Genomic DNA, 56146 nt, shown 5'->3' on the forward strand with positions numbered 1-56146 from the left:
GCCAAGCTCGACGCCGAGCCGCCGGTTCATTGATTTGGCGTTCGGAACGGCCACGAAGATGCGTCCGCCCGGCTTCAGAAACCTCTTGAAGCGCTCCAAAAGCATGCCCGGATCATCCACGTGCTCGAGAATGAACCCCATGATGATGACGTCAAACCGCTCTTCTGTTTCAAACTCTTCGAAATAGGAAAAAACGACTTCGCCGGCAAAATCCGGGCTTTTCGCCTTGAACTGATCAATGACGAACTGCGACCCTTCGATGATGACGTGGCGATCGCAGGCCGCGTTGAAAAGGCCGGGTGTAAAACCATGGCCGATCCCTAGCTCGAGGATGGAGCCGACCGAACCGAACCGCCGGATGATGCGTTCGGGATACCAGTTGAGGATAAGATCGTTTTCGATCGCCGTTGCGGCATCCGGGCGATACTCGGTTGCAACAGCATCGAGATTTTCTGTTTTCATTGCATAAATTCCTTCCAACCGACTGTTCCTGACTGAATCACGGTGACGCCCTGCGGGCCACGATTGGCCACGAGATCCAAAGCGGTGACGTAAGGTGTGAAGTCGCCGTGCAATTGCGGATAGGGCGTGCGCTGATAATGCATGTATTCGACTGAGATGCCTCTCTCCTCGAAAAGTTCATGATTGAGATATTTCCGTGCACCGTGCCCTGTGACGTAGATGTTTCCGCCAAGATAGTCGACTATATCGCAGACCCTCTCGCTGCTTGCGCCTGGAATCGGGAGCGTGTCCGAAGAGAGAAACCTCGGCCTGTCCAGTCCGAAATAGACGGAAAGCTCCATCATCGACCGGCGCGAAACATCCGCCACCGTTGCCGCTTCGTCGGCAAAGACGCGATCCACAAGGTTGAGCATCTCGTCGCGAAAAGGCGCCTTGCGATAGGCCTGGCGCAGCATTTCGCGATGCTTGGAACGCCAATCGATCCGGTCGTCGAGCATCACCTCATCAATCCGTTGACCAAGATGATAATCGCGCAGCGGCAGCGTCATCCAGCCAATGCCGTTGATCCCCTTGACCTGAACACGATTGCTGAAGCTTCCTTTGGAATATTGCACATCATCATAATGAACAAAGACATCCGCCAGGCGGATTTGCTCCAGCAGACCCACCCAGGGAAAGTACATCGACTGTGAAATAACGATGGTACGGTTCATGACCCGTTCAAACATTGTGCATATGTTGTTGCATTGGTACACCGTCATAGGCTGCAGCAACCAAGGTAATCAGGCAGCCCGCAAACGAGTCCCGACGCCTTTCTTGAGGCTGTCTACGACATCGCCTCAAGCCGCCCTAAAACGCTCCTGCGATTTAAACGTGAGTTCGTGCTGTGGTGCGATTAGCTGCTCTACCAGTTGATACAATTCCGCTGGGGTCTGGACGCCACCAATATCCTCATCGATCACGAGACTATCGTTGGTGACCCCCGAGAACAGTTTAGCGTCGCTTACCGGGATGTAATCTACCGGGACAAAGTCCGGTAGATATTTTCCGCCCTTCCAACGGCTGAAAACGGCTCTATACCCTTCCGCGACGGCTTCATAAGCCGCGAAATCATCCATCATGCCGCAACTGATCCCACAAGCTTTAGCAAAATTGGTTTCCCATCCTGGGATCGGCTTATAGCCGTAAGTGGTCAGGAACCAATTCTGGGTTTGGGCTATACAAGCGGCGAGACCGAGAGATGATGGAAATGGGAACGTCTTCATATGCGGATCATCATCGATGTTCCTGCCAACCTCGCTCATAAACAGTGCATGCCGCTCCTTGGCATCGACCACCTGTCCTATTTTCGCGGAGTTGCTTTCGACGCAGGCGCCCAGCACCGAGAACGGCCGTTCCGAGTAGAAAAAATGTTCCGCCGTTACGAGAACCTTGCAGACGTTGTCGAAATCGACGGTCGGATACTCGCAATATTTCCCTCCGAAGCGGGCCTTGATCTTGTTCATGACCTGCATGGAGACAGCACCGTGATAGAAGCCGAAGGCCATGTTCGGCGTCCCCGCCTCCCCTTTCCAGGAGAAAAATTCCCGATACAGGGCGGAGCGCGGAATTTTGTGAACTTCGGTTTTCAAGGGAATGGTAACATTGCACCGCTTCGCCCGGTTATCCGGCCAATTGTAACTCAGCCGGTTCCAGACGAAGACATCGACGCTGGAATGCTGGGCCTGTGTTCTGGCAATCAGGTCCACAACATTTACGTCCACATGGTCATCGTCACCGATCATGCAGATGAATTCGCCAGTCGCCATCTCGACGCAACGGTCCCAGTTTTCGACCATGGAGAGGACACGGCCCACAGAGGGCAGGTACTTTACCCGCGGATCTCCCGCAATTTCCTCCATGAAACCGTTCATGATCGAGACGTCATCAGAATTATCGGCGAAAATGTACTCGACATCCGTGCGCATATTCACCAGCAGACTTCTGATCGTTTCCTGGAAATATCGCTGGCGGTTACGCGAAGGTACACAAATCGTCAGTTTCGGCTGGGCGAACATGAAATTTCTCCGTTTGCCGTACATTAGCGGCAACGCCTTTCGCGAAGCTTGCCCGCGACCCTTTGGCCACCTGTCGGGTTTTCGGCTTTTCAGGAGTGGGATGGCTTGATAAGCAGCGTCACATGCGGCCTTGCGATACAGCAACGCCGTGAAAGACACTCGGAGACCCGCATGCAGAAACGTCCGGCAGACTGCGCCTCGATGACAGAGATTCGCGTCGAGATCGATCGGATTGACCGGGCCTTGATCGCACTTTTTCAAGAGCGCTGGGGCTATATCGGCCGCGCTGCGGAGATCAAGAAGCCGGCAGGGCTCAAGGCCGACATCCCCTCACGCGTCGACGAAGTCCGGCTGAACGCGCGCCGCAATGCCGAGCAGGCAGGGCTTGATCCGGACTTCTACGAGAACCTCTGGGCGCGCCTGATCCAGCATTCGATCGAACATGAGTTGGTTATCCTCGGGGAAAGCGGGAAATAGCCGCAAACCGGCGTTCAGCCGATCTTGATGCTGGCCGTATCCGCCTTCTTGGCCGGTGCATCGTCCGCGACATCCGGCAGAGCGGCGATGACACCCTCAGCTACGGATGCACCGTCAGCGTCGGCACCGCCGTTACGAACTTGCCACCCCAATCGCTGATATACGAAAGTTGCTGTTTGATTTCGGCCTGAAGATTCCATGGCAGTATTACCACTCTTTCCGGTTTTTCGGCTTTGAGAAACTCTTCCGTGACAACCGGGATGCGGCTGCCAGGGAGAAGCAGACCCTGCTTGGCGGGGTTCCTGTCTACGACAAAGGACAGGAGATCGGGTTTGACACCGGCAAAGTTGATCAGTGTGTTGCCCTTGGCCGCAGCGCCATAGGCCGCGACTTTCAACCCCTGGCGGCGGCTCTCGATCAGGAAGGTCAGGCAACCGTCACGCACGGTTTGCGCCGCTTCCTGGAAATCCGTGTAGAAGCGATCATCCAACATGCCGGCAGCCTGCTCTTCAGCGAGCATCGTTGCCACCGAGCTTGCGGCTGGATGTCTTCCGGTATCGCTGCGCTGCGCGAACACGCGCAGGCTACCACCATGCCAGGGCGTCGTCTCCACATCGAAGACGGACAGACCGTTAGCTTCAAACACGCGGCTGACCGATGTCAGCGACAGATAGGAATAGTGTTCGTGATAGGCGGTATCGAACTGCGCCTCTCGCACCATGTTGAGCAGATGTGGAAATTCGAAGGTCGCGACGCCGTTCTCCTTCAGCAGACGGGCGAAACCGGCAACGAAATCGTTGATGTCGGGCACGTGCGCCAGAACATTGTTGGCTGCGGTCAAATCGGCCGAACGGCCTTCGGCTGCAAGCCTTTCGCCGAGTTCAGAGCCGAAAAATTCTTCGACGATCTCGATACCCTTCGCCCGCGCCGCCTTCGCCGTGCTGGCCGTCGGCTCGATGCCGAGGCAACCGATGCCGCGTTCCCTCGCATATTGCAGCAGATAGCCGTCATTGGCGGCAACCTCGACGATATGGGAGGCTTCGGTGAGGCCGAAGCGAGCCTGCATGTCGGCGACATAACGCTTGGCGTGATCGAGCCAGGAGGTCGAAAACGAGCTGAAATAGGCATAACTCGAGGAGAAGAACGTTTCGCGATCGGCAAAATCCTCGGTCTGCACTAGGCGGCATTCCTGGCAGCAGCGGATGACCAGCGGATACCAGAACTCCGGCAGGTGCCGCTCATTGGCATTGACGTAGGAATTGGAGGGTGGCGCGGTCCCCAGATCGAGGAAGGGCACCATATGCGTCGATCCGCAGTGACGGCATTTCATACGGCTACTCCACGATAGTCCGGCGACAGCAGCGGATGCGCCGCATCGCGCGGCGACAGATTGATGACCGGCAGCGGCCAGTCGATGTTGAGCGCCGGATCCTGCGGATGGAAGCCGGCTTCCGCATCGGCGGCATAGGGCCGCGAATGGGCATAGATCATCCGTACGTCATCGGTCAGGGCCTGGAAGCCGTGGGCAAAACCCTTCGGAATCAGCAGCGAGCAGGCATTGTCTTCCGACAGTTCGACGACGAAATGCTGAAGAAAGGTTGGCGAGTGCGTCCGGATGTCAACGGCGACGTCGAGAACGCGGCCACGGGTGCAGGTAACGAGCTTGATCTCCGCATGCGGCGGGCGCTGGAAGTGCATGCCGCGAACCGTGCCTTTGTAGAGCGTACCGGTCTCATTCAGCTGTGCGATGTGCCCTTGCCAACCAAAGGCCGCGAGGTCTTCTTCGCAAAACAGCCGCGACAGGAAGCCCCGGTCATCCGAAAGGGTTTTGCGGCTGATGACGGAAAGCCCCTGAAGAGGCGTTGCGTGCGCCGTGAACCGCGCACTCATCCGGCCGCCCGTAAAAGTTCGTTCTTCGTGGCAAGCCCGGCAAAATCGCGGATATCGCCGAGGCAGAGATCAAGAGCCGCTTGGCCCTGCCCTTGCGCCCGATACCACTCCATCGTCCGTTTGACGGTTTCCGTCAGGCGCCAGCGCGGCTGGTAGCCGAGATCGGCGCGCGCCTTGGCGCTGTCGAGCACCAGATAGCCCGCTTCGTGCGGCCCGTCTGTTCCATCGCCAAGCATCATTGCACCGCCACCGAAGTGACGCTCGGCCATCCTGAGGACAGCACCCACAGATGCTGCCTCACCGTGATCCGGGCCAAAATTGTAGCTCTCGATTCCATCCGGCATCTGCCATAGGCGCTCAGCCAATCCCATGTAGCCGCCGAGCGGCTCCAGCACGTGTTGCCAGGGGCGCACGGCACGCGGACGGCGCACCTGCAATGTCTCGCCCCCTTGCCAGGCCCGCACAGCATCCGGGATCAGCCGGTCTTCCGCCCAGTCGCCACCGCCGATGACATTGCCGGCGCGCGCCGTGGCAAGACCGATCTTGCGGGCTGCAAAAAACGAAGAGCGATAGCTTGCCGCGACGATTTCAGCTGCCGCCTTGCTGGCGCTATAGGGATCGTGGCCGCCGAGTGGATCGCTCTCCATGAAGGCAAGGCCCGTCTCGGCATTGTGGTAGACTTTGTCGGTGGTTACCACGACGATCGAGCGCACACCCTCCGAGACGCGCAGGGCATCGAGCAGATTGGCAGTGCCGATGACGTTGACGTCATAGGTCTCGACCGGATTGCGATAACCGGCGCGCACCAGAGCCTGCGCCGCCAGATGGAAAACGATCTGCGGCTTGGTCTTCAGCACATGATGCGTCACCGCATCGCGGTCGCGGATATCGATGATGCCGGGGCCATCCATACTGCCGCCAAGCAAAAGGTGCAGCGAAGGGTCGGTCTGCGGCGCCAGCGAGAGGCCCGAAACCTCGGCGCCCAGTTCGCGCAGCCACAGCGTCAGCCAGCTGCCCTTGAAGCCCGTATGTCCGGTGACAAGCACCCGTTTTCCGCGCCAGAAGTCATGTGTCATCGTCATCACCAGATTTTCCAGGGTGGGGCACCGCTTTGCCACAGGCTTTCAAGATGGTTCTTGTCACGCAGCGTATCCATCGGCTGCCAGAAGCCTTCATGGAAATACGCCTGCAGCTCGCCGTCCTTGGCCAGCCCCACCAATGGGTCCCCTTCCCAGCTTGAATGATCCGCGTCGATCCTGCCGATGACGCGGGGTGAAAGCACAAAGAAGCCACCGTTGATGAAGCCGCCCTCGCCTTCCGGTTTTTCAATGAAGCCCTGAACCTCGGTGCCTTCCAGCTGCAACGCGCCATAGCGCGCCGGCGGGCGCACGGCGGTCACGGTCGCCTGCTTGCCGTGGCTCTTGTGGAAAGCAATGGTCTTGCCGATATCGATATTGCCGACACCGTCGCCATAGGTGAAGCAGAAGGCCTCTTCGTCCCTGAGGTAAGGTGCAACGCGCCTCAGGCGGCCGCCGGTCATCGAGTTTTCACCGGTATCGACCAGCGTGACGCGCCAGTTTTCAGCGCTTTGGCGATGAAATTCGATCGAGTTCTGCGACAGATCGAAGGTAATGTCCGACATGTGCAGGCCATAATTGGCGAAATATTCCTTGATTACATAGCCCTTGAAACCGCAGCAGATGATGAAATCACGCACGCCGTGAGCGTAGTAGAGCTTCATGATGTGCCAGAGGATCGGCCGCCCGCCGATCTCGATCATCGGCTTTGGCTTCAGATGGGTTTCTTCGGCGATGCGCGACCCAAGGCCGCCGGCAAGAATAACTGCTTTCATCCGCTCCTCCCCGTTAGAAGTTCAGACGAGCGCAGACAATGTCCGCGATGGCCTGGCGAGAGGGAGCAGGATTGCGGTTGGCCGGTGATGGAGCAGAACCGGAGCCACGCGGTGCCTTCGACAGCAGAGCCTCAAGCCTTGCGGTTGGAGGTTTTTTAAAGCGCGGAAATTCCATCATGCTCGAGGTCCAATCAGTCCATTCTGACCGGTAACCTAGAGGGTGAAACTGTCGTCAAACTGGAGAGGCCGCCCGGCTTTGCGGCTGGCGGCCCGAGGTTTGCGTCCTAAAACATGGAAGCGTCTGTATTCTTAGGTATTCTTAGAAGGAATTTTTCCGCATCAGATGCAATTCCCAATCCAGCGCACTGCGGATGATACCGTTAAGATCATCATATTGCGGTACCCAGCCGAGTTCCTGCTTGGCCAGGGCCGGGTTGGCGACGATCATCGCCGGGTCGCCTGCGCGCCGTTCCGAGAAGGTGACAGCAAAGTCCGCACCATGCACCTTGCGCACGGCATCCAGCACCTCAAGCACCGAGAACCCGTGACCATACCCGCAATTGGCCGCCAGAGAACCGCCGCCGGCGCGCATGCGCTGCAAGGCTTTCAGATGCGCCTGAACCAAGTCCCAGACATGGATATAGTCGCGCACACAGGTGCCGTCCGGGGTTGGATAATCCGTGCCGAAGACGCTCATCGAGGAGCGCTTGCCGAGCGCGGTGGCGCAGGCAACCTTGATCAGATGCGTGGCAAGTTCGGAGGATTGTCCACTCCGGCCTTTCGGATCAGCACCGGCGACGTTGAAGTAGCGCAAGGCCGTATAGGTAAACGTATGTGCGGCAGCCGTATCGCGCAGCATGATCTCGGTCATCAGCTTCGATGAGCCGTAGGGCGATTCCGGCTTGAGATTGACGCTCTCCGTCACCGGCTCCAACACGTCGGGCGTGCCATAGACCGCCGCCGTCGAAGAAAACACGAAATAAGGGATACCGGCTTCGACCGCGCTGGCGATCATGCTGCGGGATTTGACCGTGTTGTTTTCGTAATAGCCGAGCGGATCGGCGACCGATTCCGGCACGACGATCGAGCCGGCGAAATGAATGATGGAATCGATGTCATTCTCGGCAAAAATCTGCCGCATCAGGGCCGCGTCGGCGATATCACCTTCGTAGAAACGGGCTTCCGGCGCGATCGCCCAACGAAAACCGGTCGACAGACGGTCGATGACAACGACCCCTTCGCCGGCGTCCAGCAACGCCCAGACCATATGGCTGCCAATATAACCGCCGCCGCCCGTTACCAATACCGCCATTGCCTGCTCCTGCGCTGTTCAAGTGAGCGGGATAAAACCCGTTCACGGCGCGATTCACAAGGGTTATGTGCAGGAACAGGCGGCCAAAACAGGATCAGAGCGCGGCGATGTAACCCGCCAGCCGTTCGGCCGCGATGGCGATCTGCTTGGGGTCGCGCAGGAAACAAGCGCGCATGAACAGCGATCCACCCTCGCCGAACGCGGTTCCGGGTGCGAGGCCAACCCCGGTCTTGTCGACGATATCGAGAGCTGCGCGCCGTGCATCGGTCACGCCGTCGATCTTCAAAAAAGCATAGATAGCGCCGTCCGGCTTCAGCGTCTGCACCCGGTTGGTGGCGATCAGCGCATCGCAGAGCAGATCGCGCGACCGGGCAGCCTTGGCAACATTTTCCGCAACGAACGCATCGCCTTGATCAAGCGCCACGACGGCGCCCTGCTGAATGAACTGCGCCACGCCAGATGTCGAATATTGAATGAGATTTTCCAGCACCTGGCCGATCGCAGGCGGTGCCACGATCCACCCGGCCCGCCAGCCGGTCATCGACCAGTTCTTGGAGAAGGAATTGACGAACAGGATACGCTCGCCTTCCTCCATCACATCGAGGAAGGACGGGGCACGATCGCCGTTGTAGGAATAAAGAGCATAAATCTCATCAGCCATGATCCACAGGCCGTGCTTGCGTGCCAGCGCCAGGATGGCTTTCAGATCATCATGCGTGGCCGTCCAGCCGGTGGGATTGGAGGGCGTATTGACGAACAGCGCCCGCGTCTTTTCGGTAATCGCCGCCTCGAGCTTACCGATATCGAGCTGCCATTTTCCGTCTTCGAAACTGAGCGGCACGGCAATCGGGCGAACGCCGGACAGTTCGGCACTGGCGGCAAAATTCGGCCAGGCCGGAGTGAGAAATACCATTTCGTCGCCCGGCGAGGTCACGGCCTCGATGGCAAGCTTGATGGCCTGCATGCCCGAACCGGTCACGTAGAAATTGTCAGACGACAACGTCTTGCCGAAATGGCGCTGATAGTAGCGCGACAGGGCTTCGCGCAACGGCGGAATACCGCGCTGCCAGGTGTAAAAGGTTTCGCCGGCTTTCAGCGAATCCTGCGCCGCCTGCGAAATGAAATCCGGTGTCGGCAAGTCCCCCTCGCCAACCCAGAGCGGAATAAGCCCCTCGCGCCCGCGCGCATAATTCACCAGTTCAACGATGCCGCTTTCCGGCGCGGAAAGGGATCGGGGGCTGAGGCTGGCAAGTATGGTCATCGGCGGGCTCCTGTTTGCCCGCCGCTTCTAGCTGTTTTTTATATCACGATCACGCGATATTCAGTGACGGATTTATCGATTCTGGTGATGTATCGAAGCCCACCTGAAAACCGCGAAATGTGCCTTAGACGCGCTGCGTTTTCAGCAGGTCGCGGATTTCGGTCAGGAGCTGGACGTCTACCGGCGGCGGTGCTGCCGGTTCGGCTTCCTTCTGTTTTTCCAGCGAAGCACGCATTTTGTTGACGCCCTTGACCATCAGGAAAATGATCCAGGCAAGGATCAGGAAGTTGATCACCACGGTCAGAAAGTTGCCATAGGCGAAGACTGCGCCCTGTTCGCGCGCTGCAGCGAGCGACGTTGCTGTGACTTTGGAGGAGAGCGGGAAGAAGAAGTTGGAGAAATCAAGGCCGCCGGTGATGGCGCCGATGACCGGCATGATGATGTCGCCGACCAGCGAATTGACGATCAGCGTGAACGCGCCGCCAATGATGATACCGACCGCGAGGTCCATGACATTGCCCCGGGCGATAAACGCCTTGAATTCATTCAGCATTATTCTCTCCTTGTTGCACCTTAAGCCAACTGCGCTTGCCTGATTCTTACGCAGTGGAACGCACGTCGGATGCTAAACGAAAACCAAATTATGTAAATCACAGGCAAAAATAACGGCACATGAGCAAATTGCAGCCTGATGGGAAAAGAGCCGTGGTTTCTTTGACTTAAGGCTTAGGCCATCGCGATTTTCTTCCCAACCGTCTTGTCCTATGCTCCAGGTGAGAGAAGGAGGAGACATGCTCTCGGGCTCGATCATTTTCGCTGCCGCCTTCGGCTACCTGCTGCTGCTGTTTGCGGTGGCAAGTTATGGCGATCGCAAGGCGTGGAAGACCGCCCCTGCCGGAAAGGGCAGGCCGCTGGTCTATGCCCTCAGTCTGGCGATCTACTGCACCTCATGGACTTATTTCGGCGGCGTCGGCCTTGCCGCCGAGCGGGGTCTCGAATTCACCGGCATCTATATCGGCCCGATCCTGATGTTCACCATCGGCTTGCCGGTCATCCGCCGGATCATCGCGCTGGCCAAGGCCGAGAAACTAACCTCAGTTGCCGATTTCATTGCCGCGCGCTACGGCAAGAACCCGATGGTCGCCGCCATCGTCGCGCTGATCTCGCTGGTTGGTGCCATCCCCTATATCGCGCTGCAGCTCAAGGCCGTTTCGAGCTCAGTATCGGCCATGGTCGACACCAGCGGCTACGGCATCGGCTCCGGCCAGGATTTCATCGACCTGCCGCTGCTGGTGACGCTTTTCCTTGCCTGCTTCGCCATCGTTTTTGGCACGCGCCATACCGATGCAACCGAGCATCAGGACGGGCTGATCCTGGCGATCGCAATGGAATCGGTGGTCAAGCTTCTGGCTCTGGTGACCGCCGGGATCTATGTCGTCTTCTTCCTGTTCGACGGCCCGGGCGACCTGTGGGCGAAGGCTCTTGCCAACCAACAGGTGATGACGGCGCTGCACTACGAGACGCCGCTGCCACGCTGGATCCTGCTGATTGTCCTTTCCGCCTTTGCCATCATCATGCTGCCGCGGCAGTTCCATGTGACGGTGGTGGAGAACAGGACGGAAAGGGACCTGCGCACCGCCGGCATTCTGTTTCCGATCTATCTCATCGCCATTAACCTGTTCGTACTGCCGGTTGCGATCGGCGGCGTGCTGACTTTCGCCGGCACCGGCGATGCCGATCTCTATCTGCTGACGCTGCCGCTTGCTGCCGATATGCCGGTGCTGACCATGATCACCTTCATCGGCGGCTTTTCCGCCGCGACGGCCATGGTCATCGTCGCTTCCGTGGCGCTGTCGATCATGATTTCCAACGATATCGTCATGCCGGTGTTCCTGCGGCGCAACCTGATGGGCCGCGGTGGCTCACAGGATGTGGCAGGCACCCTGCTCAACGTCCGGCGCACCGCGATCTTTGTGGTGCTGCTGCTCGGATATGCCTACTATCGCTCTGCCGACATGGGCTCCGGCCTTGCCTCGCTTGGCCTTCTCGCCTTTGCCGCGATTTCGCAGATGGCACCGGCCCTGTTCGGGGGCCTCGTCTGGCGGCAGGCAAATGCGCGCGGCGCGATTGCCGGGATGACGCTCGGTTTTCTCGTCTGGGCCTATCTCCTGTTTCTGCCGAGCCTTGGCGGACCTGATAATTCGCATGTCGCGGCAACCGTGCTTGGCTTCCTGTTCCCGTTCACCTCGGTCTTTTCCGGTCCCGAAGCCGATCCGCTGGTCAATGCCTCGGCGCTCAGCCTGCTGGTCAATGTCATGGCCTATGTCATCGGCTCGCTCACCCGGGCGCCGAAACCGCTGGAGCGTCTGCAGGCGGGGGTGTTCATCCGTCGCAAATCACGCACCGAAAAAGCCTTTCGCGGCCGCAAGACCAAGATCACCGTCCTTGACCTGAAAACGACAATCGCCCGCTATCTTGGCCAAGAGCGGATGCAGCGCTCCTTCCAGACCTATGAGCGCCAGTCGGGGCGCTGGCTGGAGGATCACCTGCCCGCCGATATGGGCCTTATCCATTTCTCCGAACAATTGCTCGGCAGCGCCATCGGTTCGTCTTCCGCCCGGCTGGTCCTGTCGCTGGTGCTGCAGCGGCTGGACGATGCGTCGTCGGACACCGCCTGGCTTCTCGACCAGGCATCGGAGGCGCTGCAATACAATCAGGACATGCTGCAGACGGCACTGTCACAGATGGACCAGGGTATCGCCGTCTTCGACAGTTCCAACAACCTGATCATCTGGAACCGTCGCTTCCGCCAGCTGCTCGACCTGCCGGAAACGGCTGGACAGGTCGGCTTTCCGCTGGCGGACATCGTCTCGATGCTCACCCAGCGCGGCGATATCCGCAGGGAAGACGGCAAGCGGCTGGTCGCCGACTTTCTCACCCTCGACAAACCCTTCCTGCTGGAACTCTCCGGTGGCACGCGGATCATCGAGGTGCGCACCAATGCCATGCCCGACAAGGGCATCGTCACCACCTACACCGACATAACCCAGCGCGTTGCCGCAGATATGGCGCTGAAGCAGGCAAACGAGACGCTGGAATTGCGCGTTGCCGAACGCACCGGCGAACTCACCCGCGTCAACAAGGAAGTGGCCGAGGCGCGCGCGGCTGCCGAAGAGGCCAATATCGGCAAGACGCGGTTCTTCGCCGCCGCCGGCCACGATATCCTGCAGCCGTTGAACGCCGCCCGTCTCTATTCGTCGTCTCTGGTTGAGCGCCTGGGGGAATCGGAAAACAGTGCGCTGGTGCAGAATATCGATTCCTCGCTGGAATCGGTCGAAACCATCCTTGGCGCAGTCCTCGACATCTCCCGGCTCGATACCGGCGCGATGAAGCCGCGCCTGCAATCCGTGCCGCTCAATGATCTGCTGCGGCGCATCGAGACGGATTTCGCACCGGTCGCCCGCGCCGCAAATCTCAAGCTGACCGTCATGCCGACTTCGCTGACGGTGCGCACCGACCCCAACCTTCTGCGCCGCCTGGTGCAGAACCTCGTCTCCAATGCCATCAAATATACGCCGGCCGGCAAGGTGCTCGTCGGCGTACGCCGCGAAGGTGCCGATGCCGTCATCCAGGTGCTTGATTCCGGCATCGGCATTCCGGCGTCGAAATTCCGCACCGTCTTCAAGGAGTTCGCCCGCCTTGATGAAGGCGCCAAGACCGCAGCCGGGCTCGGCCTCGGACTTTCGATCGTCGACCGCATTTCGCGGGTTCTCAACCACAGCGTCGACCTGCAATCCAAACCGGGCAAGGGCACACGCTTCCGGGTGAGGCTGCCCATCGACCGCACCGTTGCCAGCAGCGCCAAGGCCACGGCATCAGACCCCATTCGCACCGCCGAACCGCTGCATGGCATGCGTGTGCTGTGTATCGACAACGAACCTTTGATCCTGGAGGGCATGAAGCTGTTGCTGGAGGGCTGGGGCTGCAACGTCGCAACCACGCCATCCCTCGACATCTGGCAGCAAGGCCTGACCGCCCATGACCCGCGCCCCGACGCGATCATTGCCGACTATCACCTGGACAACGGCACCGGCATCGACATGATCCGCGCTATCCGGCTCTATTTCGCCACTGAAACCCCGTCGCTTTTGGTCACGGCCGACCGTTCACCCGAGGTCCGCGCGAGCGCCGAGCGCGACGGGATCACCCTGCAAAACAAACCGGTCCGGCCCGCCTCGATGCGAGCCTGGCTGACGCAACTGTCGGTCTCGATGAAGGCGGCGGCGGAGTAGCAGTTTGCCTTGGGGGACGGGAAACGCCGCCTGTCGTCAATAGATGTCAGTTCAAGCCGCCACGGCTGAAATCTTGCCAAGCTGGATGACCGCCTGCGTCCGGCTGTCGACATCGAGCTTCAAGAGAATGGCCGAGACATGCGCCTTGATCGTTGCCTCTGAGACGCCGAGTTCGTAGGCGATCTGCTTGTTGAGCAGGCCTTCGGCGAGCATGCCGAGCACGCGGGATTGCTGCGGTGTCAGCGTCTGCAGCCGGTGCAGCAGGGCTGCCACTTCAGGCTCGTGCTCCATGCCGCGCTGGAAACCTGGCGGCGTGAAGATATCGCCGGCCATCACCGTATCGATTCCCTGGCGGATTTCGTCGATACCGGCAGACTTGGAGAGGAACCCGGAAGCGCCAAGTTCGAGCGCGCGCTGGATGGTTGCCGGATCGTCATGGGCGGAAACGATCATCACCGGCAGGCTCTGGAATTCGGCGCGGAGCGCAATCAGTCCCGAAAGCCCGCTGACGCCCGGCATGGTCAAATCCAGCAGCATCAGATCGACGGATAAATTGTCGAGCACCGCCTGCCGGGCCGACGTAAAGTCCCCCGCCTCGATAATCGCCGGGTTGCCCGGCATGCCGCCCAAAGCCTGACGCATCGCGCCACGAAACAGCGGATGATCGTCCGCAATGATGATGGTCAATCCTGACGTCATGACGCTCCCTCCCAAGAGCATGGCCGCAAGGCCCGTCACGGCGGAAAATCCTCCAATTCGTCCGCTGTGACGTCGGGATCCGGTCAGGTCTTTTGAGGCACATCCTCCGTCTTGCCAGACGGCGGCTTTTCCTCGCTTTCCAGATCTTTCACAATTCCCATGAAACTGCGCATCATTCTTTCCATGACGCCCATCGTCTGGTCAATCTCTTCCTTCGTCGGAAGCCTTGGTTTGACGCCCAACGGGCCTTCCGATGCGGCCTTTTCCAGGGTTTCCACACGTTTGGTCAGCAAATCGAGTTCCAGTTCGAAGGCCGTGCGCTCGTCGGCCGCCATCCGGCAGACGATGTCGCCGTCCTTTTCCTGGCAGAGCGAGACTTCCCCGGTCTGTGTATCCAACCGTGCGATGCCACTGCCGGTCTTCTGCATGGCATACCGCCCGGGCGCGGGCTCCTGTGCCAAAGCGGCAAACGCTGCAAACATGCCGCCAAGAGCGACGATCGGCATCAGCATCCTGTTCATTGCATTCTCCCTGCCTAACAAAAAACCGGTGATCCCCAAAAATCAGGGTTCCGTCCCGCTTGCTGGTGGACATTCGCAGAAGATTGCGGCAATCCCGCAAAGGATATCGTCCAAGCTTTCAGGAAACGGCGGCATGCGCAGTATTATCTACAAAATCGTTCCGGCAACTCTATGGCAGGATGCGCACGAAAGCGGAGAATTCAAGGGCGCGCCGATCGATCTGACCGATGGGTACATCCATTTTTCGGCCGCAGATCAGGTCAAACAGACCGCTGCCCTGTATTTCGCCGGCCAGGACGGCCTGCTGCTTGTTGCCGTCGATGGCGAGAAGCTGGGCGACAAACTGGTCTACGAGGCCTCGCGCGGCGGCGCCTTGTTTCCACATCTCTTTGCCACTTTGCCGCTCGATGCGGTCATTTGGGAAAAGCCGTTGCTGCTCGACGCAAACGGTACCCATGTCTTCCCGGAGCTTGATCAATGATCGACGTTTTCCAATCGCTGGCCCGCCGTGGCCTTTTCCTTCTCGATCCGGAAGCCGCTCATGGCCTGTCGATCAAGGGGCTGAAGACCGGCCTTGTCCCTGCCTGCGCAGCTCTCGCCGATCCGCGCTTGGCACAGACAGTCGCCGGTCTGGCCTTCGCCAATCCGATCGGCCTTGCCGCCGGCTACGACAAGAATGCCGAGGTGCCGGAAGCACTGCTTCGGCTCGGTTTCGGCTTTACCGAGATCGGCACGGTGACGCCGAAGCCACAGGCCGGCAATGACAAACCCCGTATCTTCCGGCTGGTCGAGGACGAGGCCGTCATCAACCGTCTGGGCTTCAACAACGAAGGTCATCATGCCGCACTCCAGCGCCTCAAGGCCTGTGATCGTAAGGCGATGATCGGCGTTAATATCGGCGCCAACAAGGACAGCGCCGATCGCATCGCCGATTACGTTACCGGCATCCGCACCTTCTACGGTGTGGCCCGCTATTTCACCGCCAACATTTCCTCGCCGAACACACCCGGCCTGCGCGACCTGCAGGCGCGCGAAAGCCTTTCGGCGCTGCTCTCCGCCGTCCTTGCCGCTCGCGATGACGAAGCCACCAGGGCTGGCATCCGCGTGCCGGTATTCCTGAAGATCGCGCCGGATCTGACCGAAGAGGGCATGGATGACATTGCGGCTGTCGCATTGGCGCATCCCCTCGATGGCCTTATCGTCTCCAACACGACACTATCGCGCGATGGCCTCAAGGACCAACAGCAAGCCAAGGAGAGCGGCGGCCTGTCCGGCAAGCCGCTGTTTGAGAAATCGACCATCGTGCTGGCCAAGATGCGCAAGCGCGTCGGCGCCGATCTGCCGATCATCGGCGTCGGCGGCGTCTCGTCGGCCGAAACGGCCGCGGAAAAGATCCGCGCCGGCGCCAATCTCGTCCAGCTCTATTCGTGCATGGTCTATGAAGGCCCGTCGCTGCCGGGCAAGATCGTGCGCGGCCTGTCACAACTCTGCGACCGCGAAAAGCTGGCTTCAATCAGCGATATCCGTGGCAGCCGGACGGATTACTGGGCCGGCAAGAACGCCTGAACCCAGAGCCGCCGGCTCAGGTCAGGCAGTCGAGAGCACCATGGCCCAATAGGGCCGGTTTCCGGACGCCGGATTGCGCATCACGGCAACGCCGAGGCCGCTGTAATTCGGGCCAAGCATGTTCTCCAGATGCTTGGGCGAATTGAACCAGGCGGCATAAGCCCTTTCGGCGCTGTCCTGACCCACCGCGATATTTTCCGCGGCCGGCAACGGCACGCCGTCGCCCTTCATGCGGGCGAGGAAGCTGTCACCGATGCCGATCAGATGTGACATCTTTCCAGCCTTGGCCATGCGGGAGGCCTGCGACAGGGCCGCTTGCGCCGCCGCCGGATCGCGGACCAGCGGCTTCAGGCCCTTTTGCTTTCTCAAGTCGTTGATGTAGCCAAGCGTGGCATCGGTCTGGTCGCTACCATTGCCGCTCGGGGTAATCTTGGGTGTACCGCAGCTGGCGAGCAGGCCGAGCGAGAGAAGCGCCCCAGCGCGCAGGATCGTGCGCCGGGAAGCAGAGAATGTCTGATCGTGCATGTTACCGCCGGTAGCTGAGGACGCGTAGGATGATGAAGACCGGGATCACCACGGCCGCACCGAGCAACAGGTAATCGCCGACGCGGCCAAGAGCGGCGAAGCCGGAATGCCAGAGATCAAGGACAAAATCCCTGATTGTGTAGAGGATGCCATAGGGCGTCCAGCCGAAAACCGCCATGACGAAGCCGACGATGATCGAGACCACCAACAGCTTGACGAGCACCCGAAGCGGCGAATCGCCAAGAAATCTATTCACTCCATCGGCCATGGCCCACGATTCTCCTGTTTTTCTTCACATAAGCTCCTGCAGCCCCTGCTGCAAGCCATCAGCGCTTCTGGCGGTCCCGCCGTCAAATCGCCGCTTGCCATTTCTACACTTGCACGCGACAAGCGCATAACGCCCAGCCATCGGCAGATGGTGCACAATCGAGACGCGGAAACATGACGCTCAACCAGCTTTCTTCCGGCGATCTCATCGCCGACCGCCGCGCCGAATATGCGCATATGCTTGCCGATAGCGGCGACAATGCGGATGCAGCAGATTTGATGACCCAGGCGCTGGAATTGGCACCCGATTGGGCAGCGGGCTGGTTCCGCCTTGCCGGTTATGAAGAAAAATCCGGCCGCAAAGAGGCAGCCATTTCGGCCTTGCACAAGGTTCTCGACCTCAATCCCGATGATGTCTTCGGTGCCGGCCTGAAGCTCGCTCTTCTCGGTGGGGCGGAAACACCCGAGCAGCCGTCCAGTCTCTATGTGGCGCAACTGTTCGACGACTATGCCGACCGGTTTGACAAGGCACTGGTCGAAAAACTGGAATATACCGTTCCGGAAAAACTGGCGGCGCTGATCATAGACCATACGGCCGAAGCCCGCTTTTTGAACGTAATCGATCTCGGCTGCGGCACAGGCCTGTTTGGCGAGCGCATTCGCGACAAGGCGGACCGGCTGGAAGGCTTCGACCTATCGGCCAACATGCTGGCGAAAGCGGAAGCCAAGGGCTGCTATGACCTTCTGGCTCAAGCCGATCTGTCGCTGCCGCCGGAAACCTCCGGGCTGTTTGCGGACATGCGGGATCACCGCGCCGATCTGGTCAGCGCCGCCGACGTCTTGATGTATCTTGGCAACCTCGACAGCGTCTTCGTCATCGCTCTACAGCTGCTGGGCAGTCAAGGCGTGTTTGCCTTTTCCGTCGAGGATGCCGATGCACAAGGCGATTTCGTTCTGCGCCCGTCGCTGCGCTATGCCCATTCGGAAACCTATATCGAGGGTATCTGCAAGCGCTTTGGGCTCAAGATTCTCGCAACCAGCAAAACCACCATTCGCAATGATGGCGGCAAACCGGTCTTCGGCATTCTGTTCCTTACGCGCAGATCGGCGTGAGCGCAGTTTTCTTGCGAAGTTGAAATAGGTCAGTATTGCTTACATATTTTGCTTGATTGGAACGGGCAGAATCCCGATAATTGCTGCACTGCACACAGGCGCCGCGATCGAAGGGATCGCCGGGGCACATGCACTTTCATTCCTTGTTGGTATCGCCGTTCGGGTCCGCCCGGCGCGCATCTGGCTGTCTTTGGAGATCGCGACATGAGCATCATCAGTGCCCTTGGCTTTTTGAATACCAGCGCGACGCGCCACACGCCGGTTGAAGATGTGCAGGGCATCTTTTCGGGCAGCCTGGTCGCAGCCCTCGGCCTCTATGTGCTTGCCAGCGCCGGTCTCTTGACGGGCAGCACCGCCGGTGTTGCCTTCCTCCTGCATTATGCGCTCGGCATCACTTTCGGCCTTGCGTTCTTTCTGCTCAACCTGCCGTTCTTTTACCTGTCGTGGAAGCGTCTCGGCATGGCCTTCACGGTGAAGACCTTTATCGCCATCGCGATCACCTCGCTTTTGACCAATGTTCAAAGCCATGTGTTCGAAATCGCCAGCATTCATCCGGCCTGGGCGGCGCTGCTCGGTGGCCTGCTTCTGGGTTACGGCGTTCTGGCACTCTATCGCCATCGCGCCAGCCTCGGCGGCGTCGGCATTCTTGGTATTTATATGCAGGAGCGGTTCGGCATCCGCGCCGGGCTGGTGCAGCTTGCCATCGATCTCTGCGTGCTGGCAGCTGCCTTCTTTGTCACTACGCCGCCGATCGTGTTCTATTCGGTGCTCGGCGCCGTCGTGCTCAATCTTTTCTTGACCATCAACCACCGCGCCGACCGCTATATCGCTTTGTGACGACGCCGGTCTCTCAGGCGGGGAGGCCGGTCAAGCAAAGCAAGGTGGCGAGGGGTATGCAGGTTCAGCAACGAACTTGCCGGCCACAGCATGGGCAGCACTGGCTGTCCCTCGCCCAACCTTCCATGGTCTGCAGGTGGTGAGCGCGGGACCGGCGCAGCCAGTCCCCGCACTCCGGCGCCGCGCTCCTGAAAACGGTGCGCGGCGCCGTTCTGTTTTTACTCAGGCAGCCTTGGCCGGCTTATCGATCGGATGCTGCGTGCGGAAACCAACTGCCAGCCGGTTCCAGACGTTGATCGCGCCGATGGCGACCGTGATATCGGTCATTTCCGCCTCGGTGAAATGCTCCTTCAGCGTGTTGAAAACATCGTCCGGTGCACCGGTCTGCGCAAGATTGGTGACGGCATCGACCCAGCCGAGCAGCGCGCGTTCGCGGGCATCGTAGACCGGCGATTCACGCCAGACGCACATGAGATTGATCCACTGCTCGCTCAGGCCGTCGTGACGCGATTCCTTGACATGCATGTCGACGCAATAGGCGCAGCCGTTGATCTGCGAAGCGCGCAGCTTGATGAGGTGGATGAAGCGGCGCTCGAGATTGCTCTCCTGAACATATTGCTCCAGAGCAGCAACGGCCTTGTAGGCTGCGGGGGAAGCTTTGGCGAAGTTGAAACGAGGCTGCATGGTCTTCTCCTGTGGTGATGGCTCAGCGAGCCGTTTTGCGTTCGTGAATTTCCAGGAAGGCGCAGCCTCTTGCTGCGATCGATCCATCATCGATTTCGGCCAGTTGCACGCCGAGATCGGCAATCGTGGTCTTGGCCAGTTCCGCCCTATAGACGCGCTCCGCCCTCAGCATGGTGGCCGAGATATTGCAGGGCTTGGAAAAGAAATGATTGGCGACCGGGTTTGGGCCCCGCTGGCGGATTTCACCGCAGCGGAAGGCCGGCGCCGGGCCTTCGACGGCAAGCACGATATCGAGCAGGGTGATCTTTTCCGCCGGTCTTGCCAGCCTGTATCCGCCCTTCGGGCCTGGCACCGTGTCGAGAATTCCGGCACCCGACAGCGATTGCAGATGCTTGAGCAGATAGCTGGTCGACACGCCGTGAAACTCGGCGATTGCAGCAGCAGATAGAACCCCACCCTCGGACAGGCCGGACAGCATGGCGACGCTGTGAATAGCCTGCTCGACGCCCTCACCCATCTTCATCGCCCCACCTCCCTTTTTTATCGTGGATAATTTATATCCACGATTATTCCGGCCGTCAAGCGGAGAAATCGCTCACAAAGCTTGCGTTCGCAAAACCGCAGGATAGAAGGGCGGATACAGACGACGGGAAACAGTGACGATGACGGCAACACCTGCAAAATCAGCCTTTGCGGCATTGATGAATTCGAGCGCCGAGCGGCATTCCATCGCCGATGATGCTCAAGGCGTCATTTCCGGCAGCATGCTGGCCGTGCTCGGCATCACGCTGTTTTCCAGCGCCGGACTTCTGACAGGCGGCACGCCCGGCATAGCCTTTCTCGTTCATTACGCGACGGGCATCAGCTTCGGCGCCTGCTTCTTCGCCGTAAATCTGCCTTTCTATTATCTGGCTTTCAGACGCATGGGCCTGGCCTTCACCGTGAAGACCTTCATCGCCGTCGCGCTGACATCGGCCATGTCCGAAGTTCTGCCACGCGCGCTGGGGATCACCCATGTCGATCCGCTGATCGGCGCGCTGTTTGCGGGCCTTGTGGTTGGTGCCGGCCTGCTCGCCCTGTTCCGCCATCGCGCCAGCCTTGGCGGTATCGGCATTCTGGCGCTTTATCTGCAGGATCGCTTCGGCTGGCGCGCCGGGCTTGTCCAGCTCGGCTTCGACGGCGCAATCGTCGCCTGCTCGTTCTTCCTCGCAAGCCCGTACATCATCGCCTGCTCGATCGCCGGTGCCGTGGTGATGAACGTCACGCTGGCGATGAACCATCGCAAGGATCGCTATATCGCGATGTAAGAAGACAGGCAGTTATGTTCGCGAGGGCGCAACGGCCAGCAAAGCAGTCGTGATGATGGCATCGCCGAACTCCCGCGAGACCGGGCGATGCCCGACAAGCAGCCGAAAAAATACCGGTCCGTAGATCATATCGAGCAAGGCCTCCAGATCAGGCGGTTGTGATATCTCGCCCCTTGCCAAGGCCTGCTCCAGGATGACGCGGCCGGCATTGCGGCTCGACAGGATCACCCGGTTGCGGAACGCCTTGGTGAATTCGCTTTCCGGGTCTGCCGCCGCCAGCGCCATCGTGATCTGGCGCCCGCGCGTGCTGGCAAAGGCCGTGACCAGCCCACGCATCTGCGCGCGCAACGCAACCTCAGCCGTTGCCCCCTTCGCCTCGACTTCCGGCATCGTGTTGACCAGCAGCGCAGCCATGGCCAGTTCCTGCGCATTCGCCCAGGAGCGGTAGATCGTCGGCTTGCCGACACCCGAGCGCGCGGCAACCGCCTCGACCGTCAAACGGCCGAAACCCTCCGTCATCAGAATATCATGGGCAGCTTGCAGTGCACGCCTCTGCGCAGCTTCGCTCGGCGGGCGACCGCGTTTTCTTGACTCGGTGTTTCCATCTTGACTCATATCATTACGATACGTAACGTTAATATACGACCCAGTCAAGGAGGAGCATCCGATGTCCGCTACCACCCGCAAAGTCAGCGTCTATTTCGTCGTGAAGAATGCAGTCCAGGCCATCGAATTCTACAAACAGGCTTTTGGTGCGCAAGAAATCTTCCGCATGACCGACCCCACCGATGGCCGCATCGGCCATGCAGAATTGCAGTTCGGCGAAACATTGATGATGCTCGCCGATGAATATCCAGATTTCGGCGCCCTGTCGCCGGACACGATCGGCGGATCGCCGGTGACGTTCCATGTCGACACCGGATCAACCGATGCCGCCGTGGCGCAGGCTCTTGCTGCCGGAGCGACCCTGCTGCGCGCCGCCGCCGATCAGAGCTTTGGCGAGCGGGTGGCGCAGGTGCTCGACCCCTACGGCCACCGCTGGATGTTGTCACAGACCATCGAACACGTAACGCCGGAGGAAATGCAGAAGCGCTGGAACGAAGGCGCATCGGCCTGAGCGTTGTTGCCTTGAAAATAGCCCAACCGGTCGCGCTGCCCGCGACTGTGATCAGTCCATCGTGCATGCTGTTTGGTCCGGGATTCTCACCGCAGCGACCGACATCCGCCGCAGATAATGCGTTCAGCCGTTTTCGCGGCCGATTCCTCTCTCCCGTTCACTCTGAGAAGACAGATGCCACCGCTCATGAAGCCGGTTGTCCGCTACAGGACGCATCACTGCCCGTCGTGTTTTTTTAGCTGGTCGATCGCATTCAATGCATCATAGGGAGACCAGCCAGCATCGACGGCTGCTTCCACCAACTGGGTTTCCACTTCCTGTTCGAGCTTTTGATAGAGTGGTTCGAGTGCCTCCTGAACGGTCAGGATATGATCATTCGGTGGAATGATTACCTTATCGGTTGCTGAAGACGGCATGCCCCTCTCCCTTTCGACTGCGCCTGTTTGATTTTGGCCGAATTGTTCGAACGCCCACCACGAAAGAAGGTTCCCTCGCGGCCGGGCAATTTTTCCATCGCAAACCACGCCCTTCAAATTCGCCATATTTGATCTACATTTGTTCGCGTGAACCAGATCGATTCCATCCCTCGTGCCAAAACGCAAATGCTCCTGCCCGCCCCTTTCCTGCGCTGGTTCGCAGACAAGGGCTGGCATCCGCGAGCGCATCAGCTGGAGCTTCTTTCGCGCGTGCAGGGCGGTGAAAACATGCTCCTGATCGCCCCGACCGGTGCAGGAAAGACGCTCGCTGGCTTCTTGCCCTCACTTGTGTCGCTGACGGAGCGCGGAAAGATCCCGCCGGGATCGGCCTTCACCGGCATCCACACGCTCTATATCTCGCCATTGAAGGCGCTCGCCGTCGATATCGAACGCAACCTGATGAAGCCAGTCGGCGACATGGGCCTGCCGGTCCGCATCGAAAACCGCACGGGTGATACGCCCGCCGCCAAGCGCCAGCGCCAAAAACTCAATCCGCCGGATATCCTGCTCACCACGCCGGAACAGGTAGCGCTACTCCTGGCCAATGGCGAAGCCGAGCGGTTCTTCAAGGACCTGAAATATGTCGTGCTCGACGAGCTGCATTCGCTGGTCACCTCCAAGCGCGGCCATCTGCTCTCGCTCGGGCTTGCCCGCCTGCGCCAACTGGCACCTGGCATGCAGGCCATCGGCCTGTCCGCCACCGTCGCCGACCCGATGGACCTGCAGCGCTGGCTGGCACCCCAGAGAGCGGGCGAAAACAATCATGCCGGATTGATCACGGTCACCGGCGGCGCACGGCCGGAAATTTCGATCATGCGGACGGATGAACGGGTACCGTGGGCCGGCCATTCCGCCGCCTATGCCATCGGCGATATTTACAAGGCGATCGGTGAAACCAAGACGACACTTCTGTTCGTCAACACCCGCAGCCAGGCGGAACGCGTCTTCCAGGAACTCTGGACGATCAACGACGACAACCTGCCGATTGCTCTCCATCACGGCTCGCTCGATGTCGGCCAGCGGCGCAAGGTCGAGGCGGCAATGTCCGAGAACAAGCTGCGCGCCGTCGTCGCCACCTCGACGCTTGATCTCGGCATCGACTGGGGCGATGTCGACATGGTCATCCATGTCGGCGCGCCAAAGGGCGCGTCGCGACTTGCCCAGCGTATCGGCCGCGCCAACCACCGCATGGATGAGCCCAGCCGCGCCATCCTGGTGCCGGCCAACCGCTTCGAAGTGATGGAGTGCCAGGCGGCGCTCGACGCCAATTACATCGGCGCGCAGGACACCCCGCCCGTCGGTAAGGGCGCGCTCGACGTGCTGGCGCAGCACGTGCTCGGCATGGCCTGTGCCGCGCCTTTCGATCCGCTGGCGCTCTACGCCGAGATCACCAGCGCCGCACCCTACGCCACTCTGACTTGGGATACCTTCGAACGTATCGTCGATTTCGTCGCGACCGGCGGCTATGCGTTGCGCGCCTACGAACGCTACACCAAGATCCGCAAGACGCCCGAGGGGTTCTGGCGCGTCTCCAATCCGATGATTGCCCAGCAATACCGCCTCAATGTCGGCACCATCATCGAATCGCCGATGCTCAACGTGCGCATGGTCAAGCACAACGCCCGCGGTTCCCTTGGCCGGGGCGGCATGGCGCTCGGCAAGGTCGAGGAATATTTCATCGAAATGCTGTCGCCCGGCGATACCTTCCTGTTTTCCGGCAAGGTGCTGCGCTTCGAGGGCATCCGCGAAAGCGAATGTCTGGTCAGCCAGGGTTACAAGCTGGACCCCAAGGTTCCCTCCTATAATGGCGGCAAGTTTCCGCTCTCCACCTACCTTGCCCAGCAAGTCCGCAAGATGCTCGCCGACCCCAGCCGCCACGCCACCCTGCCCGAACAGGTGCGCGACTGGCTGTCCCTGCAGAAAGACCTCTCGATGCTGCCGAAGGAAGATGAACTGCTGATCGAGACCTTTCCGCGCGGCAGCCGCCATTACATGGTGATCTATGCGTTCGAAGGGCGGCTCGCTCACCAGACTCTCGGCATGTTGCTGACCCGGCGGCTCGACCGCGCCGGGCTGAAACCGCTCGGCTTCGTCGCCACCGATTATTCACTGGCCATATGGGCGCTGGAGGATCTCGGCGAGGCTTTCACATCCCGGCGGCCGCAGCTTGCCGACCTGTTCGATGAGGATATGCTGGGCGATGATCTCGAAGCCTGGCTGAACGAGAGCTTCCTGTTGAAGCGCACCTTCCGCAACTGCGCCGTCATTGCCGGACTGATCGACCAGCGGCATCCCGGCAAGGAAAAGAGCGGCCGCCAGGTGACGGTGTCGGCCGACCTTATCTACGACGTGCTGCGCAGCCACGAGCCGGACCATATCCTGCTGGAGGCCACCCGCAACGATGCCTCTACCGGGCTTTTGGAGATCGAGCGGCTTGGCGATATGCTGTCACGAATCAAGGGCCACATCACCCATCGTCCGCTCGACCGCATCTCGCCGCTGGCCGTTCCGGTCATGCTGGAAATCGGCAAGGAAGCGGTCAATGGCGATGCGCAGGACTTTTTGCTCGCCGAAGCCGCCGACGAACTGTTTGCGGATGTAATGGCCACGGCATCGCCATAAACCTTGCTCAAAGACTGACCGACAACGCCGCGCCGGAAACCCAATGCACCGCATCGCCCAAGCCATTTCTGCCCTTCCGGACAATCCGGCGCTGTCGGCCCGCATCGTCGTCAACGGCGTGATCGGCATCTGCGATCCGCTCGGCGGGCTGTATCTACCCGATCTCGATATTCTCGTCGTCTCCGACCTGCATCTGGAAAAGGGCTCGGCCTTTGCCCGCCGCGGCATGATGCTGCCGCCCTATGACACGCTGGCGACATTGCGCATCCTCGACGCGGTGATCTCGCGGCACAATCCGAAAACTGTCATCAGCCTCGGCGACAATTTTCACGACCGGGTTGGCTCGGCCCTGATGCCCGACCTGTTTCGCAGCATGATCGAAACCATGGCGCGCGGCCGCGAATGGATCTGGATCAACGGCAACCACGATCCTGACGGCACCACCGCCCTGCCCGGCGCATCGATGGACGAACTCACCCATTCCGGCCTGATCTTCCGCCACGAGCCGGCGCTGAATGCGTCCACGGGCGAAATCGCCGGCCATCTGCATCCGTCGGCCACCGTACGGCGGCGCGAAAAATACATGCGCCGCGCCTGCTTTGCCACCGATGGCCGCCGCCTGATCATGCCCGCCTTCGGCGTCACCACCGGCGGCCTCGACCTGCGTCATCAGGCCATGCGCGGCCTCTTCGACCACCAGAGCCTTGTCGCCCATATGCTGGGGCGGGACCGGATTTATTCGGTGCGGTTTGCCAATTTGCTCGGCTAGGCCGCCGTTTTCTCCGTCTCATAGCGCAGAATGACCCCGCCCGACTCCAGTGGCCGGGATTCCAGCAGTTTCAGCGGCTTGCGTTGGTCTGCAGGTTTGAACAGCGGCGTTCCCTTGCCGAGCAGGACCGGTACGACGCAGAGCATGATCTCGTCGATCACATCGCTTTGCAAAAGCGAGGCGACGAGGTCGGCACTGCCGAAAATGTAGATATTCTTCTCAGTCGCCCGCTTCAATTGCGTGAGTTCGCCGGCAATGTCCTTGGCAATGCGGCTGTTATTCCAATCCGCCGTGTCCAGCGTACGCGACGCTACGATCTTTGGAAGCCCGTTCATGTAGGCCTTGACCTCAGTGTCGTCTTCCGCGGTCGTCCAATAGGCCTTCATGCCCTCATAGGTCACCCGGCCAAAGACCAGCGCTGCGGCCTTCTTGCCGAACTCCTTGCTCAACGCCTCGAGTTCCGGCCCCCAGGCCTGCATGTGAAAATCGAGATCCCATTTCTTCACCCCTTCGAAATAGCCGTCGAGGGTGACGAGATTCCAGACGATGACCTTGCCCATATCGATCTCCTTCGATCAAAACAGATTGGCATTCGCAAACTGGTCTGACGTTAATCAAACAGATTGCAAAATGCAATCGGTTTCCATGAAGACGCCGATAGGCGGAGTCACAGTTTCTCAACCCGGGTATCGCCCCATCCAACCGGCCTGCCGTCGGCCGAGCGCAACGCCAGCTTTTCAACCGGTTTCCCGGTGGCAACGTCCACCAGAACGGAATGCCGTTCGCCAGGCGCATAAAGATGCCCCTGCCCCCATTGCCGCAATGCCACAACGACGGGAAAGAGCGCGCGGCCTTTTTCCGTCAGTAGATAGTCCTGATAGGCACTGCCATCGGACGCTGGTGCCGTTTCCAGAACGCCGCAGTCGACAAGATCCCGCAGCCGGGCTGTCAGCATGCCCTTGGCGATGCCGAGGCTGCGGCGGAATTCGCCGAACCGGCTGATGCCGTCGAATGCGTCGCGAACGATCAATAACGACCACCAGTCGCCGATCGCATCCAGCGAGCGGGCAACCGGGCAATCCGCCTCTGTCAGGCTTGTGCGTTTCAAAATCGTCACTCCGCTATCGATATGCGGTCTTAAAATAAGACTGGACTCACATTGGCGCAACTGGTCTTATTATAGGACTACATAAACAAAAAATTATGTGAGGCCCCAGTGACAGATATGACGAGAAATGCCCCGGCCGGACTTTCCGGCGCAATGACCATGATGTTTGCCGTGGCGGGCGGATTGAGCGTGGCGAACGTGTATTACGCCCAGCCTTTGCTCGCTGCGATGGCTCAGGATTTCGGCATCGGCACGGCGTCGATCGGCATCGTCGTGACGGTGACACAGATCGGTTATGCCCTGGGGTTGATATTCATCACGCCGCTTGGAGACATTCTCGACAGGCGCCGGCTGATCACCGTACAATCCGTGCTGCTGTCCGTGGCGCTGATCGCCGCCGGGCTTGCGTCAAGTGCCGGCCTGTTCATGGCAGCCATGATTGCCGTCGGGCTGCTGTCCGTTCTGGTCCAGACGTTGATCGCCTTCGCCGCTGTCCTCGCCAGCCCGGTTACCCGCGGCAGGACCGTCGGCATCGTCACCAGCGGCGTGGTCATCGGCATCCTCTGCGCCCGGTTCGTCTCGGGCGTGCTGTCGGATATCGGCGGATGGCGATCGGTCTACCTGACTTCGGCGGCGCTGACCCTGATCATGGCTATCATACTCCACCGGATGCTGCCGGATCACCGCGAGGAGCAGCCAAAGCCGGGCTATGGGAGCCTGCTGCGCTCCATCCCTGTTCTGTTCATCGAGGAGCCGGTGTTGCGCCAGAAGGCTGGCATGGCGTTCCTGATCTTCGCCGTATTCAGTATTTTCTGGACATCGCTGGCGCTGCCGCTCGGCGCCGAACCGCACTCGATGTCGCATACCGCGATTGGCCTCTTCGGCCTTGCGGGCGTTGCCGGTGCGCTTGCCGCAGGAGGCGCGGGACGGTTGGCAGACCGGGGTTTGGGCAACCGGACAACAGGCGTTTCGCTCGGCCTGCTTTTGGCCTCCTGGGGTTTGATTGCCATGCTCCCCACATCGATACCCGCCCTGATCGCTGGCACGGTGCTTCTGGATCTGGCCATCCAGGCCATCCATGTCACCAACCAGAGTGCCATCCTGTCGATCCGGCCGGAGGCCAAAAGCCGGATCATCGGCGGCTACATGGTGTTCTACTCAGCAGGCAGTGCCAGCGGCGCCATCGCATCGACGGCGATCTACGCTCAAGCAGGCTGGGCGGGCGTCTGTTTCTTGGGAAGTGCCGTCAGCTTATTGGCCCTGATCTACTGGGCGGCCACGCTGCCGCGCCGGAGACAACGGCCGGTGGAGCCCTGCCAGGCCGGCTAGAACGCGTTGAACGTCAGCGTCGTCAGCGACCGGTTGATGCCCGGCACGGTGGCGATGTTGTCGTTGATGAACTTGCCGATATCCTGCTCTTCATCGACATAGACCTTGATCAGCAGGTCATAGTCGCCGCTGGTCGAATACATCTCCGAGACGATTTCCTTCTTGTAGATCACGTCGGCGACTTCATAGGTCTTGCCGGGGGCGCATTGCAGCTGGACGAAAATCGGCTTCATGGCTCAGTCTCCTGATGTTTTGATCGCAAATAGCCTGTTTTGAAGACAAGGCAAAGCCGGATGCGGTTAATCCCTGCGGAAGACGATGCTGGCCAGCCAGCCGGTGATCACGGCCAGAAGCACGGCAACCATACCGTACAGGAACGGCTGCTCATGCGCTGCGGTGGTGATCGCCTGTTCGAGACCGGTCTTGACCACCCGCAGTTCCAGCGCCTTGGCGGCAACGAAAAGGCCGTCACGGAACAGATAGGCGCGCACGATATGCGACCCGTTCGGCACGTCGGCCGGCAGCCGCAGCGAGGCCTTGAACAGGCTGGAGCTGATGAACTGCACCCCGCCGGGGTCGCGCTGGTAGATGCCGGTGGTTTCCCGCAGCCGCCGGAACGCGTCGCGGAATTCGGTCAGGTTGCTGCCATCACCGATAAAACCGATCGGTGTCAGCGGCATGTGATCGACGCCGATGCCCATGTTGTTCATGTCGCCGGGCGGCGCGATCGTTTCGATGTCGCGCGTGCTCGACAGCGAATAGGATTCCGGCACCTTTTCGAAGGTCATCGATTTGGTGTTGATCCAGATGCCGAAAACGCGCTCCTTGCGGCGCACCGTGGTGTTTTCCTTCGGCCCTTCCAGCGCCACGACAATATTGTATTTTCCCTGCGCCAAAAGACCGGGATCGGCGCCATCGATGGCGCCGAAGATCGTCAGGTCGGCACCGCGAAAGTCCGAGGTGATGGCGATCTCGTCGGTGGAAATGCCGATATCGAGCTTTTCAGTAAAATCGAGTGGTTCCGCCTGCGCGACAAGCGGCGCGGCAAACAGCAGACCGGAGAATAAAAGGGCCAGATACGTCCGCATCAGAAGCCGAGCCCCGCGGAGACGATCGAATAGACTTCCTTTGGCGGGATCACCAACTCAATGGCAAGACGGATGCCGACGGCGAGAACCAGAAGCGCCAGAAGCGCCCGCAGCTGTTCGCCGCGCAATCTCTGCCCGACCCGCACGCCATATTGCGCGCCAATAACGCCGGCGATCATCAAAACGAACGCCAGCACGATATCGACGGTGTAATTGGCCGACGCCTGGACGATGACGGTATAGGCGGAGACGAAGATGATCTGAAACAGCGAAGTGCCGACGACAACGTTCGTCGGGATGCGCAGGAGATAGATCATCGCCGGCACCATGATGAAGCCACCGCCGACGCCCATCACCGACGTCAGAATACCGATGCAGAAGCCGAGCACGGCGACCGGGATGACGCTCAGATAGATCTTGGACTTCTTGAACCGCATCTTCAGCGGCAGGCGGTGGACCCAGTTGTGATGGCCCGGCCGCTTCAGCGTCACAGTCTCGTTCTTGGATGCCCGGCGCAGCGCGTTGATGCTCTCCCATAGCATCAACGAGCCGACCGTGCCGAGCAGAAGCACATAGGCGAGCGAAATCACCAGGTCGAGCTGACCGATGCGGCGCAGCAGCGAGAAGATCCAGATGCCGACCGTCGCGCCCGCCAGACCGCCGCAGAGCAACACGGTTCCAAGCTTGATATCGATCGTACCACGCCGGAAATGGGTGATGGCGCCGGAGATCGAGGAGGCAACCACCTGGTTTGCGCCGGTGGCGACGGCAACGACAGGCGGGATATTGTAGAAGATCAGAAGCGGCGTGATCAGGAAGCCGCCGCCGACACCGAACATGCCAGACAAAAAGCCGACGGCCGCGCCCATTCCCAGGATGATGAAAATGTTCACCGACAATTCTGCAATGGGCAGATACACCGTCACGGCCAGACCTCTAAATATGCCAATAGCCCGCAAGGCGGGCGGAAAACATCAAAGTGGCAAGTGATTCACCACGGGAGATAAGGAATGAAACAGTCTTGAAAACCAATTATAAAATTGCGAATTCAACGCCGTTCCGTCATGCGCCCCGGCGCCTGGCCTGTCAACCTTTTGCAGGCTCTGACCGTAACCCGTAGCATGTCACTGTGTCCGGCCGGTCTGCGGCATTATTGCGGCCGCAGACGCCGTTCTTAGGCATCACCGGCCAAATCGCCGGCCTGTGCCTGAATGGACACAGGATGCCTTAGCCGTTGCGCTTCAACAATTCCTTGACGAGCGCGTCGGTGATCTGGCCCGTCGGCTCCTGGTTGATCGACTTTTGGAAAGCCTTGATCGCCGAGATGGTCTTCTGGCCCATCTCGCCATCGGGCTTGCCGGCGTCGAAGCCGTTGTTGTTGAGGATCGCCTGAATATTGCGCAGCGCCTTCTTCATGTCGACCGATGCGGTCTTGGTGCCCTTGCCGACCCAGGTATCCGGCACGTCGACCGAATTGGCCTTGGCGTCGAGTGGGGTCTGCTTCCAGGCATCGAATTTCGCCTTGGCGCTTTTCAACTGGTCGGGCTTCAAAGCCTTGCCAACTTCATCGCGCTTCTGGCCGGCATCGGCATCGCCATCGCGGGCAGCGATCGAAAACCACTTGTAGGATTCTTCGAGATCCTGGCTTACCCCGTTGCCGCGGGCATAGAGGATGGCGAGGTTGAACTGGCTGTCACGGATACCGCGATCGGCGGCCATCGAAAACCACTTGCCGGCGCCAGCGAAATCAGGCGCAGCCCCACCACCACTTGCCAGCATGACGGCAAGATTGTGCATGGCGCTGGCATTGCCCTTTTCGGCCGCCTGCTGGTAGAGCGTACGCGCCTTGGTCAGGTCGCGGCTGACGCCGGTGCCCTTTTCGTAGAGGCTAGCCAGGCGATATTCGGCAGGCGTGACACCGGCATCGGCAGCGCGCTGATACCATTTCGCAGCCTGGGCGAGATCGGCCTTGATGCCGCGGCCTTCGGTATAGACGGCACCCACTTCGAACAGGGCCAGCGGATCGCCCTTGCGGGCAGCTTCGGCCAGCGCCTCCGGCTTGATTTCGGCGGGAACGATCAGTGCGGCTTCGCCTGTGGCAGGCTGCGCGGCTGCCGTGCTGGCCTCGTCATTTGCGGTTTCCGGGGCAGTCCCTTCGATCACTGGCGACAGCATCCGGGCATTGACGGTTCCGGTTTCCGGCATGGCCTGAGCTGCGGCGTCCGGCAATTTGGCGTCCGGCTGCACGGTTTCAGAAACGGTCGTTTCCGGCGGCATCCCTTGCGGGGCATCACCCGATGTCTCCCCGAGAGCCTGATCCCCGGACTGTGGTTGCAATGTGCTGAGCGGCTCGACATCCGTGTCGGCGGTCTCGATCGCAGGCGCTACATTCGCGGTGGCCGGCATGTCAGCGGCAACCGGTGTTTCAACCTTCTGCTCGATGGCAGCTACCGGCGCTTCGACCGGCGCCTTTTCGCCGCGGATCAGCGTGTTGACCAGCGGATAGGACATGATCGCCAGGAGCACGGCGCCGACCGCCATCAGGATCGGACGGCGATGACGGGACAGTGCGCCGCCAATCGGCGAAGCGCTGGCACCGCCCTTGCCGCGGTTCATCGAATCGACCTCTTCGGCGGCCTGCTGGGCAGCCCGGCGGGCGGCAGCGATGAAATCCGCCTTGTCCGTTTCGCTTGGCGGCGCATTGCGGCCGGTCTGACCGGCGCGAACCCGCTCGAGGATTTTCTTCACATCCGGAACGCCGGAGCCAGGCTCCAGCAATTGGTTTGCCACATCCGGCTCGATGGCATCAGCCGCATCGATCGACGGCGTCGGGTCGATGACCTGACGTTCGGCGGCAAGAACGGGCTCCGTGCGCTTGCTGGTAAACCGCTTGGTCAGCCCCGCGAGAAGGCTGGGCTTTGAAGCAGGCAGCGGCGCTGTCTTGATATCGCTCTGGTGCACCGCCGCTTGCTCCGTGACGACGGCAACGGCTTCCGCAACCTCTTCACGCGATGGACCAGCAGGCTCTGCCTCGGTGACAAACCCCTGCATGTCGCGCTTCAGGTCTTCGTAACGGCGTCCGAAATCAGCTTCGGCGAAGGGATCGTCCTGCGTCTCGAAAACCGGTTGCTCGGCTCTGGGCATCTGCGGTTGAACGTCCCGCGTCCCGAAGACGCGCGGCGCATCCGGTTCCTGGCCGCGCTCTTCCAGCCGCTCCAGCTTTTCGGCGATATGCACAAGGGTTTCGTGCAGCGCTTCAAACGTGCGCGCCGTGCGCTCCTCGCTCGAGCGGCTCATGTCTTCCAGAACCTTGAGATCGTCGGCCAGCGCCGAGATCGCAGCCATGTCCGTGCCACCGGAAGCAGACTGGCCAACGCCATTCTTCGAATAGGCTTCCATGACCGCTTCGGCCGCCTGGCGGGCTGCCTCGATGATGTATTCATCACTGGTCGCCAGATAATCCTCAAGCGCGCTCATCCGGCCTTCGAACTCGGCAGGAACAGCAGCCGGCGCCATGTCGCGCGGTTGGCTGACAAGGCTCGACAGGTTGGCGATCTGATCCTGCAGGCTGCGCAGGATCTCGCTGTCGTCAAATGGCGCCGCCTGGGTTTCCTCGAGGCGGGTGGCGATATCCGACAGCCGGCCTTCGAGCCGGTCGAAACGGGCGTCGCCCATATAGGACGTCGCAGGCGCGTCAAGCTGGTCGATGCGGCGGGCAAGATCATCGAGGCGCTCGGCGAGCGCATCGTTGACCGAACCCTGGTCGAGCGCATCGATCTTGCGGGAGATGTCAGCGAGATATCCCGTCAGGTCCGGCAGTGCGGACGCCTTCTGCGAGCGCTCCAGCATCTGCGATAACTGTTCGAGACGCTCTTCTAGACGGACGGCGGCTTCTTCGTTGGCCAGTTCCTCGACGCGAGCAGCCAAGGCCTCGATGCGCGAACCAACGCCGTTGTCGCTCGGGCGCTGCAGGCTGTCGATCTGGCGGGAAAGGTCGGCAAGACGGCCCTCGACGCGGGTCACGCCGGCGCTGTCAGGGCCGCTCGCGCGGCCGCTGGCAACGATGGCACGGCTGATCTCGTCGAGACGCGCATCCAGATCGGCAAATTGCGATGCCATATGACGATCGTCAGGCTGCATGTGGCGGCCGATCATTTCGATCGCCTGCGCCACCGAAATCAGCTTATCCTCCAAGGCGTGAATGGCCGGGCCGCTATTCATCGAGCCGATCTGCGACTTGATTTCGTCGAGCCGGTAGGCGAGCGCCACCAGTTCGTCGTCGCGGTTGGAATCAAACGCATTCATCCGATCTTCGACGCCGGTCCAGCGTGCTTCCATGCGGTGCACGCTGTCCTCGCGGGCAAGACCGTCGATCATGATGCGCAGTTCGTCAAACTCGACCTTCAACGCGTCGGCCTGCGATGGCGATGCCTGACGGCCAAGCTGGTTGATGCTGTCGGACAGACGCTGCAGATCGCCGCGGATATCCTCCGCCATCGTCTGGTCCTGAGCCGCATCGGCAGTAATGCCACGAATTTCGGCGCGCAGCGTCGTCATCTCGCGCGACAGGCCGTCGGCGATATCCTTCTTCAATTCCTGGCGCAGGCCAACAAGCGCCTGGGCGATCTCGGCCATAGCCGGATCGGGGCGCTGCGGCTCACTGCGGTATTGTTCCGAGCGTAAGGGCTCGCTGCGGACAGGTTCCGGACGCTGGTGGGTGGGTTCGGGGCGCAGGCTCTCTGGGCGCAGATTTTCCTGGCGGACCGTTTCGCGGCGGAACGGCTCGCTGCGATAGACCTCGCTGCGCAACTGTTCGCTGAGCGGTGGTGCCGCCGGCAGTTCGCGGCGGGGCTGCGCAGGTGCCTGGAATGCTGGGGGTTGATATGCCGGGGCCTGGGAAACGCTGTGCTCCTCATAGGAACGCGGCGCCGCACGGGACTGGATACGTTCGCGAACGGTGTCCCGGTCACGGACAGCATCGCGTTCCCGGATAGCATCGCGCTCCCGCGTAGCCGTCAGTGTCCGTTGCCGCTGCATGATTTCCGTGATCGGGTCTGGAACAGCCACCGGACCATCAGCCGGGACACGGCCCCGCTGATCACGCCCAGCCGTTCCCATCAATCCTTCGATGCGCGCTTCCAAGCCTTCGATCGTGCGGTTCAGCGCGTCGAGTGACGACCTGTCGCCATAGGACTGGGCGCCTGGACGGGGAGTGTTTGATCGCGATCCGTTCATCGTTCTTCGCCTCTTTCATCGGCCTTGATCGGAATCCGGGCTTCTGAAAGGCAAATCCCCGCCTCCCGGGAGTTCCGGTACCGATCCGGACAGAGCTGCAACGACGCGAAGACAAAACTATTGCAACTGTGACCATCTCAACACGCACTTTCACGAAACGTGGTAAATAAGCCGTTAACCTGACTGAAAATTTTTTAACGATTTGGGCGCATGCTGCCGTCGGGAGGCTTCCACATGACAGTTTCGGCACATCCGGCTCGCCGGATCCCCTGATCGATCAAATTTTGACCCTCCGCAAATTTTGACGTTTACGCGCACGTCAAAGTTTTGTAGCATGATGGAAATCACATGGAGCGCTGCTGGAGAAGCCGCCCCGTGACACGGTTACAGGTGAGGAACACGAGACATGCCCAGCTACAAGGCCCCGGTCGAAGACACGCTTTTCATTCTCAACGACGTTCTCGGCATCGAGCGCTACAACAACCTTCCCGGCTTTGCCGACGCAACACCCGACATGATCGAGGCGATCGTCCGCGAAGCGGCCAAGCTTGCCGAGGAAGTGCTGTTCCCAGTCAACCTGTCCGGTGACCAGGAAGGCTGCGAGCGCAACGACGATGCGACAGTGACCACACCAAAGGGCTTCAAGCAGGCCTTCGACCAGTATCGCGAAGGCGGCTGGCTCGGCCTGTCAGTGCCGGAAGAGTTTGGCGGCCAGGGTCTGCCTTACACACTGCATACCGCGATCGGCGAATACATGTCCTCCGCGAACATGGCGCTCACCATGTATCCGGGCCTGACGCAGGGCGCCATCGCCGCCATCCTCGTTCACGGCACCGATGCGCAGAAGGCAACCTATCTGCCGAAGATGGTTTCGGGCGAGTGGACCGGCACCATGAACCTGACGGAACCGCATTGCGGCACCGATCTCGGCCTCCTCCGCTCCAAGGCCGTGCCGCAAGGCGACGGCTCCTACAAGATTTCCGGCCAGAAGATCTTCATCTCGGCTGGCGAACACGACATGTCGGACAATATCATCCACTTGGTTCTCGCCCGTATCGAAGGCGCGCCGGACGGAGTGAAAGGGATCTCGCTGTTCATCGTGCCGAAATTTCATGTCGAGGCTGATGGCACCGTCGGCGCGCGCAATACGGTTTCCTGCGGTGCGATCGAGCACAAGATGGGCATCCACGGCAATTCGACCTGCGTGATGAACTATGACGACGCCATCGGCTATCTTATCGGCACGGAGAACAAGGGCTTGAACGCCATGTTCGTGATGATGAACGAAGCCCGTCTCGGCGTTGGCCTGCAGGGCCTGTCGGTGGCCGAAGTCGCCTATCAGAACGCCGCCAACTATGCCCGTGACCGTATCCAGGGTCGCTCACTCTCCGGCGCCAAGGCTCCCGACAAGAAGGCTGACCCGATCATCGTCCATCCGGACGTCCGCCGCACTCTGATGACCATCAGGGCGTTCAACGAGGCCGGCCGCGCCTTCACGCTGTGGACGGCGCTGAAGTCGGACATCGCCCATCGCGGCGACAACGATGCGGATCGCCAGGCAGCCGACGACATTCTCGGTCTGATGACCCCGATCCTCAAGGGTGTGCTCACCGACAAGGGCTTCGATCACGCCGTCATGGCCCAGCAGATTTTTGGCGGCCACGGCTATATCGAAGAACACGGCATGAGCCAGTATGTCCGCGATGCCCGCATCGCCATGATCTACGAAGGCGCCAACGGTATCCAGGCGCTCGATCTCGTCGGCCGCAAGCTGGCGCTGAACGGTGGCCGAGCGATCGCGGCGCTGTTCAATGAGATCGGTGATTTCTGCGAAGAGAACCGTTCTGACGAAAAGCTGGTGACCTACACCAAGGGCCTGAAGAAGGGCTTGAACGACCTGCAGGCCTCCACCATGTGGTTCATGGGCAATGCCATGGCAAAGCCCGACAATGCCGGTGCCGGTTCGACCGACTACATGCACCTCTTCGGCCTCGTCGTGCTTGGCTACATGTGGGCGAAGATTGCCAAGACGGCCGAGGAAAAGCTGGCCGAAGGCGCTGGCGACCGCGAGGCCTACCTGAAGAACAAGCTGATCACGGCAAAATTCTTCATGGAGCGCATCATGCCGGAAACGGCACTGCGCAAAGCCCGCATCGAAACCGGCGCCGACACAATGATGGCACTGGATGCGGCAGCGTTTTGATTGAGCTTGCCTCTTCTCCCCATCGGGGAGAAGGTGGCCCGAAGGGCCGGATGAGGGGGCGCCGAAGGCGCCACGTATTTGGCTCCGGCTTCACCGGAGCCCCCTCATCGCCTCGCGTTGCTCGGCACTTCTCCCCGCTGGGGAGAAGAGGAAAACAACAGTTTCACGGCGCAAGGCCGACAGGGAGAAAACAATCATGACCGACGTCTTCATTTACGACCACGTGCGCACGCCGCGCGGCCGGGGCAAGAAGGATGGCGCACTGCACGAAGTGCCGACGCCGCGTCTGGCTGCCAAGGTTCTGGAAGCGCTGCGCGACCGCAACGGGCTCGACACGTCGACCGTCGACGACATCATCATGGGCTGCGTCGATCCCGTGTTCGAAGCGGGCGCCGTCATCCCCAAGGCCGCCGCCTTCGAGGCCGGTTATTCGAACCGCGCGCCGGGCATGCAGATCTCCCGTTTCTGCGCCTCGGGTCTCGATGCCGTCAATTTCGCCGCCGGCAAGATCGCCGCTGGCGCCGATGACATCGTCATTGCCGGTGGCGCCGAGAGCATGTCGCGTGTCGGCATGGGCATGTCGGGCGGCGCCTGGTACATGGATCCGTCCGTCAACTTCCCCGGCTATTTCATGCCGCAGGGCGTCTCGGCCGATCTGATCGCCACAAAGTATGGCTTCTCCCGTGAGGACGTCGATGCCTATGCCGTCGAGAGCCAGAAGCGCGCCGGCCATTCCTGGGACAATGGCTATTTCAACAAGTCCGTCATTCCGGTAAAGGATCAGAACGGCATCACCATCCTCGCCAAGGACGAGCATATGCGTCCGACGACGACGATGCAGAACCTTGCGTCGCTCAACCCGTCGTTCCAGATGCCGGGCGAGATGGGCGGCTTCGAGGCCGTCGGCATCCAGGCGCATCCGGAAATCGAGCGGATCAACTACGTCCACCACGCTGGCAATTCTTCCGGCATCGTTGACGGCTCAGCCGCGGTTCTCGTCGGCTCCAAAGCCGGTGGCGAGGCGATGGGCCTGAAGCCCCGCGCCCGTATCAAGCATTTCGCCAATATCGGCTCCGATCCGGCGCTGATGCTGACCGGCCCGGTCGATGTCACAGAAAAGCTGTTGAAGCGCGCCGGCATGACCATCGGCGATATCGACCTGTTCGAGCTCAACGAGGCCTTTGCCGCCGTCGTGCTCCGCTACATGCAGGCCTTCGACATTCCGCATGACAAGATCAACGTCACTGGCGGCGCTATCGCCATGGGCCACCCGCTCGGCGCCACCGGCGCGATGATTTTGGGCACCGTACTCGACGAGTTGGAACGCCGCGGCCTGCAGACCGCGCTCGTGACGCTCTGCATCGGCGCCGGCATGGGCACGGCGACGATCATCGAGCGGGTATGAGGTCTTTCCCTCCCCCTTGTGGGGAGGGTGGGCCAAAGGGCCGGGAGGGGTTTTCGCCACGTGGCAGGAAGCCCCTCCCCAACCCCTCCCCACAAGGGGGAGGGGCTTACCCAGCCGGATCGCCCTCAATTTCAGGCGGCGGCATCGAGCGAAGCCAAGATTTCAAGGGAGAGGAATTCCCACATGACCACCTACACCAATTTCACTATCGAGACCGACGCTGACGGCATTGCGCTCATCACCTGGGACATGCCCGGCAAGTCGATGAACGTCTTCACCGTCGAGGTGATGAAGGAACTCGACGCCATCGTTGACCAGACCGTGGCCGACGAAGCCGTCAAGGGCGTCGTCTTCACGTCCGGCAAGTCCAGCTTCTCCGGCGGCGCCGATCTGTCGATGATCAAGGGCATGTTCACGTTCCAGCAGGAACAGAAAAAGATCGATCCGGACAACGCCGCGCAGAAGCTGTTCGAGCTCACCGGCCAGATGACCGGCCTGTTCCGCAAGCTCGAAACCTCAGGCAAGCCGTGGGTTTCGGCGATCAACGGCACCTGCATAGGCGGCGCATTTGAGTTGTCGCTCGCCTGCCACGGCCGCGTTGCCGCCAATTCCAAGTCGGTGAAGCTGGCTCTGCCCGAGGTCAAGGTCGGCATCTTCCCGGGTGCGGGCGGTACGCAGCGCGTTCCGCGGCTCACCAATGCGCAGGATGCCCTGCAGATGATGACGACCGGTTCATCGCTCACGCCGCAGCGCGCCAAAGCCATGGGCTTGATCCACGAGATCGCCGAACCCGCCGAACTGATCAATACCGCCAAGGCGATGATCAAGAATGGCCTGAAGCCCGTCCAGCCCTGGGATGAAAAGGGCTACAAGGTTCCGGGCGGCGGCATCTGGACACCGGCAGCGGCGCAGCTCTGGCCAGCCGCATCCGCCATCCTGCGCCGCGAAACCTCCGGCAACTATCCGGGCGGCCTTGCCATCCTTAAATGCGTCTACGAAGGCCTGCAGGTTCCCTTCGATACCGGCCTGAAGATCGAGCAGCGCTACTTCACCGAAATCCTGCAGACCACCGAGGCGTTCTCGATGATCCGCTCGCTGTTCGTCTCGATGCAGGAACTCGGCAAGGGCGCCCGCCGCCCCGCCGGCGTGCCGAAGACCGAGCTGAAGCAGATCGGCGTCGTCGGCGCCGGCTTCATGGGCGCGTCGATCGCCTATGTCGCCGCGGCCGCCGGCATCGAAGTCACCCTGATCGATCGTGACATCGAGGCCGCAACCAAGGGCAAGGCCCATTCGGAAGGCCTGGTCAAGGATTCCATTGGTAAGGGACGGCTAACGCAGGACGACGCGGCGGCCCTTCTTTCCCGCATCACGCCGTCGGCCGATTACAACGACCTGAAGGGCATCAAGCTCGTCGTCGAAGCTGTGTTCGAAGACCGCCAGGTCAAGAAGGACGTGATCGAGAAAGTCGAGGCCGTCCTGTCCGAAGACGCCATCTTTGCCTCCAACACCTCGACCCTGCCGATCACTGGCCTTGCCAAGAATTCGAAGCGCCCGGCGCAGTTCATCGGCATCCACTTCTTCTCGCCGGTCGAAAAGATGATGCTGACGGAAGTCATCCTCGGCAAGGAAACCGGCGACGCGGCGCTTGCCACCGCGCTCGATTTTGTCGCCGCGATCAAGAAGACGCCGATCGTCGTCAACGACACGCGCGGCTTCTATGTCAACCGTTGCGTCTTCCGCTATATCCACGAAGCCTATGACATGCTGATCGAAGGCGTGCCGGCGGCGATGATTGAAAATGCGGCCAAGATGGCCGGCATGCCGGTCGGACCGCTGTCGCTCAACGACGAAGTGGCGATAGATCTTTCCCAGAAGATCCTGAAAGCCTCGATCGCCGATCTCGGCGAAGGCTCTGTCGATCCGCGCCACATGACGCTGATCAACAAGCTGGTTGACGATCTCGACCGCCGCGGCCGCAAAAATGGCAAGGGCTTCTATGAATATCCGGCCAAGCCGGCGAAGAAGTTCCTGTGGCCCGGCCTCAAGGACCTCTTTGCCCAGAAGCCGGCGGAAAGCTTCGACGTCGAAACGATCAAGCAGCGCTTCCTCGTCACCATCGCGCTCGAAGCCGCCCGCACCATCGAAGAAGGCATCGTCACCGACCCGCGCGAAGCCGATGTCGGCTCGATCCTCGGCTTCGGTTTTGCCCCTTATACCGGCGGCACGCTGAGCTATATCGACGGCATGGGCGTGAAAACCTTCGTGGCACTCTGCGAAAAGCTCGCCGCTTCCTACGGCGATCATTTCCAGCCGACGCCGTTGCTCAAGGACATGGCCGCTAAGGGCGAGACCTTCTACGGGCGGTTTGACCCCTATGCAGCGGCCGCCAAGGCTGCCTGACAAGGGACGCTGATATCCGGCGACATTCACAACCAACAGTCAGGCCCTCCGGGGCCTGAAGGCCCCTCGCCGCGCAGACGCGCGGCGGCTGGATGCCTGTGACAAACACAGGCATGACGGAGCTTGGGGGGCCGCACATGCCAGCCAACAAGCCCCGAGGGGCCGGCCTCTGCAAGTGTCTGAAGGCAATGCCCCTAGCCAGACGCCTCCCAAACGATACACTCGCCACCACGCCAACCCGGACCACCCCATGGACGCCTCCCCCCATGCCTTCACCACCCCAGCCGAATGGGACACATGGCTTGCCGCCAACCACGCCCAGTCCACCGGCATCTGGCTACTGATCGCCAAGAAGAACGCCAAAAGGCCGCTGATCACCATCGGCGAGGCGCTGGATGTTGCGCTCTGCTACGGCTGGATCGACAGTCAGCGGAAGGGCTTTGACACAGAATGCTATCTGCAGCGCTATTCGCCGCGGCGGGGCAAAAGCCCGTGGTCGCGGTTGAATGTCGACCGGGTAGCCGCGTTGATCGAGGCCGGGCGGATGCAGGCGGCGGGTCTTGCGGAGGTGGCGGCAGCCAAGGCGGACGGCCGCTGGGTGATGGCCTATGAGCCACAGCGCCATGCCGGGCTGCCGGAGGATTTGGTCGCAGCGCTGAACGGCAATGCGAAAGCCGCTGCCGTATTTGCGGCACTCGACAAGACCGGCCAATACGCGCTGATCCTGCCGCTCCTGAAAGCCACCACGCCAAAAATCCGGCTGGCCCGTCTCGAGAAGGCCATCGCCCGCCTCAGCGGGGATAAATAAAGTCCGCCTTTGCCGTCAAAGGCCGCTGCGCCCGGCATTTCGAATAAAAAACCATCCCCGTTCATCCCCGGCCTGAAAAATGCGGCCATACGTCTTCCCGTCTCAGCCGCCGGAGTGTTTCGCGAGACGGTCGCGGGCAGGTGGAGGCCGGCGCAGCGGATGAAACGGGTACATACAAAAACCGCCGGCAATGCCGGCGGTCGAAGCTTGAAGTCGCGGTGGATGCAGCGCTTAGGCTGTCATGCCCTGGATGGCCGAGACCTGCCAGTCGCCACCGCGCTTGCGCAGGAACGTCCAGAGTTCGACGGTTTCCGTCAGGTTGTCCGGATCGCCCTCGACGACACGGCCGGTGGCGCGGTCGCGCACCACATCGATGCTTTCGTAGCGCATCGCGACGGTCGCGTAGTCATCGCCATCCTCGTTCCAGGCTTCGGCGACGTCGCCCTGCACCAGATGCACGTCGCTGACCTCGTTTTTCAGGCCCTTGGTGGCGTTGTCGCTCAGCTCTTCGGCCAGCCACGACATCGCTTCCGGCGTCGTCAGCTTGCGCAGCGTGGCGTAATCTTCGGCCGCATAGGCAGCCTGAACCTGCTTCAGCATTCCCTCGAACTGGCCGAGATCTTCTTCGCCGATACCGATTTCGTCTGTCGTATCATCGGCCATGCGCGGCTGAGCCGGGCGAGATGCGGCCGTAGCAGCGGCACCGCCACCACCAATCGACGGGATCTTGAAGGACGGCATGCCCGAACCAAAGCCGGAGCCCTGGCCCTGCGTGCCAAAACCCTGCATTGGCGAGGCGCTGGCGCCACGCGGCGCGTAGCCTGCCGGTGCTGCCGTCTGGCGATTGCGGAAGAAGCGCAAGGCGAGCATCACGGCGCCGCCGATCAGAGCGATCTGCAAGAGCATGCCAAGCATGCCGGCCATGCCGCCGAAACCATTGCCCATCATCATGCCGATCAGGCCGCCGAGGGCGAGACCACCGATCATGGAGCCTGCGAAGCCACCAAAGAAGCCGCCCGGACGCTGGGCGCCGGGACGGGCCGCCTGGCCCATGTTCTGCTGGCCGGCCGCACCTGGCGTCGTCGCCTGGCTCTGCGGGGTCATCGTGCGGTTGATCGGCGTCGCATCCGCCGGCGCCGTGCGGGTGACGGGCGGTGCCGAGAATGTGCGGGTACCGCGGCTGCCGAAGCTGCTGCCACCACGCCGCGCCTCGGCCAGATCGACCACCGTCAGCATCACCATGGAAGCGACCGCAACGGTCGCAAGAACGCGTCCAACTCTAAACATGAAACCCAATCCTGTTGTTTCTCCCGGCCCGCAAGCGCGCGCCTCTTGGCAAACATATGGGGGAAATGGCTGGCGAATTGAAGGCTTTTGGGCCGCAGTTCACCGTAAAGCGGGCGTGGAAGACGGGTGAAATCGGAGAAAAAAGCGCCCACGATTATCCCCGCAGCTTGAAACAGAGGAAATAATGCCAAGGAAAAAGGCGGCACTCCCGCCGCCTCTACGTGTTTGTTTTTGTTGGCGGCCTTAACCGATAAACGTGTCGTAAAGCAGCTTGAGATTGAGCACGACGATGATCGAGGCGACGATCCAGGCAAGGGCGGCAACATATTTCGGGATGACGAAAGTGCCCATCTTCTTTTTGTCGGAAACGAAGCGGACCAGCGGAATGACCGCGAACGGCAGCTGCATCGACAGGATGACCTGGGAGAACACCAGGAGTTCCGCCGTACCCTTTTCACCATAGATCCAGGTGACGACGACAACCGGAATGATGGCGATACCACGGGTAATCAGGCGTCTCGCCCATTGCGGAATGCGCAGCCGCAGGAAACCTTCCATGACGATCTGGCCGGCCAGCGTCGCCGTCACCGTCGAGTTGAGGCCAGAGGCCAGCAGCGCCACGGCGAAGAGTGTCGAAGCGATACCAAGACCAAGCAGCGGCGACAGGAGTTCGTAGGCCTGGCCGATTTCAGCCACGTCGGTACGGCCGTTGGCATGGAAGACCGAAGCGGCAATGATCAGGATGGCGGCATTGATGAACAGCGCCAGCATCAGGGCAATCGTGCTGTCGGCCGTCGCCCATTTGATCGCATCACGCTTGCCCTCATCGGTGCGCTTGTAGTTGCGGGTCTGGACGATCGAAGAGTGGAGATAAAGGTTATGCGGCATGACGGTGGCGCCGATAATGCCGATGGCGATGTAGAGCATGGCCGGGTTGGTGACGACTTCCCTCGATGGCAGGAAGCCGGAGAGAACGGCAGCCACCGGCGGCGCGGCGGCGGCGATCTGGACGAGGAAGCAGCCGGCGATGACGATCAGAAGCGCGATGACGAAGGCCTCGAGGTAACGGAAGCCCCTGTTCATCAGAAGCAGAAGAAGGAAAGCGTCCGCCGCGGTAATCAGCGCGCCGCCGATCAGCGGGATGCCGAACAGAAGTTGCAGCGCGATCGCCGTACCGATTACTTCGGCAAGGTCACAGGCGATGATTGCCGCCTCGCAGGCAAGCCAGAGCATGAAGTTGACCGGCCTGGAATAGGTCGCCCGGCAGGCCTGGGCGAGATCGCGGCCGGTGGCGATGCCAAGACGGGCGGCCAGCGCCTGCAAAAGGATCGCCATCAGGTTGGAGAGCAGAATGACCGTCAGCAGCGTATAGCCGAACTGCGAGCCACCAGCGATATCGGTCGCCCAGTTGCCGGGATCCATATAGCCGACAGACACCATGTAGCCCGGCCCCATGAAGGCGAGCAGACGCCGGAACCAGAGGCCGCCGGATGGTACGGGAATGCTGGCGTTGACCTCGGGGAGACTTGGCCGCGCGTCCTCCTTCGGACTGGAAAAGGTCCAGCTCTCCTGCGGTGGAAGGACGGCTTCGGAATTGGACATGCACGGTCTCCGGATACGGAATGGGCTCTGTTACCCAAAAACTATGCCAGGGCAAAACATTATGCAATATGCTATATTTTATCGTTTTAGCTTTTTTCAGCAAATGGGAAGACACGCCGGGCGGCAATGTGGAGGACGGGATAAATCATTATGAAAAATCCAAGCGCGTGATATGAAACGCCAAAAGCATCAATGAAAAAACCTGAGAGGACATCGCCCCTTGCCGCGCCGCCCTGTCCCCCGCACGGACCCGCTCCCAGACGCGGACATTCATTCCGAGGGTTTCCGGCAGACCCGCGAGGCACGGCGCGGTGCGTTGATCGAGGATTATGTCGAGCTGATCGCCGATCTGATCGAGGATGGCAATGAGGCGCGCCAAGTGGATATCGCCGCCCGTCTCGGCGTCGCTCAGCCGACGGTTGCCAAGATGTTGGCCCGGCTTGCTGCCGAAGGACTGGTGTCACGCAAACCCTATCGTGGCGTATTCCTGACCGAGGCCGGCCAGAAGATGGCGCTTGAAAGCCGGGCGCGCCACCAGACGGTTGAAGCCTTCCTGCGCTGCCTTGGCGTTAGCCCGGAAACCGCCCGCATCGATGCCGAGGGTATTGAACATCATGTCAGCGTCGAGACGCTCGAGGCCTTCCGCCGGTTCATCGGCAAGAAGACCTAGCCGGCCCGCAGCCGGCGGCTGAAACGTTCGCCCAGAATGATGATCATGCCGGCGGAAAAGATCAGCGCCGCGCCGGCGAACACCTGGGTTGCAGGAATATCCCCCCAGATCAGGAAGCCGAGCCCGAAGGCCCAGATCAGCGAGGAATATTCGAACGGCGCCAGCATTGAGACCGGCGCGCGGCGCATACCTTCGAACAGCGCATATTGCGCAATACCGGCAATCAGCCCGGTTCCCACCATCAGCCCGACATCGAGAAGACTTGGCGGAACCCAGGTGACGATGACGGCAATGCCGGTGAACAGGATGAAGAAGCCGCTCGACAGCGTCATCTGCACCAGCGTCACCTCCTGCATCGCGGTCTTGCGCAAGAGTACCGTCGAAAACGCCCAGAACACCGCGGCCTGCAGCGCCAGCCAGACAGGCAAGGACAGTTTCATGGCCGACCCGAATGGGTCGGTCGCCACCAGCACACCGATGAAACCAACGACGACCGCGATCCAGCGTAAGGGCGGGACATCTTCCTTGAGGATCGGCACGGCGAGAATGGTGATCAGGATTGGTGCCGCGTAATAGAGCGTCGTCAACTCGGCCAGTCCGAGATCGCGGGCGGCGGTATAATAGGACAGCCAGGCGGCGAGCAACAACAGGTTGCGCAGGATCATCGGCTTCAGGACCGGCGAACGCAGCGAGCGGACAAGCAGCGGTCCGCGGCCGATGGCAGCACAGATCGCAAAGATCGTCACGCTGCGCACGAACAGGATCTGCCAGACCGGCAGCGCCACCACCAGCCATTTGACCGAAGCGTCCTGCAGCGTGAACAGGAAATAGGAAAAGATCGTCAGCAGAATGCCTGAAAGCACGGAGGTATTCACGGAGGGCTCCCGAAGGCGCTGCGCAAATCGCGCGCGCGATCTGTGATATCGCGAGGCCAGCGTGCACGGAAGAGGCATGACAGCGCGATGTGTGGCGAAAAATGGGGGCGCGGCAAGAAATACCGCCTGACGATCAGCCTTTCCGGTTGCCGGGATTTAGCTCACAACGGCTCAAGTCAGAGCCCGATCACCGACAACATGACGAATGTGGCGAACAGGACGAAATGGGTCATGCCCTCGATGGCATTGGTTTCGCCGTCATTGAGGTTGATGGCAGCAACGATCAGGGTAATCGTCACCATCACCGTCTGCACCGGCGTCATCGCCATGATGAAGGGCTGGCCGGTATAGAGCGCGATCGCCTCCATCACCGGCACCGTCAGGATGACGGTCGACAACGATGCGCCAAGCGCGATGTTGACGACGGCTTGCATCCGGTTGGCAAGGGCCGCGCGCATCGCCGTCATGATTTCCGGCGAGGCGGAAATGGCCGCAACGACGATCGCCGCCAGGACCGGCGGGGCACCGGTTCCCTTGAGCCCGGCCGTCAGCAGCCCCGACATGACTTCGGCAAGCGCGCCGATGATGACGATACCGACGACCAAGATGGCAATCGAAACCGCCACCGGCTCATCCTCGGACGAGTGCTTTTCACCGCCCTCGCGCTTGGGGTAGCTGTAGCTGAAGAAATAGCTGTGCACCCCAACCTGCATTTTCAGGAAGACAGCGTAAAGTGTCACCATCGCCACAATGGTGAAGGCCGAATAGAGGTGCCATTTGGCTTCAGGAACGAATTCCGGCACCACCATCGAAATGCCCATCGCGGTCAGGATCATCACGCTATAGGTCCGGCTGGAGTCGTCGTTATAAGATTGCTCGCCGTGCTTCAGGCCGCCCAGTAGTGCTGCCAGCCCGAGAATACCGTTGATATCGAGCATGACGGCGGCATAGATCGTATCGCGCACCAGGGTTGGCGAGATCTCTTCGCCGCTCATCATGATCGCCAGGATGATGACTTCGACGAGCACCGCCGACAAGGTCAGGATCATCGTGCCGTAGGGATCGCCGACCTTGGCAGCCAGCACTTCGGCATGATGGGCGACCCGTAATGAAGCGAGCACGATGGCAAAGACCAGAACGGCTGCACCGGCAAGAGCCGCCACCTGCCCGTTTTCCAGCAACGCATGTTCGAGCAGGAAGCCGGCAGCCGCCAAAACCAGTGCTGCGCCCAAGAGGATTTCGGACTTCAAAATCGAGAACAAATGCTGCGCCTCGCAACCAGCGGGATGGGTCCACTGGAGTATAGGCGGCATGCGGCGTATTTCAATTGGACCGTGCCCCTGATTGCGCCGCGAAAGAGGCAGGATTATTTTCCTTTACTGCTTTACTCAACGTCACATTTTGACTATTCTGCACAGACACCCAATCAAGACAGCAAGAAGCCAGAACACACAGGAAAGCGTCACGCTTCACCGCTTGCAGGATGCGCAACGATGTTTTCACATGACCGGATCTGGAGTGCGATCGATGCGCTCGCCGAACGGCACCAGCTGTCCCCTTCGGGCCTTGCCCGGCGGGCTGGGCTCGATCCGACCTCTTTCAACAAGTCCAAGCGCCATTCGGCCGATGGGCGCGAGCGCTGGCCCTCGACGGAATCGATCGCCAAGGTGCTTGACGCGACTGGCTCGACGATCAACCAGTTCATGGACTTCCTGCGGCCGGGACCTGCATCCGGAGCCGTGCCGGAGGGTGCTTTTCCGCCGCAGGCCGGCTCTATTCCGCTGCTCGGCTTTGCGCAGGCTGGGGCCGGCGGTTTCTTCGACGATGGCGGCTTTCCGGCAGGCCAGGGTTGGGATGTCGTCGAATTTCCGGCAGCTCCCGGCACGAAGGCTGGCGTCTATGCACTGGAAATCCAGGGCGACAGCATGTTGCCGCTCTATCGCGACGGCGATGTGCTGATCGTCGAACCCGGCGCACAGATTCGCCGCGGTGACCGCGTGGTGGTCAAGACCACCGAGGGCGAAGTGATGGCCAAGGTGCTGGTACGCCAGACCCCGCGCAGCATCGAGCTGCTCTCGCTCAATCCCGAACACCCCAACCGCACATTCGAACTCAGCGACGTCGAGTGGATCGCCCGCATCATCTGGGCCAGCCAATAGGACAGTTTTCCTGATGAAGCGGCATCTGCTCACCATTGGCGGCGGCTTGGCCGGAATTGCTCTGACCGTAGCGCTTCTGCAGGCAGGCGCGTCGGTCATCCAGGGGCGGCAGGACGCCCAAACCTCGGATTTCACGCTCGAAACACCTGACATTGCCGATGTGCCCGATCTGGCCGACGGAGGAATGGATCCCGCCAAAACCACGGCCGGCGAGGACACGCCAGTGCTTGCTGCACCCGCCGACCCTGCGCACGAAGATCCCGCAACCACTGTTTCCACCGGCAACGCGCTGCCCCAGGCAGAGGACAAAACCGTGCGCGATATCGCGCCGGAACAGTTCGGACTGCCGGACGAAGTACCAGCAAAACCGCTGGAGCGTATCGAGCCGCGCACGCCGCTGTCGCAACCTCTTGCCCGGCCGGAGCCGGTTCCCGCCGTCCTGCGTCATCCGGTTGCGCTGTCCGCTGGCCTTATCCAGTTCGGCGACCGGTTGCTGCAACTTGAGGGGATCGAGCCGGAAAAGGCGGATCGCATCTGCGGCGAAACAGGCAAGACATGGCCCTGCGGCATGGTGGCCCAAACCGCCTTCCGCAATTTCCTGCGGGCGCGCGCACTTTTATGCACCGTGCCGAAAAATGGCTGGCAGGGAACACTGACCACCGCCTGCAGCGTCAACAACATCGACCCCGCTGGCTGGCTTGCCGAAAACGGCTGGGCGGACGCGGCCGCAGGATCGCCGCTCGCCGGCAAAGTGGCCACCGCCCGCCAGTCCCGTCTCGGCTTTTTCGGCGATGATCCACGCGATTTGAACACCGCGCCCGCGCCGCGGGAGGAGACGCTGCACCCGGGGGATGCGGAGACCGGCGTTGATATGACCGGTGAGGGCTTGTAGACGGCTGCAATGGTTCATACCTCACAGAACCGGTACAGCAACACGGATATCCCATGCCCAATACCATGAGCCATCACGAAGCCCTTATCTACGTCATGGTGATGATGTCGGCCGTCGACACGGCCATGACCGATACGGAACTGGAACGTATCGGCAGACTGACCAGTTTCCTGCCGGTCTTTGACGGTTTCGACCATGACCACCTGATGCATGCCGCACGCGAATGCACTGCCCTTCTCGACGGCCCGGAGGGGTTGGACATTGCACTCGAAGTCGTGCGCGAAGCCCTTCCCGCGCGCCTCTACGACACGGCTTACGCGCTGGCAGTCGAGATTGCCGCCGCTGACCTTTCGATCGTCCAGGAGGAAATCCGGCTGCTGCAATTGCTGCGTGACCGGCTGGGACTGGACAAACTGACCTGCGCTGCCATCGAGCGCGGCGCCATGGCCCGCTTCCGCAAGTGAAAGAAAGCGGATTTCCGCTTCACGCCAAAGTGCATTCATCTTGATCACCGCGCCGATAGAATGGCTGCCGGCGAGACAAGGATGGGAGAGGTATGACGGTACAGATATTCGGCATCGGCGAACCGGCCTGGCGCCTGGCCTTCTTTGCCGCAATCTTCCTGTCGCTTGCCGCACTCGAATTGGCTCACCCCCGGCTGGAGCGCCCGGAACTGATGCGGGCGCTGAAAGCGCGGCGGTGGTTTACCAACCTGTCCATCCTCGTCCTGTCGTCGCTGATGTTGCGGCTGATCTTTCCGGCTGCGGCCACCGGGATCGCCCTGTTCGCAGACGCGCACGGATACGGACTTTTACCGATGCTCGGGCTGCCACCCTTCGTCAGCGGTGTTTTGGCCTTCATCATTCTCGATTTCGCCATCTGGCTGGAGCATGTGATCTTTCACAAGGTGCCGCTGTTCTGGCGCATTCACCGGGTTCACCATGCCGACACCGGGCTGGACCTGACAACGGCGCTGCGCTTCCATCCGCTGGAAATCCTCTTGTCGGTGCTGTGGAAATCGGCCGTCATCGTTTCGATCGGCGCGCCGCCCGTCAGCGTCCTGATCTTCGAAATCGTCCTGAATGGCGCAGCCATGTTCAACCACGCCAATCTGAAACTTCCCGCCCGCGCCGATCTTGTGTTGCGCCGCCTGATCGTCACGCCGGACATGCATAGCATCCATCACTCCACCGATCCGGACGAGACCGACACGAACTACGGTTTCAACCTTTCCGTCTGGGACCGGCTGTTTTCAACCTACCGGGAACGCTCGAAATGCCCGCCGGACACCATGGAGATCGGGCTTGCCCAGTATCCCGGCGCTTCGCCTGCACGGCTCGTCTGGTCGCTGCTGCTGCCGTTCCGAAAGCTGGAATGACAGCCGTTCAATAGATTCCGGCCGGAAAATAGCGCAGGTAGATCTCGTTCAGCCGGCCCTTGCGGGACAGCTCCAGCAGCGCGTGGTCGATCGCCTGCGTCAGTGCGGAATCTCCCTTGCGGTTCATGATCGCCAATCCCTCGCCCAGGAAGCGTTGCGAGAAATAGGCGCCGTCGATCAGCGCGCAGCAACCGGCGGCATCGCTGCCGGCCGTCCAGAAGGATAATTGCATGCCGTCTGAAAACACTGCGGCGACGCTTCCCTGCTTCAAAGCGGCCAGCATTGTGTCTCGGCTCGGGAACGGCCGCACATCGAGTTTCGGAAAGAATGCCTTGAGCATGGCCTCATGCGTGGTTCCCGACACGGTTCCAACCGGTTTTCCCGCCAGCCCTGCCACCGAAAGATTGCTTCCCATCACCTGACGGTTGGCCGCAAAGCGGGCCGGAAGTTGCATGAATGCGCGCGAAAAGGCGAACCGTTGCCGCAGTTCCGCGCTGGTACCAATCCCGGCGATCACAGCTTCCCCTTGTCCGCCCTCAAGCGCTGGCAGCAACTCCGCGAAGGTCACGGCCTGGATCTGGCACTTGGCGTCGATTTCCAGTTCGCGGCAGATTTCGCGGACCAGATCAACATGGAAACCGGCAAGTTTGCCGGACTGGTCGATGAAGTTGAACGGCGGAAAATCGACAGTGGTCAGGAACCGCAGGCGCGCCAGGCCACTCAGGTCCGGCTTCGCGATCCGCTCCCGCGCGTCGAACAACAGCGGCAGATCGTTAACCCCCTCCGCCGCACGGGGTGCAGCCGGAAAAGTTGCAACCAGCAACACGCACAGCGAGAAAATCCCGTAAAATTTTAGAGATGCACGGAAAGCGCGTAACATTATGATCATTCCCGGGACAAGATAGGGGGTTTGCCGCGTCACGCGGCAATGGGGTTTTCATGCGTCTGGAAGAATATCCGGACAATTCCGGAATGGCTACCGCGAATGAACCGCCGGCCGGGCGATCGCAGCCTGATACCGCCGTGGGAGGATTCGCGCCTGCATTGAAGCACGAGGGACGGCTGCTACTTCAAATGGGTATCGGCAAACCTTCGATTGCGCGGGCCATGCAGCTTGCGCAGGCGCATGGAACGACCGTCGAAGACGAATTGCTCGCATCCGGCGAGATCGACGAGACACTCTATTTCGAGGCACTGGCGGAAACACTGGGGCTTGATTTCCTGCCCGTGATCGATCCCGGCCGTGTTCAGGACGTAGAGGGGCTCGATACCCAGCTCACGCGGCCGGAAATAATCCGGGTCCATCATGCGAGCCGTCCACCGGTCACCGTCATCGTTCCTTCGTTAAACCGCATTGCCGGGCTTGCATCCCTTTTACAGCGCATGCCGCAGCTTCGCCCGTCACTCGCCGCCTCCACGCCATCAACGGTGCGTGACACCGCCTGGCGGGCCGGACGCCAACGGCGCGTTTCGGCGGTGACGCGTGCGCTCTTCGAGACCGTACCACTCCACAGTGCCCGCATCACCTTCTGGGGCAAACAGGGTTTTTATGCCGGGATTGCGCTGTGCACCATGGCCGTAGCCGCAGTCGTTATTCCGCTCGTCAGCATGCTGATCCTGCATATCGTGCTGACGCTGTTCTACCTTGCCAATTTCCTGGTGCGGCTTTACGCACTCGGCTTCGCCCTGCTGCAGACGCGCGGAGAGCAACAACAACACGCACCAGACACCCCCGGGCCGCTGCCGGTCTATTCGGTGCTTGTCGCGCTCTACAGAGAAGAGAGCGTCGTAGCGCAACTTGTCCAGGCGCTCGACCAGCTCGACTGGCCACGCTCGCGCCTCGACATAAAGCTGATCTGCGAGGAGGACGATATCGCAACCATCGCCGCGCTCAGGGCTTTGCGGCTGGCGCGCGAATACGAGATCGTTCTGGTACCTGTCCACATGCCCCGCACCAAGCCGAAGGCCTTGGCCTATGCGCTTCCCGGCGTTCGCGGCACCTATGTGACCGTCTATGATGCCGAAGACCGGCCGCATCCCGGCCAGTTGCGCGAGGCTCATGCGGCCTTTACGGCGGCACCGCCGCAGGTCATTTGCCTGCAGGCGCCGCTGATCATCACCAATGCGCGGCAATCCTGGTGGAGCGCGTTGTTTGCCCTGGAATATGCCGGACTGTTTCGTGGTCTTTTGCCGATGCTGTCCCTGACCGGCCTGCCCTTGCCGCTTGGCGGAACGTCCAATCATTTTCGCACAATGGAGCTGAAACAGGTCGGCGGTTGGGACCCTTACAACATGACAGAGGATGCCGATCTGGGGCTGCGGCTGTACCGGCTTGGCTATCGCTCGCGCGTCATCTTCAAGCCGACGCTTGAAGAAGCGCCGGTCTCGCGGTCCGTCTGGCTTGGCCAACGCACCCGCTGGTTCAAGGGTTGGCTGCAAACATGGCTGGTGTTGATGCGCAAACCCGGGCAACTGGCGGGTGAGATGGGGTGGCCCGCCTTCATCGTCTTCCAGATCCTGATTGCCGGCCTGCTGCTCTCCGCACTCAGTCATCCCATCATTGTCGGCTTCCTCGCCTATCTGACATGGTTGATATTGGACGATAGGCCCTCCTCGGAAAGCTGGCTGACTTTCTGGCTGTTTACCTGTGATATCATCAATATCTTCGGCAGTTACGCGGTCTTCATCTCACTCGGCCGGAACCGGATGACAGGCCGTGAGAAGCGCGCAGTAGGCTGGCGCTGGATTTTCGTGCCTATCTACTGGCTGGCCATGTCCCTGGCGGCGTGGAAAGCCCTGCTGGAGTTGCGAACCAACCCGTTTTCCTGGAACAAGACACCGCACGTCCCCGTCAGCGGGCACGGCGAGTGTTGACGCTGCTCACTGTTTGGAAGGCGAGCAGGCCGTATGCTTGAAGGGCGTAGAGATTAAGCGCAGCACCACTTGAGAAACAAAGTGGAGCGGGTAGCGGGAATCGAACCCGCACGATCAGCTTGGGAAGCTGACAAGCTACCACTACATCATACCCGCCTTGCGCTGGAGGTTTCCACCAAGCACGGCTGCCTGTCAAGGCGGCAGCCGGTTTTGCGGGCGTCTATTTACTCCGAGCGGAAATGCTTGGAGAGTTTCAGGCCCTGCGCCTGGTAGTTGGAACCAAGTCCGAGACCGTAAAGACCTTCGGGACGCTCCATCATATGTTCATAGACCAGACGGCCGACGATCTGGCCGTGTTCGAGGATGAACGGAACTTCATGGCTGCGGACTTCGAGCACGGCGCGGCTGCCCTTGCCACCCGCCGAGACATGGCCAAAGCCCGGATCGAAGAAACCGGCATAGTGGACGCGGAATTCGCCGACCAGCGGATCGAACGGGGTCATTTCAGCGGCGTAAAGCGGCGGGACGTGCACGGCTTCGCGCGAGACAAGGATATAGAACTCGTCGGGATCGAGGATCAGTTCGTCGCGGCCGCGGCTGTAGAGCGGCTCCCAGAAATCAAAGATGCCGTGCTCGGCCTTCTTGTCGACATCGACAACGGCCGTGTGGTGCTTGCCACGGTAGCCGATCAAGCCGTCGGCGCCGGTGCCTTTCAGATCGATCGACAGCGCGATGCCGGCGCCTGAGACGTTCGGCTTGTCGCTGGCAACGAGGACGTCGCTTTCATGCAGCGCCAGGACTTCCGTTTCGGTGAGCAGCGCATGGCCGACGCGAAAACGGATCTGCGACAGGCGCGAGCCGCGCCGGACGATGACCGGGAACGTCCGCGGGCTGATTTCGAGATAGAGTGGGCCGGAATAGCCGGCCGGGATCTTGTCGAACTCCTGAGCCCGGTCGGTAATGACGCGGGTGAAGATATCGAGGCGGCCGGTCGAACTCTTCGGATTGGCCGAGGCCGACATATCCGGCGACAGGTCGAGGCTTTCCATCAGTGGCACGATGTAGACGCAGCCGGTTTCCAGAACCGCACCTTCGGTAAGGTCAATAACGTGCAGTTTCAGCCGGTCGAGCTTGTCGGCTACCAGATGGCTGGGGCCGGGCATGAAGCTGGCACGGACCCGGAAGGCCTTCGAACCGAGGCGCAGATCGAGGCTGGCCGGCTGGATCTGGTCGGCATCGAGCTTCGCCTCGCTTTTCAACCGCCCCGCATCAAACAGCGCAGCAATGGCGCGATCAGCTAGAATGCCTGTGGCCCTGGTCATTTCCATCGTCCTCTTTGCCGCTACCGGCACGTCATAACTCAAATTGTCCCTGTGACATATCTTGTTGTTCACGGGAATTGACGCAAGCGCGCCTTATCAGTAAATACGAACTTATCCCGTGGTGATTTGGCCGGTCGGCTTGCAGCCACGTTAAACAAATAGCTAAAAAGGCCGGGTTTGAAACCGGCTTGCTTTTTCGCGGCCGGTTTTTTTTGTGTTGAAAGAGACGATCGATGAGCAAAAATTGGCGCCCCGCGACCCAGCTCGTTCACGGCGGCACGACCCGTTCAAACCATGGTGAAACCTCCGAAGCCATCTTCATGACGCAGGGCTTCGTCTACGAAACTTCCGAAGCCGCAGAAGCGCGCTTCAAGGGCGAGACGGACGGCTTCATCTATGCCCGTTACGGCAGCCCGACCAACGATATGTTCGAACAACGCATGTGCGCGCTGGAAGGTGCCGAGGATGCGCGCGCTACCGCGTCCGGCATGGCCGCTGTTTCGGCTGCGATCCTTTGCCAGCTGAAGGCCGGCGATCATATCGTTGCAGCCCGCGCCCTGTTCGGCTCCTGCCGCTGGGTAGTGGAAACGCTGGCGCCGAAATACGGCATCGAATTCACCCTGATCGACGGCCGTTTCCTTGAAAACTGGGAAAAGGCCGTCAGGCCGAACACCAAGGTGTTCTTCCTCGAAAGCCCGACCAATCCGACACTGGAAGTGGTCGATATTGCCGGAGTCGCCAAGATCGCCAATCAGATCGGCGCCAAGGTCATCGTCGACAACGTTTTTGCAACCCCGCTCCTGCAAAAGCCGCTGGAACTGGGCGCCCATATCGTCGTCTACTCCGCCACCAAGCATATCGACGGTCAGGGCCGTTGCCTCGGCGGCGTGATCCTTTCCGACAAGGAATGGATCAGCGAACACCTGCAGGATTATTTCCGCCACACAGGGCCTGCTCTGTCGCCGTTCAATGCCTGGACGCTGTTGAAGGGCATCGAAACCCTGCCGTTGCGTGTGCGCCAGCAGAGCGAGAATGCCGCGCGTCTCGCCGACTTCCTCGCCGAACAGAAGCAGGTCGCCAAGGTGATCTACCCCGGCCGCAAGGACCATCCGCAGGCCGATATCATCGCCCGGCAGATGAAGGGTGGCTCGACACTGGTCTGCTTCGAGCTGAAGGGCGGCAAGGAAGCTGCCTTTGCGCTGCAGAACGCGCTGGATGTCGTGCTGATCTCCAACAATCTCGGCGATAGCAAGAGCCTGATCACCCATCCGGCGACGACGACGCACAAGAACCTTTCGGACGAAGCCCGCGCCGAACTCGGCATTTCGCCCGGCACCGTGCGCTTCTCGGCCGGGATCGAGGACAGTGAGGATTTGATCGAGGATTTTGCCCGCGCGCTGAAGTC

52 protein-coding genes, 1 tRNA gene and 1 riboswitch (2 of these 54 only partly in view) are annotated in these 56146 nt (G+C 60.7%); of the genes, 22 read left to right on the forward strand and 31 right to left on the reverse strand.

The features are described 5' to 3' along the window. From ACSQ3J_RS05830 to ACSQ3J_RS05840, 3 genes are all read right to left on the reverse strand, one after another. Positions 1–462 carry the 5' portion of a class I SAM-dependent methyltransferase gene (locus ACSQ3J_RS05830; protein WP_060500537.1) on the reverse strand. Its footprint begins 264 nt before the window's first position, so only the first 462 of its 726 coding nucleotides appear in the window; the start codon lies at positions 460–462; the stop codon falls past the left edge of the window. After that, positions 459–1175, reverse strand: a complete 717-nt coding sequence (locus ACSQ3J_RS05835) for a WbqC family protein (protein ID WP_060501362.1) — start codon at positions 1173–1175, stop codon at positions 459–461. Before ACSQ3J_RS05835 ends, ACSQ3J_RS05830 begins: the two co-directional genes overlap by 4 nt. Positions 1176–1301: 126 nt before the next feature. Then, complete coding sequence (locus ACSQ3J_RS05840; protein ID WP_060500539.1) at positions 1302–2519, reverse strand: glycosyltransferase family 2 protein; 1218 nt, start codon at positions 2517–2519, stop codon at positions 1302–1304. Positions 2520–2690: 171 nt separating this feature from the next. Here ACSQ3J_RS05840 and ACSQ3J_RS05845 point away from each other — a divergent pair, with 171 nt between their 5' ends. Then, positions 2691–2996: a chorismate mutase family protein gene (locus ACSQ3J_RS05845; RefSeq protein WP_060500541.1), complete on the forward strand. Its 306-nt coding sequence runs from the start codon at positions 2691–2693 to the stop codon at positions 2994–2996. A gap of 100 nt (positions 2997–3096) precedes the next feature. Here ACSQ3J_RS05845 and ACSQ3J_RS05850 read toward each other — a convergent pair whose 3' ends face one another. The 7 genes from ACSQ3J_RS05850 to mscL all read right to left on the reverse strand — a co-directional run bounded on the left by ACSQ3J_RS05850 (position 3097) and on the right by mscL (position 9864). Then, the gene (locus ACSQ3J_RS05850; protein ID WP_060500542.1) at positions 3097–4326 is read right to left on the reverse strand and encodes a class I SAM-dependent methyltransferase; all 1230 of its coding nucleotides are present in this window, start codon (positions 4324–4326) and stop codon (positions 3097–3099) included. Continuing rightward, on the reverse strand, positions 4323–4886 hold the full coding sequence (locus ACSQ3J_RS05855) for a dTDP-4-dehydrorhamnose 3,5-epimerase family protein (RefSeq protein ID WP_060500543.1): 564 nt from the start codon (positions 4884–4886) through the stop codon (positions 4323–4325). Before ACSQ3J_RS05855 ends, ACSQ3J_RS05850 begins: the two co-directional genes overlap by 4 nt. Continuing rightward, positions 4883–5968 carry a CDP-glucose 4,6-dehydratase gene (rfbG, locus tag ACSQ3J_RS05860; RefSeq protein WP_060500544.1) on the reverse strand — a complete coding sequence of 362 codons (1086 nt, stop codon included), beginning with the start codon at positions 5966–5968 and terminating at the stop codon, positions 4883–4885. Before rfbG ends, ACSQ3J_RS05855 begins: the two co-directional genes overlap by 4 nt. Next, the gene (gene rfbF, locus ACSQ3J_RS05865) at positions 5968–6738 is read right to left on the reverse strand and encodes a glucose-1-phosphate cytidylyltransferase (RefSeq protein ID WP_060500545.1); all 771 of its coding nucleotides are present in this window, start codon (positions 6736–6738) and stop codon (positions 5968–5970) included. Before rfbF ends, rfbG begins: the two co-directional genes overlap by 1 nt. Before the next feature lie 319 nt (positions 6739–7057). After that, complete coding sequence (gene galE / locus ACSQ3J_RS05870) at positions 7058–8050, reverse strand: UDP-glucose 4-epimerase GalE (RefSeq protein WP_060500546.1); 993 nt, start codon at positions 8048–8050, stop codon at positions 7058–7060. A 94-nt stretch (positions 8051–8144) separates the two neighbouring features. Next, on the reverse strand, positions 8145–9311 hold the full coding sequence (locus ACSQ3J_RS05875) for a pyridoxal phosphate-dependent aminotransferase (protein ID WP_060500547.1): 1167 nt from the start codon (positions 9309–9311) through the stop codon (positions 8145–8147). Positions 9312–9435: 124 nt separating this feature from the next. Continuing rightward, positions 9436–9864 carry a large conductance mechanosensitive channel protein MscL gene (gene mscL, locus ACSQ3J_RS05880; protein WP_037105026.1) on the reverse strand — a complete coding sequence of 143 codons (429 nt, stop codon included), beginning with the start codon at positions 9862–9864 and terminating at the stop codon, positions 9436–9438. A 238-nt stretch (positions 9865–10102) separates the two neighbouring features. Here mscL and ACSQ3J_RS05885 point away from each other — a divergent pair, with 238 nt between their 5' ends. Beyond that, positions 10103–13603: a NahK/ErcS family hybrid sensor histidine kinase/response regulator gene (locus ACSQ3J_RS05885; protein WP_436038875.1), complete on the forward strand. Its 3501-nt coding sequence runs from the start codon at positions 10103–10105 to the stop codon at positions 13601–13603. A gap of 51 nt (positions 13604–13654) precedes the next feature. Here the strand turns inward: ACSQ3J_RS05885 and ACSQ3J_RS05890 are convergent, their stop codons facing one another. Both ACSQ3J_RS05890 and ACSQ3J_RS05895 read right to left on the reverse strand, forming a co-directional pair. Further along, positions 13655–14302: a response regulator transcription factor gene (locus tag ACSQ3J_RS05890; protein ID WP_436038876.1), complete on the reverse strand. Its 648-nt coding sequence runs from the start codon at positions 14300–14302 to the stop codon at positions 13655–13657. Between the two features lie 83 nt (positions 14303–14385). Then, the gene (locus tag ACSQ3J_RS05895; RefSeq protein WP_436038877.1) at positions 14386–14823 is read right to left on the reverse strand and encodes a hypothetical protein; all 438 of its coding nucleotides are present in this window, start codon (positions 14821–14823) and stop codon (positions 14386–14388) included. Between the two features lie 133 nt (positions 14824–14956). On the opposite strand from ACSQ3J_RS05895, the gene ACSQ3J_RS05900 reads away from it, so the two are divergent. Together ACSQ3J_RS05900 and ACSQ3J_RS05905 are read left to right on the forward strand one after the other, a co-directional pair. Beyond that, positions 14957–15304, forward strand: a complete 348-nt coding sequence (locus tag ACSQ3J_RS05900) for a DUF952 domain-containing protein (protein ID WP_436038878.1) — start codon at positions 14957–14959, stop codon at positions 15302–15304. Continuing rightward, positions 15301–16389 (forward strand): quinone-dependent dihydroorotate dehydrogenase, encoded by a 1089-nt coding sequence (locus ACSQ3J_RS05905; protein WP_436038879.1) that lies wholly within the window; start codon positions 15301–15303, stop codon positions 16387–16389. The genes ACSQ3J_RS05900 and ACSQ3J_RS05905 overlap by 4 nt, the downstream gene beginning before the upstream one ends. Before the next feature lie 21 nt (positions 16390–16410). On the opposite strand, the gene ACSQ3J_RS05910 is transcribed toward ACSQ3J_RS05905, so the two are convergent. Continuing rightward, positions 16411–16914 (reverse strand): CAP domain-containing protein, encoded by a 504-nt coding sequence (locus ACSQ3J_RS05910; protein WP_436038880.1) that lies wholly within the window; start codon positions 16912–16914, stop codon positions 16411–16413. 1 nt (position 16915) lies between these two features. Further along, on the reverse strand, positions 16916–17182 hold the full coding sequence (locus ACSQ3J_RS05915; RefSeq protein ID WP_060500555.1) for a DUF6460 domain-containing protein: 267 nt from the start codon (positions 17180–17182) through the stop codon (positions 16916–16918). A gap of 173 nt (positions 17183–17355) precedes the next feature. Here ACSQ3J_RS05915 and ACSQ3J_RS05920 point away from each other — a divergent pair, with 173 nt between their 5' ends. After that, positions 17356–18294 carry a methyltransferase domain-containing protein gene (locus tag ACSQ3J_RS05920; RefSeq protein WP_060500557.1) on the forward strand — a complete coding sequence of 313 codons (939 nt, stop codon included), beginning with the start codon at positions 17356–17358 and terminating at the stop codon, positions 18292–18294. Positions 18295–18498: 204 nt separating this feature from the next. Then, positions 18499–19131 carry a YitT family protein gene (locus ACSQ3J_RS05925; protein WP_060500559.1) on the forward strand — a complete coding sequence of 211 codons (633 nt, stop codon included), beginning with the start codon at positions 18499–18501 and terminating at the stop codon, positions 19129–19131. Positions 19132–19353: 222 nt separating this feature from the next. On the opposite strand, the gene ACSQ3J_RS05930 is transcribed toward ACSQ3J_RS05925, so the two are convergent. Continuing rightward, positions 19354–19815, reverse strand: a complete 462-nt coding sequence (locus ACSQ3J_RS05930) for a carboxymuconolactone decarboxylase family protein (RefSeq protein ID WP_060500561.1) — start codon at positions 19813–19815, stop codon at positions 19354–19356. A 22-nt stretch (positions 19816–19837) separates the two neighbouring features. After that, positions 19838–20338, reverse strand: a complete 501-nt coding sequence (locus ACSQ3J_RS05935; RefSeq protein ID WP_060500562.1) for an RrF2 family transcriptional regulator — start codon at positions 20336–20338, stop codon at positions 19838–19840. Between the two features lie 139 nt (positions 20339–20477). Between ACSQ3J_RS05935 and ACSQ3J_RS05940 the strand changes: the two genes are divergently transcribed. Further along, positions 20478–21122, forward strand: a complete 645-nt coding sequence (locus ACSQ3J_RS05940) for a YitT family protein (RefSeq protein WP_060500564.1) — start codon at positions 20478–20480, stop codon at positions 21120–21122. 12 nt (positions 21123–21134) lie between these two features. Here the strand turns inward: ACSQ3J_RS05940 and ACSQ3J_RS05945 are convergent, their stop codons facing one another. Further along, complete coding sequence (locus ACSQ3J_RS05945) at positions 21135–21737, reverse strand: TetR-like C-terminal domain-containing protein (protein WP_060500566.1); 603 nt, start codon at positions 21735–21737, stop codon at positions 21135–21137. A gap of 52 nt (positions 21738–21789) precedes the next feature. On the opposite strand from ACSQ3J_RS05945, the gene ACSQ3J_RS05950 reads away from it, so the two are divergent. Beyond that, positions 21790–22239 carry a VOC family protein gene (locus ACSQ3J_RS05950; RefSeq protein WP_060500568.1) on the forward strand — a complete coding sequence of 150 codons (450 nt, stop codon included), beginning with the start codon at positions 21790–21792 and terminating at the stop codon, positions 22237–22239. A 215-nt stretch (positions 22240–22454) separates the two neighbouring features. Here ACSQ3J_RS05950 and ACSQ3J_RS05955 read toward each other — a convergent pair whose 3' ends face one another. Further along, positions 22455–22655, reverse strand: a complete 201-nt coding sequence (locus ACSQ3J_RS05955; protein WP_060500570.1) for a hypothetical protein — start codon at positions 22653–22655, stop codon at positions 22455–22457. 186 nt (positions 22656–22841) lie between these two features. Between ACSQ3J_RS05955 and ACSQ3J_RS05960 the strand changes: the two genes are divergently transcribed. Then, the gene (locus tag ACSQ3J_RS05960; RefSeq protein WP_060500572.1) at positions 22842–25337 is read left to right on the forward strand and encodes a ligase-associated DNA damage response DEXH box helicase; all 2496 of its coding nucleotides are present in this window, start codon (positions 22842–22844) and stop codon (positions 25335–25337) included. A gap of 43 nt (positions 25338–25380) precedes the next feature. Continuing rightward, complete coding sequence (pdeM, locus tag ACSQ3J_RS05965; protein WP_060500577.1) at positions 25381–26106, forward strand: ligase-associated DNA damage response endonuclease PdeM; 726 nt, start codon at positions 25381–25383, stop codon at positions 26104–26106. Here the strand turns inward: pdeM and ACSQ3J_RS05970 are convergent. Next, positions 26103–26666, reverse strand: a complete 564-nt coding sequence (locus tag ACSQ3J_RS05970) for a dihydrofolate reductase family protein (protein WP_436038881.1) — start codon at positions 26664–26666, stop codon at positions 26103–26105. The genes pdeM and ACSQ3J_RS05970 overlap by 4 nt on opposite strands. Before the next feature lie 107 nt (positions 26667–26773). Further along, the gene (locus tag ACSQ3J_RS05975) at positions 26774–27214 is read right to left on the reverse strand and encodes a winged helix-turn-helix transcriptional regulator (protein ID WP_436038882.1); all 441 of its coding nucleotides are present in this window, start codon (positions 27212–27214) and stop codon (positions 26774–26776) included. Positions 27215–27331: 117 nt separating this feature from the next. On the opposite strand from ACSQ3J_RS05975, the gene ACSQ3J_RS05980 reads away from it, so the two are divergent. Beyond that, positions 27332–28543, forward strand: a complete 1212-nt coding sequence (locus ACSQ3J_RS05980; protein ID WP_436038969.1) for an MFS transporter — start codon at positions 27332–27334, stop codon at positions 28541–28543. Here the strand turns inward: ACSQ3J_RS05980 and ACSQ3J_RS05985 are convergent. The 4 genes from ACSQ3J_RS05985 to ACSQ3J_RS06000 form a co-directional block, all read right to left on the reverse strand. Beyond that, entirely contained in the window at positions 28540–28776 is a 237-nt protein-coding gene (locus tag ACSQ3J_RS05985; RefSeq protein ID WP_037104964.1) for an Lrp/AsnC ligand binding domain-containing protein, read from the reverse strand. The two genes, ACSQ3J_RS05980 and ACSQ3J_RS05985, sit on opposite strands and share 4 nt — an antisense overlap. 66 nt (positions 28777–28842) lie before the next feature. Next, on the reverse strand, positions 28843–29631 hold the full coding sequence (locus ACSQ3J_RS05990; RefSeq protein WP_436038883.1) for a TIGR02186 family protein: 789 nt from the start codon (positions 29629–29631) through the stop codon (positions 28843–28845). Then, positions 29631–30557: a sulfite exporter TauE/SafE family protein gene (locus tag ACSQ3J_RS05995; RefSeq protein ID WP_060500588.1), complete on the reverse strand. Its 927-nt coding sequence runs from the start codon at positions 30555–30557 to the stop codon at positions 29631–29633. The genes ACSQ3J_RS05990 and ACSQ3J_RS05995 overlap by 1 nt, the downstream gene beginning before the upstream one ends. Positions 30558–30858: 301 nt before the next feature. Next, positions 30859–34866, reverse strand: a complete 4008-nt coding sequence (locus ACSQ3J_RS06000; protein WP_436038884.1) for a peptidoglycan-binding protein — start codon at positions 34864–34866, stop codon at positions 30859–30861. A gap of 406 nt (positions 34867–35272) precedes the next feature. Between ACSQ3J_RS06000 and ACSQ3J_RS06005 the strand changes: the two genes are divergently transcribed. The 4 genes from ACSQ3J_RS06005 to ACSQ3J_RS06020 all read left to right on the forward strand — a co-directional run bounded on the left by ACSQ3J_RS06005 (position 35273) and on the right by ACSQ3J_RS06020 (position 41682). Continuing rightward, positions 35273–37069: an acyl-CoA dehydrogenase C-terminal domain-containing protein gene (locus ACSQ3J_RS06005; protein WP_060500593.1), complete on the forward strand. Its 1797-nt coding sequence runs from the start codon at positions 35273–35275 to the stop codon at positions 37067–37069. A 196-nt stretch (positions 37070–37265) separates the two neighbouring features. Beyond that, on the forward strand, positions 37266–38474 hold the full coding sequence (locus ACSQ3J_RS06010; RefSeq protein WP_436038885.1) for an acetyl-CoA C-acetyltransferase: 1209 nt from the start codon (positions 37266–37268) through the stop codon (positions 38472–38474). 183 nt (positions 38475–38657) lie between these two features. Further along, entirely contained in the window at positions 38658–40874 is a 2217-nt protein-coding gene (locus tag ACSQ3J_RS06015; RefSeq protein WP_060500597.1) for an FAD-dependent oxidoreductase, read from the forward strand. A 250-nt stretch (positions 40875–41124) separates the two neighbouring features. Beyond that, the gene (locus tag ACSQ3J_RS06020; protein ID WP_060500599.1) at positions 41125–41682 is read left to right on the forward strand and encodes a YdeI/OmpD-associated family protein; all 558 of its coding nucleotides are present in this window, start codon (positions 41125–41127) and stop codon (positions 41680–41682) included. A 231-nt stretch (positions 41683–41913) separates the two neighbouring features. Here ACSQ3J_RS06020 and ACSQ3J_RS06025 read toward each other — a convergent pair whose 3' ends face one another. Both ACSQ3J_RS06025 and ACSQ3J_RS06030 read right to left on the reverse strand, forming a co-directional pair. Continuing rightward, a complete protein-coding gene (locus ACSQ3J_RS06025) occupies positions 41914–42969 on the reverse strand; it encodes a Tim44 domain-containing protein (protein WP_060501366.1) in 1056 nt (351 codons plus the stop codon). A gap of 243 nt (positions 42970–43212) precedes the next feature. Then, the gene (locus ACSQ3J_RS06030; RefSeq protein WP_060500601.1) at positions 43213–44571 is read right to left on the reverse strand and encodes an Nramp family divalent metal transporter; all 1359 of its coding nucleotides are present in this window, start codon (positions 44569–44571) and stop codon (positions 43213–43215) included. Positions 44572–44791: 220 nt separating this feature from the next. Between ACSQ3J_RS06030 and mntR the strand changes: the two genes are divergently transcribed. Continuing rightward, positions 44792–45241, forward strand: coding sequence for a manganese-binding transcriptional regulator MntR (gene mntR, locus ACSQ3J_RS06035; RefSeq protein ID WP_060500602.1), 450 nt, complete (start codon positions 44792–44794; stop codon positions 45239–45241). Here the strand turns inward: mntR and ACSQ3J_RS06040 are convergent. Further along, positions 45238–46116 (reverse strand): DMT family transporter, encoded by an 879-nt coding sequence (locus ACSQ3J_RS06040; protein ID WP_060500604.1) that lies wholly within the window; start codon positions 46114–46116, stop codon positions 45238–45240. The two genes, mntR and ACSQ3J_RS06040, sit on opposite strands and share 4 nt — an antisense overlap. Positions 46117–46292: 176 nt before the next feature. Then, positions 46293–47429 carry a calcium:proton antiporter gene (locus tag ACSQ3J_RS06045; protein WP_162246309.1) on the reverse strand — a complete coding sequence of 379 codons (1137 nt, stop codon included), beginning with the start codon at positions 47427–47429 and terminating at the stop codon, positions 46293–46295. A gap of 180 nt (positions 47430–47609) precedes the next feature. Here ACSQ3J_RS06045 and ACSQ3J_RS06050 point away from each other — a divergent pair, with 180 nt between their 5' ends. The 4 genes from ACSQ3J_RS06050 (at position 47610) to ACSQ3J_RS06065 (ending at position 50545) form a co-directional block, all read left to right on the forward strand. Then, positions 47610–48275, forward strand: a complete 666-nt coding sequence (locus tag ACSQ3J_RS06050) for a S24 family peptidase (protein WP_060500606.1) — start codon at positions 47610–47612, stop codon at positions 48273–48275. A 13-nt stretch (positions 48276–48288) separates the two neighbouring features. Beyond that, positions 48289–49167: a thermonuclease family protein gene (locus tag ACSQ3J_RS06055; RefSeq protein WP_060500608.1), complete on the forward strand. Its 879-nt coding sequence runs from the start codon at positions 48289–48291 to the stop codon at positions 49165–49167. A 53-nt stretch (positions 49168–49220) separates the two neighbouring features. Further along, the gene (locus ACSQ3J_RS06060) at positions 49221–49631 is read left to right on the forward strand and encodes a tellurite resistance TerB family protein (protein WP_060500610.1); all 411 of its coding nucleotides are present in this window, start codon (positions 49221–49223) and stop codon (positions 49629–49631) included. A gap of 92 nt (positions 49632–49723) precedes the next feature. Next, positions 49724–50545: a sterol desaturase family protein gene (locus ACSQ3J_RS06065; protein WP_060500612.1), complete on the forward strand. Its 822-nt coding sequence runs from the start codon at positions 49724–49726 to the stop codon at positions 50543–50545. Positions 50546–50552: 7 nt separating this feature from the next. Here ACSQ3J_RS06065 and ACSQ3J_RS06070 read toward each other — a convergent pair whose 3' ends face one another. Beyond that, positions 50553–51425 carry a transporter substrate-binding domain-containing protein gene (locus ACSQ3J_RS06070; protein ID WP_060501369.1) on the reverse strand — a complete coding sequence of 291 codons (873 nt, stop codon included), beginning with the start codon at positions 51423–51425 and terminating at the stop codon, positions 50553–50555. A gap of 92 nt (positions 51426–51517) precedes the next feature. Between ACSQ3J_RS06070 and ACSQ3J_RS06075 the strand changes: the two genes are divergently transcribed. Then, positions 51518–53419 (forward strand): glycosyltransferase family 2 protein, encoded by a 1902-nt coding sequence (locus ACSQ3J_RS06075; protein ID WP_244481790.1) that lies wholly within the window; start codon positions 51518–51520, stop codon positions 53417–53419. An 82-nt stretch (positions 53420–53501) separates the two neighbouring features. On the opposite strand, the gene ACSQ3J_RS06080 is transcribed toward ACSQ3J_RS06075, so the two are convergent. Continuing rightward, positions 53502–53575, reverse strand: a tRNA-Gly gene (locus ACSQ3J_RS06080). Between the two features lie 68 nt (positions 53576–53643). Next, complete coding sequence (locus ACSQ3J_RS06085; RefSeq protein WP_060501371.1) at positions 53644–54741, reverse strand: 2'-deoxycytidine 5'-triphosphate deaminase; 1098 nt, start codon at positions 54739–54741, stop codon at positions 53644–53646. A 108-nt stretch (positions 54742–54849) separates the two neighbouring features. Beyond that, positions 54850–54928: riboswitch (SAM riboswitch) on the forward strand. A 46-nt stretch (positions 54929–54974) separates the two neighbouring features. Here ACSQ3J_RS06085 and ACSQ3J_RS06090 point away from each other — a divergent pair. Continuing rightward, positions 54975–56146 carry the 5' portion of an O-succinylhomoserine sulfhydrylase gene (locus ACSQ3J_RS06090; protein WP_060500616.1) on the forward strand. 13 nt of this gene lie beyond the right edge of the window, so 1172 of the gene's 1185 nt are visible here — the first part of the coding sequence; it begins with the start codon at positions 54975–54977; its stop codon lies beyond the right edge, outside the window.

Source organism: Rhizobium sp. LjRoot98 (assembly GCF_964252935.1).
Lineage (GTDB): Bacteria > Pseudomonadota > Alphaproteobacteria > Rhizobiales > Rhizobiaceae > Pararhizobium.

Excerpts from the sequence above, each read along its gene's own strand:
- ACSQ3J_RS05835 (WP_060501362.1), bottom strand. The coding sequence starts at position 1,175 with ATGAACCGTACCATCGTTATTTCACAGTCGATGTACTTTCCCTGGGTG.
- ACSQ3J_RS05840 (WP_060500539.1), bottom strand. The coding sequence starts at position 2,519 with ATGTTCGCCCAGCCGAAACTGACGATTTGTGTACCTTCGCGTAACCGC.
- ACSQ3J_RS05845 (WP_060500541.1), top strand. The coding sequence starts at position 2,691 with ATGCAGAAACGTCCGGCAGACTGCGCCTCGATGACAGAGATTCGCGTC.
- ACSQ3J_RS05850 (WP_060500542.1), bottom strand. The coding sequence starts at position 4,326 with ATGAAATGCCGTCACTGCGGATCGACGCATATGGTGCCCTTCCTCGAT.
- ACSQ3J_RS05855 (WP_060500543.1), bottom strand. The coding sequence starts at position 4,886 with ATGAGTGCGCGGTTCACGGCGCACGCAACGCCTCTTCAGGGGCTTTCC.
- rfbG (WP_060500544.1), bottom strand. The coding sequence starts at position 5,968 with ATGACGATGACACATGACTTCTGGCGCGGAAAACGGGTGCTTGTCACC.
- rfbF (WP_060500545.1), bottom strand. The coding sequence starts at position 6,738 with ATGAAAGCAGTTATTCTTGCCGGCGGCCTTGGGTCGCGCATCGCCGAA.
- galE (WP_060500546.1), bottom strand. The coding sequence starts at position 8,050 with ATGGCGGTATTGGTAACGGGCGGCGGCGGTTATATTGGCAGCCATATG.
- ACSQ3J_RS05875 (WP_060500547.1), bottom strand. The coding sequence starts at position 9,311 with ATGACCATACTTGCCAGCCTCAGCCCCCGATCCCTTTCCGCGCCGGAA.
- mscL (WP_037105026.1), bottom strand. The coding sequence starts at position 9,864 with ATGCTGAATGAATTCAAGGCGTTTATCGCCCGGGGCAATGTCATGGAC.
- ACSQ3J_RS05885 (WP_436038875.1), top strand. The coding sequence starts at position 10,103 with ATGCTCTCGGGCTCGATCATTTTCGCTGCCGCCTTCGGCTACCTGCTG.
- ACSQ3J_RS05890 (WP_436038876.1), bottom strand. The coding sequence starts at position 14,302 with ATGACGTCAGGATTGACCATCATCATTGCGGACGATCATCCGCTGTTT.
- ACSQ3J_RS05895 (WP_436038877.1), bottom strand. The coding sequence starts at position 14,823 with ATGAACAGGATGCTGATGCCGATCGTCGCTCTTGGCGGCATGTTTGCA.
- ACSQ3J_RS05900 (WP_436038878.1), top strand. The coding sequence starts at position 14,957 with ATGCGCAGTATTATCTACAAAATCGTTCCGGCAACTCTATGGCAGGAT.
- ACSQ3J_RS05905 (WP_436038879.1), top strand. The coding sequence starts at position 15,301 with ATGATCGACGTTTTCCAATCGCTGGCCCGCCGTGGCCTTTTCCTTCTC.
- ACSQ3J_RS05910 (WP_436038880.1), bottom strand. The coding sequence starts at position 16,914 with ATGCACGATCAGACATTCTCTGCTTCCCGGCGCACGATCCTGCGCGCT.
- ACSQ3J_RS05915 (WP_060500555.1), bottom strand. The coding sequence starts at position 17,182 with ATGGCCGATGGAGTGAATAGATTTCTTGGCGATTCGCCGCTTCGGGTG.
- ACSQ3J_RS05920 (WP_060500557.1), top strand. The coding sequence starts at position 17,356 with ATGACGCTCAACCAGCTTTCTTCCGGCGATCTCATCGCCGACCGCCGC.
- ACSQ3J_RS05925 (WP_060500559.1), top strand. The coding sequence starts at position 18,499 with ATGAGCATCATCAGTGCCCTTGGCTTTTTGAATACCAGCGCGACGCGC.
- ACSQ3J_RS05930 (WP_060500561.1), bottom strand. The coding sequence starts at position 19,815 with ATGCAGCCTCGTTTCAACTTCGCCAAAGCTTCCCCCGCAGCCTACAAG.
- ACSQ3J_RS05935 (WP_060500562.1), bottom strand. The coding sequence starts at position 20,338 with ATGAAGATGGGTGAGGGCGTCGAGCAGGCTATTCACAGCGTCGCCATG.
- ACSQ3J_RS05940 (WP_060500564.1), top strand. The coding sequence starts at position 20,478 with ATGACGGCAACACCTGCAAAATCAGCCTTTGCGGCATTGATGAATTCG.
- ACSQ3J_RS05945 (WP_060500566.1), bottom strand. The coding sequence starts at position 21,737 with ATGAGTCAAGATGGAAACACCGAGTCAAGAAAACGCGGTCGCCCGCCG.
- ACSQ3J_RS05950 (WP_060500568.1), top strand. The coding sequence starts at position 21,790 with ATGTCCGCTACCACCCGCAAAGTCAGCGTCTATTTCGTCGTGAAGAAT.
- ACSQ3J_RS05955 (WP_060500570.1), bottom strand. The coding sequence starts at position 22,655 with ATGCCGTCTTCAGCAACCGATAAGGTAATCATTCCACCGAATGATCAT.
- ACSQ3J_RS05960 (WP_060500572.1), top strand. The coding sequence starts at position 22,842 with ATGCTCCTGCCCGCCCCTTTCCTGCGCTGGTTCGCAGACAAGGGCTGG.
- pdeM (WP_060500577.1), top strand. The coding sequence starts at position 25,381 with ATGCACCGCATCGCCCAAGCCATTTCTGCCCTTCCGGACAATCCGGCG.
- ACSQ3J_RS05970 (WP_436038881.1), bottom strand. The coding sequence starts at position 26,666 with ATGGGCAAGGTCATCGTCTGGAATCTCGTCACCCTCGACGGCTATTTC.
- ACSQ3J_RS05980 (WP_436038969.1), top strand. The coding sequence starts at position 27,332 with ATGACGAGAAATGCCCCGGCCGGACTTTCCGGCGCAATGACCATGATG.
- ACSQ3J_RS05985 (WP_037104964.1), bottom strand. The coding sequence starts at position 28,776 with ATGAAGCCGATTTTCGTCCAGCTGCAATGCGCCCCCGGCAAGACCTAT.
- ACSQ3J_RS05990 (WP_436038883.1), bottom strand. The coding sequence starts at position 29,631 with ATGCGGACGTATCTGGCCCTTTTATTCTCCGGTCTGCTGTTTGCCGCG.
- ACSQ3J_RS06000 (WP_436038884.1), bottom strand. The coding sequence starts at position 34,866 with ATGAACGGATCGCGATCAAACACTCCCCGTCCAGGCGCCCAGTCCTAT.
- ACSQ3J_RS06005 (WP_060500593.1), top strand. The coding sequence starts at position 35,273 with ATGCCCAGCTACAAGGCCCCGGTCGAAGACACGCTTTTCATTCTCAAC.
- ACSQ3J_RS06010 (WP_436038885.1), top strand. The coding sequence starts at position 37,266 with ATGACCGACGTCTTCATTTACGACCACGTGCGCACGCCGCGCGGCCGG.
- ACSQ3J_RS06015 (WP_060500597.1), top strand. The coding sequence starts at position 38,658 with ATGACCACCTACACCAATTTCACTATCGAGACCGACGCTGACGGCATT.
- ACSQ3J_RS06020 (WP_060500599.1), top strand. The coding sequence starts at position 41,125 with ATGGACGCCTCCCCCCATGCCTTCACCACCCCAGCCGAATGGGACACA.
- ACSQ3J_RS06025 (WP_060501366.1), bottom strand. The coding sequence starts at position 42,969 with ATGTTTAGAGTTGGACGCGTTCTTGCGACCGTTGCGGTCGCTTCCATG.
- ACSQ3J_RS06030 (WP_060500601.1), bottom strand. The coding sequence starts at position 44,571 with ATGTCCAATTCCGAAGCCGTCCTTCCACCGCAGGAGAGCTGGACCTTT.
- ACSQ3J_RS06045 (WP_162246309.1), bottom strand. The coding sequence starts at position 47,429 with ATGCCGCCTATACTCCAGTGGACCCATCCCGCTGGTTGCGAGGCGCAG.
- ACSQ3J_RS06050 (WP_060500606.1), top strand. The coding sequence starts at position 47,610 with ATGTTTTCACATGACCGGATCTGGAGTGCGATCGATGCGCTCGCCGAA.
- ACSQ3J_RS06055 (WP_060500608.1), top strand. The coding sequence starts at position 48,289 with ATGAAGCGGCATCTGCTCACCATTGGCGGCGGCTTGGCCGGAATTGCT.
- ACSQ3J_RS06060 (WP_060500610.1), top strand. The coding sequence starts at position 49,221 with ATGCCCAATACCATGAGCCATCACGAAGCCCTTATCTACGTCATGGTG.
- ACSQ3J_RS06065 (WP_060500612.1), top strand. The coding sequence starts at position 49,724 with ATGACGGTACAGATATTCGGCATCGGCGAACCGGCCTGGCGCCTGGCC.
- ACSQ3J_RS06070 (WP_060501369.1), bottom strand. The coding sequence starts at position 51,425 with ATGTTACGCGCTTTCCGTGCATCTCTAAAATTTTACGGGATTTTCTCG.
- ACSQ3J_RS06075 (WP_244481790.1), top strand. The coding sequence starts at position 51,518 with ATGGCTACCGCGAATGAACCGCCGGCCGGGCGATCGCAGCCTGATACC.
- ACSQ3J_RS06085 (WP_060501371.1), bottom strand. The coding sequence starts at position 54,741 with ATGACCAGGGCCACAGGCATTCTAGCTGATCGCGCCATTGCTGCGCTG.